Raw genomic sequence first — 56,751 nt, forward strand, 5'->3', positions numbered from 1 at the left:
GACGTGCATCTGGTGTGCGAGGTCATCTCGCCCAGCAACGCGGCGACCGACAAGGTGCTCAAGATGCACTACTACGCCGCCGCCGGCATCGAGTGGTATCTGCTGGTCGACCAGGAGACCCTGACCATGCACCTCTACCAGCGGCAGGGTGGGCACTACGTCGAACGCTCGGTGACCAGGGCCGGTGAGGCGCTGGAGCTGACCGAACCGGTCAAGGTCACCATCCGTCCTGAGGAACTGCTCGGCTGACGAACGTCGGCCGGCTCGCCTAGGGTCGGGCGCATGACCGAGTTCGACGCGGCCTCCGCCGCCGTCCAGGCCGCCCTCGACGCGGGCGCCCGGTACGCGGACGCCCGGGTGATGCACCGCCGGTACGAGTCGATGTCGGCCCGCAACGGCGCCATCGAGGAGCTGGCCCAGGACGAGAGCATCGGCCTGGGGGTGCGGGCGCTGGTCGGGTCGAGCTGGGGCTTCCACGCCGTACCCGAGCTGTCCGACGCCGCGGCCCGCGACGCCGGCCGGCGCGCCGCGGCGATCGCCGCCGCGAGCGCGCGGGTGCCCGGCCCGCCGATCGACCTGGTGCCGACCGGAGCGGCCGTGGCGAGCTGGGCCTCGTCGTGCCGGGTCGACCCGCTCGGGGTCGCCCTCTCCGACAAGGGCGATCTGCTGGTCGGGGCCACCGCGACGATGCGGGAGCACGGCGCGGACGTGGCCGAGGGGCTCTACCAGATCTGGGACACCGCCAAGTGGTTCGTCTCCAGCGAGGGGCACCGGATCGACCAGCGCATCCGCGAGTGCGGCGGCGGCATCTCGGCCACCTCGATCGGTGACGGCGAGACCCAGCGCCGCTCCTACCCCAGCTACCGGGGCCAGTACGGCACCACCGGCTGGGAGCTGGTCGAGTCGCTGGACCTCACCGCGCACGCCGCGCGCATCGCCGAGGAGTCCCGGGCGCTGCTCACCGCGCGGGAGTGCCCGGCCGGCGAGACCGACCTCATCCTCGGCGGCGAACAGCTCGCCCTGCAGATCCACGAGTCGGTCGGCCACGCCATCGAGCTGGACCGCATCCTCGGCTGGGAGGCCGCCTTCGCCGGCACGTCCTGGTTGGACCTGGCCCAGCTCGGCTCGCTGCGCTACGGCTCCGAGCTGATGAACGTCACCATCGACCCGACCATCCCGGGCGCGCTGGGCAGCTTCGGCTTCGACGACGAGGGCTCCCCGGCGGTCCGCCGGGACGCGGTCCGCGAGGGGCGGTGGGTGGGCGTGCTCGCCGGTCGGGACTCGGCCGCCGTCGCCGGTCTCGACTACGGCGGCAGCGTTCGGGCCGACGGCTGGGCCCGGCTGCCGATGGTGCGGATGACCAACGTGGGCCTGGAGCCCGGCCCGCACACGCTCGACGAGATCATCGCCGCCACCGACGACGGGGTGCTGATGAATGTCAACCGCTCCTGGTCGATCGACGACAAGCGGCTCAACTTCCAGTTCGGCTGCGAGATCGGCTGGGAGGTGAAGAACGGCCGGCGCGGGCGGATGCTGCGCAACCCCACCTACACCGGCATCGGCCCGCTCTTCTGGCGCTCGATGGACATGCTCTCCTCCGAGACCGTCGCCTGGGGCACACCCAACTGCGGGAAGGGCCAGCCCGGCCAGGTCGGCCACACCGGCCACCCGGCCGCGCCGGCCCGCTTCCGTTCCGTCCGAGTGGGGGTGCGCGCATGACCGAGCTGGACGTCGCCGGTCAGGTGGTGGAGCTAATCCGCCGGCTGGCCGGCCCCGACGCGCAGGCCGAGGTGGCGGTGACCCGGCACGACCTGGCGCTGACCCGGTTCGCCAACTCCTTCATCCACCAGAACGTGGCCGAGTCCGGTGTCTCGGTGCGGCTGCGGCTGCACGTCGACGGCCGGACCGCCGCCGGCGGTGGCAGCCTGGTCGACGCCGACGGCCTGCACGCGCTGGTCGAGCGGACGGTGGCGGCGGCGCGGCTCTGCCCGCCGGACCCGGCCTGGCCGGGGTTGACCCCGCCCACGGCGGTGCGCTCCAGCGGCCTGCTCGACGAGGAAACCGCCTACGCCGAGCCGGACGCGCGGGCGGACCGGGTCCGCGCCTTCGTCGAGGCGGTGGGCGGGCTGGAGGCGGCCGGCTACTGCCGGACGTCGTACCGGTCCGGGGCGTTCGCCAACTCCGCCGGCCACACCGCGCAGGGCCGCACCACCGAGGCGGCGATGGACGGCATCGCCCGGGCCGGCGGCGCGGACGGGATGGCCCGGCTCTGCGCCGACCGCCTGGCCGACCTCGACGGGGCGGCGCTGGGAGCCCGGGCCGCCGGCAAGGCGCGCGCCGCCGCCGACCCGGTGGAGCTGCCCCCGGGCCGGTACGAGGTGGTGCTGGAGCCCGCCGCGGTGGGCGACCTGCTGCAGAACTTCTCCTGGTACGGCTTCAACGGCAAGCGATACGCCGAGCGGCAGTCCTTCGCCGAGCCGGGCAGCGCCCAGTTCGACCCGTCGGTGATCCTGGTCGACGACCCGCTGCACGCCTCCGCCCTCCCATACGACCTGGAGGGCACCGCCCGGCGGGCGCTGACGCTGGTCGAGGCCGGGGTGACCCGCGCGGTGGCGCACGACCGGCGCAGCGGCGCCGAGGTGGGCACCGGGTCCACCGGCCACGGCATGGTCGGCGCGTCCACCTTCGGCCCGATCCCCCGCAACCTCCGCCTGCTCGCCGCGGCCGGCCCGGGCGGGCGGCCCGACGGCGGCGCCGAGGTCACGCCCGGGGCGGTGGCGGACGGGGACACGGCCGCGCTGGTCGCCGGGATGGAGCGCGGGCTGCTGGTCAGCGACTTCTGGTACACCCGGGTGCTCGATCCGAAGAGCCTGGTGATCACGGGGCTGACCCGCAACGGCGTGTGGCTGGTCGAGGACGGCGTGCCGACCCGGGCGGTCCGCGACTTCCGGTTCACCGAGTCGTACCCGCGGGCGCTGGCGCCGGGCGCGGTGCTCGGCCTCGGCCGACGGCCGGTCCGCCAGCCGGACCGGCTGGACGGGGTCTGGTGGGAGGCGCCGGCGCTGCGCCTGGCGGCGTGGAACTTCACCGGCGGCGCCTCCGGCTGACCTCGGGTACCGTGGTGTCCGGCACGCTCGCGTGCCGGACCTCCTGACCTGGCGCCCACGCCGCCTGGCCGAGCGGGGGCGAAGGTGGCCCGTTGCCATCGCGAGTGACGCGTGTCGTTCGGGCCGATCCGCCGGATGGACGCGACGCTGGCGTGGGGTACGGCGGTCGCGCTGTCCAGAGGGCGTAGATCATGACCGAACAGAAGAAGCTCAAGCAGCGGGTACGGGCCCGCATGGCGGCCACCGGCGAGAGCTGGACCACCGCCCGCCGTCAGGTGCTGGCCCACGCCGAGCCGTCGGCGGACCGGGTGCTCCCGCCGGGCCTCGTGCCCGGCTACCGCACCTTCGGTCCCCGCCAGCACCGCGAGTCGGGTCTGCTCGCCCACGTGCTGGCGGCACAGGGGGTGCGCGCGCCGCACACCGACGCCCCGTACACGGAGGCCATGCTCGCCGGGCTCGGCGGCGGTGTGGGATTCATGTACGCGGTGTTCGAGTACCGCGACCTGCCCTCGTTGCTGACCATCGTGGCCCAGCACCATCCACAGCCCTGGGTACCGGCCGCGCTGGACCGGCTGGGCCTGCCGTACGTCGAGGAACACAGCTCGAAGGCGGGACCGGCGATCGACCGGCTCCGGACGGCGCTGGGCGGAGGCCGGCCGGTCTTCGCCACCGTGGACCGGAGTCGACTCCCGTGGCACGGACTGGAACCGGGGCCCGGCAACGACCCCTATCCGGTGGTGGTCGCCGGCGTCGACGGGGATGTCCTCCACCTGGACGACGAGGGGCCGCACCCCCGCCAGCTCCCGGTGCAGACGTTCGCCGCCGCCTGGTCGGCCCACCGCAAGGGGCGCCACCAGGCCGTCACGGTCACCGCCACCCGCGAGCGGACCGACCTGCCGACCGCGATCCGCGACGCCGTCGCCACCACCGTGGCGCACCTGACCGGTCCGGTCCTCCACAACAGCTTCGACACCAACTTCGGCTTCAGCGGCATGGCGAAGCTCGCCCACCAGTTGCGCGACACCCGCACCAGAACCGGTTGGACCCGGCGCTTCGGGGCCCCGGTGCCCTTCTTCCACGGGGTGCGCCGGTTGTACGAGTGCCTGGAGGTGGAGTACACCGCGCCCGGCGCCACACGGCCGGTCTACGCCGACTTCCTCGACGAGGCCGCACCCCTGGTCGGCGACCGGCTCACCGAGGCCGCGGCGCTGTTTCGCCTCTCCGGTGAACAGTGGTCGCGCCTCGCGGCACTCGCCCTGGACACGGTGCAGGGACTCGGCGCGTACACCGAGGTGGCCGAGCAGCGCATGGCGCTGGTCTTCAGCCGGGGGCGCGACGCCGAAGCCGAGATCCGGGAGCTGACCCGGCGCCTGGCCGAACTCACCGAGGAGTTCACCGCCGAGGACCAGCTCGGGGCGGTCGGCCGGCAGGAGCTCTTCGCCGCCATGGCGGATCTGGTGGAATCCTGCCTGGAGTCGGAGCGGCACGCGGTGACCGCGCTGGCCGGCAGGACCATCGGCGACGCCTCCGGCTGACCGTCCGGCGTCGACCGGAGACGATCTTTTCCGTCCTCCGCACATTGATCATGCTCCGGGTCTTTCCAACCTGCGGGACACACGGGACACTGCGTTGCGCGGCCGGGCCGTGGAGATCGGCGTAACGTGTGTCACTTAGCTGCGCCGTCATGCCGGTGCGGTCGTTGGTGTGCGCAAAGACGTGGCAGTGGACCCCAGTCCCACCGGTCCGCTGACCGAACGGAACGTGATCCGCCGCCCGCGAGGGCCCCGTCAGGGAGACGACTCGAATGACATCAACGGCAACGAGGCCGCGGGGGGTGCGGGCGCGCGCCGCCATCGCGGCGAAGACGTTGCGGACCGACCGCTGGTGGCTCGCCCCACTGCTCACCTTCGCCGGGCTCACCGCCTGGGTCGCGTACGCGACGGTCCGGGTCTTCATGCACAAGTGGTACTGGGTCGACGCGTACCACTACCTGACCCCGTTCTACTCCCCCTGCGTCACCGAGCGGTGCACCGAGGGCTCCTCGCACTTCGGCAGCTTCCTGCCCGGCTGGTGGATCATCCCGGACGCCGCGCTGACCCTGCCGTTCCTGCTGTTGTTCCGGTTGACCTGCTACTACTACCGCAAGGCGTACTACCGCTCGTTCTGGCTGTCGCCGCCGGCGTGCGCGGTGCCGGACGGGCACAAGGCGTACGGCGGCGAGACGCGGTTCCCGCTGCTCGGGCAGAACCTGCACCGCTACTTCTTCTACGCCGCCGCGATCATCTCGCTGATCAACACCTGGGACGCCATCCTGGCCTTCCACTCGCCGAAGGGCTTCGGCTTCGGGCTGGGCAACATCGTCCTGCTCGTGAACGTGGTGATGCTGTGGGCGTACACCATCTCCTGCCACTCGTGCCGGCACATCATCGGCGGGCGGCTCAAGCACTTCTCGAAGGCTCCGATGCGGTACAAGGCCTGGACCTTCGTCTCCGCCCTGAACGTCCGGCACATGCAGCTCGCCTGGATCACCCTCGGCACCCTCGCCCTGACGGACTTCTACGTCATGGCGGTCGCGGCCGGCTGGTTCAACGATCTGCGGTTCATCAACTAGAGGGCGCCTGGACATGACGACTACCACTCGCATCGAACGACACCACTACGACGTCGTCGTGATCGGGGCCGGCGGCGCCGGCCTGCGCGCGGCGATCGAGGCCCGGTTGGCGGGCAAGAAGACGGCGATCATCTCCAAGTCGCTCTTCGGCAAGGCGCACACCGTGATGGCCGAGGGCGGCGCGGCGGCCGCCATGGGGAACGTGAACAACCGGGACAACTGGCAGGTCCACTTCCGCGACACCATGCGCGGCGGCAAGTTCCTCAACAACTTCCGGATGGCCGAGCTGCACGCGAAGGAGTCGCCGCAGCGGATCTGGGAGCTGGAGACGTACGGGGCGCTCTTCGACCGCACCAAGGACGGGAAGATCTCCCAGCGCAACTTCGGCGGCCACGAGTACCCGCGGCTGGCGCACGTCGGCGACCGCACCGGCCTGGAGCTGATCCGCACCCTCCAGCAGAAGATCGTCTCCCTCCAGCAGGAGGACAAGCGCGACCACGGCGACTACGAGGCCCGGATCAAGGTCTTCTCCGAGACCACGATCACCGAGCTGCTGCTCGACGGTGACCGGATCGCCGGCGCGTTCGGCTACTACCGGGAGTCCGGCGAGTTCGTCCTCTTCGAGGCGCCGGCGGTGGTGCTGGCCACCGGCGGCGTCGGCCGGTCCTACAAGGTCACCTCGAACTCCTGGGAGTACACCGGGGACGGTCACGCGCTGGCGCTGCGCGCCGGGGCGACGCTGATCAACATGGAGTTCCTCCAGTTCCACCCCACCGGCATGGTCTGGCCGCCCTCGGTGAAGGGCATCCTGGTCACCGAGTCGGTGCGCGGCGACGGCGGCGTGTTGAAGAACTCCGAGGGCAAGCGGTTCATGTTCGACTACGTCCCCGACGTCTTCCGCAAGCAGTACGCGGAGACCGAGGAGGAGGCGGACCGCTGGTACACCGATCCGGACAACAACCGGCGCCCGCCGGAGCTGCTCCCCCGCGACGAGGTCGCCCGCGCGATCAACAGCGAGGTCAAGGCCGGTCGGGGTACGCCCGCGGGCGGCGTCTACCTCGACATCGCCTCCCGCCGCTCGGCCGAGGAGATCCGTCGCCGGCTGCCGTCGATGTACCACCAGTTCAAGGAGCTGGCCGACGTCGACATCACCGCCGAGCCGATGGAGGTCGGCCCGACCTGCCACTACGTGATGGGTGGCGTGGAGGTGGACCCGGACTCGGGCGCCGCGTACGGCATCGTGCGCGGGCTCTTCGCCGCGGGTGAGGTCTCCGGCGGCATGCACGGCTCCAACCGGCTCGGCGGGAACTCCCTGTCCGACCTGCTGGTCTTCGGCAAGCGGGCCGGCGGGCACGCGGCGTCGTACGCCGACCAGCTCGGCGCGCGGCCGAAGGTGTCGATCGGCGCCGTGGAGGCGGCGGTGGAGACGGCGCTGGCGCCCCTGCAGCGGGACACCGGCGAGAGCCCGTACACCCTCCAGCAGGACCTGCAGGCGGTCATGGGGGATCTGGTCGGGATCATCCGGCGCGAGGGTGAGCTGGTCGACGCGCTGCGCCGGCTGGCGGAGCTGCGCGAGCGGGTGGCCAAGGTCAGCGCCAGCGGCGGCCGGCGCTACAACCCGGGCTGGCACCTGGCCCTGGACCTGCGCAACATGCTGGTGGTGTCGGAGTGCACCGCGAAGGCGGCGCTGGAGCGGCAGGAGTCCCGCGGCGGGCACACCCGGGAGGACTTCCCGGCGATGGAGCCGAAGTGGCGGCGGGTCAACCTGGTCTGCTCCCTGGACGGCGACACCGTACGCCTGGACCACAAGCCGCTGCCGACGATGCGGCCGGAGCTGATCGGCCTCTTCGACCGTGCCGAGCTGGCCAAGTACCTGACCGACGAGGAGCTCGCGGAGTTCGACGCCCTCGCTGAGGAGGCGGGCAAGTAATGGGCAACAAGCGACAGTTCCGGATCTGGCGGGGCGACGAGACCGGCGGCGACCTGCAGGACTACACGGTCGAGGTGAACGAGGGCGAGGTGGTCCTCGACGTCATCCACCGGCTCCAGGCCACCGACGCGCCCGACCTCGCCTGCCGGTGGAACTGCAAGGCGGGCAAGTGCGGCTCCTGCTCGATGGAGATCAACGGCAAGCCGCGGCTGAGCTGCATGACCCGGATGTCGACCTTCGACGAGGCCGAGACGGTCACGGTCACCCCGCTGCGCACCTTCCCGGTCATCCGGGACCTGGTCACCGACGTCTCGTTCAACTACGAGAAGGCCCGGGAGATGCCGGCCTTCGCGCCGCCGGCCGACGTGGCGCCCGGGGACTACCGGATGCAGCAGGTCGACGTGGAGCGCTCGCAGGAGTTCCGCAAGTGCATCGAGTGCTTCCTGTGCCAGACCGTCTGCCACGTGATCCGCGACCACGAGGAGAACAAGCAGGCCTTCGCCGGTCCCCGGTTCTTCATCCGGGCGGCGGAGCTGGACATGCACCCGCTGGACGCGAAGACGGACCGCAAGGATTACGCGCAGGCCGAGCAGGGGCTCGGGTTCTGCAACATCACCAAGTGCTGCACCGAGGTCTGCCCCGAGCACATCAAGATCACCGACAACGGGATCATCCCCATGAAAGAGCGGGTCGTCGACCGCAGGTACGATCCCCTTGTGTGGCTTGGTAGCAAGATCTTCCGTCGGGGTGACACGCCCCAGAGCACCGCGGGCAGCGCGGGGAAGGAGTCCGTGGTGCACAGCGGCGCTCGTCAGAGTGGGGTCCACTCGCACGCGGGGGGTTCGCACGATCCGCTCGCCGAGGTGCAGGCCCAGCAGGGTGTCAACTGGCACCGCGAGGTCCCGCACCCGACCGCCCCGGCGGTCGACGCCACCGGCCGGCTGCCGCTGACGGAGCTGACCTTCGACCGGGCGGCGGCCCCGTCCCCGTTCGGCGACGACGTCACCTTCCCGCTGCCGCCGGAGCACCTCAACTTCGCTCACCCGAGCCAGGACGAGAAGCACTGATCAGGGCAAGCATCGACGGGGGCCGCGGCGACAGCCGCCGGCCCCCGTCCCCTTTTAACCCCCCTGTCGCTTTCCCCCGGGTCGTCCCGCTCGTCGATCATGAAGCTGTTGTCCGCCGGGCCGGCGTGTCGGGGCGACAACTTCATGATCGCCGGGCGGACCCCGCGGGTCAGGGGGCGGTCAGCAGGAGGGGGCGGAGGGCGGCCACGATGGGGGCGTCGGCGGGGAGCCAGGTGACGGTGTCCAGCTCGGTGGCGGAGAGCCAGCGCATGGCCTGGTGCTCCAGCGCCTTGGGCTGGTCGTCGTGCAGGAGCCGGGCCGCGTACACCTTGAGCACCGAGCGGCCGTGGGCCATCCGGACGTCGCGACCCACGCGGTCGCCGATCTCGACGCGTACGGCCAGTTCCTCGACGCACTCACGGGCCAGCGCGGCGGTCTCGCTCTCGCCCGGCTCGACCTTGCCGCCGGGGAACTCGTACATCCCGGCCACCTCCGGCGGCGCGGACCGCGCGCAGGCGAGCACCCGCCCGTCGCGGATGATCGCCGCCCCGACGATCACCTTCGGCTCGCGCCGCTCGTCCTGTCCGCTTCCGCCTACCCGTTCGGTCCGCACGGGCGTCCAGCGTGCCAGATCAATCGTCGGTTTGGGTACCGTCCCCGACCGGTAGGTCAGCAGAACACGGAAGTGTGGGCGTGGACACACCGTCCCGCTGGCGACAGACTAGGGAACATCGCGAGGGACACGGGACGGCGACGATTTGGCCACAAGCCGGCAACGACGCCTGGGAGGTGCGGTGATGCGCGGGCTGTTCAACAGCCGGGCGAAGCACGACTACCTCAGCGACGCGCTGACGCTCCTCACCGGGTGGACCCGGGAGGGTGAGCAGATCCGGCGGACCCTCGTGATGGACGACACCCAGCACGCGGCGCTGACCGAACGGGTCAAGGTGGTCGCGGATGCCCTCCGGCTCCGTCCCGAGATCAGTCGCCGGGACGAGGAGACCCAGATCCGGGTCGGGCACGGCGACGGTGACCCGCTGACCGAGGGCGAGGTCCTGCTGGCGGCCCGCATCGAGGACGCGTACCGGGCGGTCACCGCTTCCTGAGCGGCACCCGGCGCAGCCTGGTGGCACGTGTCCATCGTCGGCCCCCGTCCCCCACCGCCGGGGTGATCGGCGGCGTCGCTCCCAGCCTAGGGCTCGCAGGTGCCGCCCGGCCTCGCCGGAACGTGCGGGACCGGGCCGGCCGAGTGGCCGGCCGGCGACGCTCCGTCGCCCTCTCCTGAGGCTTTCCTGAAAACCCGTCGTTTCGGTGAAGTCGCCCAGGGTACAAGCTTCGGCACGGGCAGGCTGAAAAAGCCCGTAGAGGACTAACCACACGAAGTTATCCCCTTTGGAGCTGACATGACCACGCCCACCGGCACCAACGTCACCACCCACGGCGTTGACCACCACGACGACCATCTCGGCCACCACGACGTGCGGGTCGCCCGTCGGCACGGCGACGAGACCAAGCCCTCGTGGAAGACCACCGAGCTCGCCGTCTACCTGCTCTCCGTGATCGGTGTGCTGATCGCCTCGAACGCCGTCGGCGACGGCGCCGCCAACAACGGCGGGAACTACTTCGCCGCCGACAAGGCCTGGTGGTACATCACCCTGCTGACCATCGGGTACCTGGTCAGCCGGGGCCTGGCGAAGGCGGGCAGCCGCAGCCGCGACGACGACCCGCGCACCAACCACTGACGACCGCACCTCCGCAGCCCCGCCGCGCCGCGTCCCCCGACGCGACCGGCGGGGCTGGCGCGTGTCAGCGCGCCGGTTCGCCCTGCACGGTGGACAGACCGAGCGCCCGGCGTACGGCCAGCTCGGTCTGCGGCTCGCGACGCTGCTCGGCCTGCGCCACCAGCCGGAGCGTCTGGTCACGGTCGGCGGCCTTCTCGGCGTCCCGCCAGTACGCCGCGGCCTCCTGCGCCTCGGCGATCAGCTTCTCCATCGGCTCCTTGACCTGCGCCGGCCACGCCGGGGCGCTGAGTGCGAGCCAGAACCGGCCGTTGGCCGTCGCCGTCCGGGCCACCATGGCGCGCAGGTCGGCCGGCGCGGCGGTCGGGCCCTGGGCGGCGAGGACGGCCCGGGCCTCGTCGAGCTCGCGGGTCGCCATCAGGTAGGCCAACTGCTCGGGGCGGACCACCGTGGCGTCCTGGCGCAGCTGCCGGGTCAACGGCGCCGAACCGGCGGCCAGATAGCAGGTGATCTGCGGATAGGTCGGCCACTCGACCCGCGACGGGACGTACCAGCGCAGCCGCACGTCCGGCGGGAGCGAGAGCGGGTCGAGGACGTAGCTGCGCTGCTGCTGCCGGCAGGCCGTCTCGGCCCGCGCCGACAGGGCGGCCGTGCCCGGGTACGCCTCGCCGGCGTGCCGGACGTAGGCGGGCAGGCGGTCGACCAGCTCCGCGTCGTGCGGCGCGGTGCAGGGCACCGTGGTGACCTCCTCCGGCGCGGTGCGCGTACCCGTGGGGGTGTCGTCGACGCGGAAGCAGTCACCCGCCCGCAGCCCTCGGACGCCGACCGCCGGGTCGGGCCGGGACACCACCCCGGTGAGGACCAGCACCAGCGCCAGCGCCCAGGCGCCGCAGAGCACCAGGCCGGCGACCGCCAGGCCCCGGCCCCGCTCCCCGGTCCGCCTGATCCGGCGCAGCGCGACCACCGCGACCACCGCTCCCAGCACGCCGCCGAGCAGGCCGAGGACGAAGGCGGCGATCGCCAGGCGGTTCATCCGCCCGTGCGACGGTCGGGGCGCCGCCCACGGCTCCCACTCGCCCGCGGCCGCCTCGGCGAGGCCGGGCGGTGCCGGTTGCCTCGACCTGGTGTCGTCCGTGGTCATGTCGCGTTCCTTCCCCCGTGTCCCCCATGCGGCGTGCAGACTAGTCGACCGGGCCGGCTGGCGTCCGCTTCCTACCGTGGGATCCATGGCCAATGCGACGTACGACCGCAAGGAGCAGTTCCAGCAGATCCAGAGTGGACTGCTCGACGGAGAGCAGATCATCGCCGTCTACGACGCCGTCGGCACCGGCACCGGGTTCATCGGGCTCACCGACCGGCGCGTGATCATTCAGGACCGGTCGTTCATCGGCAAGCGGTACGCCATCACCAGCATCCCGTACTCGAAGATCACCAGCGTGAGCGTGGTGAGCAACAAGTCGTGGGGCGGCTCGTTCTTCTCCACCGGAGCGATCGCCGTCCACGTCGGCACGCACACCTACGAGGTGGAGTTCCGGGGCGCGCAGAAGAGCCACCACGTGCACAACGTGATCCTGCACTACATCAGCTGATCCGGAAATTCGTGCTGACATTTGCAATCGAAGATATCGACCAGTCCAACATTGCTGTGGACCTTCTCACAGGCGCATCGACATACGTCGCAATCCATATTGGACTAGTCTCCTACGAGATCGGAACTGAAGATCACGGGGAGGCACGTTGCGTAGGAAAAAAGAGAAGAAGCGGTTGTCCACGGTGCGGGTAGTCGTGGCGGCGGCCATCATCGTCGGCGTCCTGACAACCGGCGGGACCGCCGTCCACGCGGCGCCGGAAGGCACCGACCAGCTGGCCACAGCGACCGTCACCTTCCTCTCACCCGAGCAGTACGAGCAGCAGTGGGGGGTGCCCTCCACGGTTCCGCCGAAGGTGTCCGAGCTGGCGGACGAAGCCAGGGTCACGTTCACCACGAGCGACAGACAGGCGTCCGGCACCGTCCCTGCGATCGGGATGGATCCGGGCGGCGGCAAGCCGGCCGAGTGGTGGATAATCTTGAAGGAGTACCGGGACCGGTCCAAGCGGACGGTGCCGGTCAGGCTGGGCAACGGTGCCCTTGGATACAATCACTACGCCGTTCAGCACAATCTCCGGAGTTTCGCTCCCCTGGAAGCCGCCTTCAAGACGACCAAGCCGGACAAGATAAACGGCAACCGGATCGAGTACATCGCCTACGTGGTGAACACGGGCAGCGGCGCGATCCACAAGATCGTCCGCGTCATCACCCAGAACGCCACCCACAGCAGCGATTACGCCTACGTGACCCCCGATGGCAAACCGATCGGCGTGATCACCGCCTACTGCCAGGGCGACAACAAGTGCCCGGACTGGGTCAACAAGGTTCCGTCGTAGCTCGGAACTGAAGCGAGGAGTTGCCGGAAAATGGCGATCAGCCTGAGGGACGCCGTCCACCAGTTCATGCTGCGGAGCACGCTACCGCTTCTGGTGACGGCGTCCCCAGGTCGTCCCACGGTCAGGGGCATCGCCCGCGCGGACGACGGGCACACGAGAATCGCGCTGTGGGCCGGCGACGCCGAGCCCGGGGTCGCCGGCGAGTTCGCGCTGGAGAGTTTGGCCGACAGCGGCGAGGTGCTGCGCGCGGAGGCGGCAGTCCACCATGTCCGCGATGTCCTCGCAGCCGACTTTGAGCGGCACCGCAGCAACCCGTCGCTCACCCGGGACAGTCACCAGAACGCGATCGTGCCGGTACCGTCGGCGGAGATCGGCGCGCTGGCCGAGCGGGTCGGTCCCGAGCACGGCCTTGCACGGCTGTTCGCCATGCTCACCTACGGCGGTGATCCGCCGTGGTTCGCCGAGGTCTTCACTTTCACCGGTTTCATGCTCCAGGCCGGCCAGCGGTGCCGGGCGTACGTCATGGCCGCCGAAAGCGGCGCGACCTACGGCATCGACTTTCCACTCACGCACGCCAACGGCCACGCCATCCGGGGGACCGCCGCGAGCCTGCCTCAGGAACTCGAATCCCTCATCCGGGTCGGTGACCTGACGATTCAGCCGCGGATCGACGTACCCGACGACTACTGCGACGTGCTCGTCGACATGACCCGGTGGGTCGACCCGCCGTCGTCCGCCGGCTGAACCCGCCTCGTCCCACCTCAGCTCGCGAGTCGGGCGGCCCGGTCCAGCAGGGCTCGGCGTACAGGGCGGCCGGAAGGTCGAGGTCGCCGACCGATGAGCGGGGCACCGCCACCGGCCCGCCCCTGGCAGGCTGGCCTCATGACCCGCGCCGCAGACCACGACCGGGTACGGCGCAGCTACGACACGGTGGCCGAGACGTACCGGGAACGCATCGGCGACGAACTGGCCGGCAAGCCCCTCGACCGGGCGCTGCTCGCGGCCCTCGTCGAGCGGGTCGGCGAGGCTCCCATGGCCGACCTGGGGTGCGGGCCCGGGCACGTGGCGGCCTGGCTCGCGGAGCGCGGCGTCACCGCCGTCGGCGTCGACTTCTCCCCCGCGATGGTCGCCGCCGGCCGGCGCAGGTACCCGGAGGTGGAGTTCCGCCAGGGCGACCTGCTGAGCCTGCCGGCGGCGGACGGCGAGTTCGGCGGGGCGGTGGCGCTCTACTCGGTCATCCACCTACGGCCGGCGGAGCTGCGGCCGGCGTTCGCCGAGATGCGGCGGGTGCTGCGGCCCGGCGGCTTCCTGCTGGTGGCGTTCCACGTCGGCGCCGAGGTGCAGCGGCTGACCGACTGGTGGGGCCATGAGGTCGATGTGGACTTCCACTACCACGAGGTGGAAACCGTCGCCGGAGCACTGCGCGGGGCCGGCTTCACCGAGGAGGCTCGGCTGGAACGGGCGCACCACCCGCAGGAGGGCGAGACGCAGCGCTGCTACCTGCTGGTCCGGCGCCCGGCGGAGGAACCGGGGCAGGAGATCGAGCCGCGGACGTCGAGCTGAGCGGACGTTTCGGGGCCGAGCCCGGGTCGTCAGCACTGGTCGAGGCGGCGGAACTCGTCGACGGAGACGAACTCCCCCGCGCGCCAGGTCCGCACCATCCCCGAGCGGAGCTGCGGGTCGGCCAGCATCTGCTCGGGTACGAAGCTGACGCCGTCCATTCTCCCGTCCCCGGAGCCCGTGCCGATCAGCACGCCGTCGAGGACGTACTCGTGGTCGGCGGTCAACGCCCGCGGGTCCTGCCCCTGCCGGGGCTGCTGCGGCCAGTCGTCCGTCCACCCGTCCCCCGGGTCGCTCAGCACGACGCTGTCGGGGCGGTCGTCGCCCGCCGGCCGGAGCGTCACCCGCGCCCCGCCCTGCGAGACGTCGGTCAGGGTCAGGTGGTCCAGCCTCTGGTCGGGACAGACCGCGATCAGGCCGACGACGCGTCCCTGCGGGTCGACGGTCACGCCCAGCTCGCCACGCAGTCGCGGGGTGCAGCCCGCGAGGCCCCACACGACCAGGATCAGGGCCGTCGCGACGGCCACCGGGCGCATGCGCATCTCGTCCCCCCGGGGGTGCGGCTCTCCTCAGCCTAGGGACGCCCGGACACGGGCGGGTCACAGTGGAGCCCTCGGCGCGTGGATCACGGGCCGGCCGACCCGGCGGACGGGCAGCGACCCTCCACGGTCCTGTCCGACCGCCCCAGTACGGTCGGGTCGGTCTGCGGGAGATCGCGAGTCCGGGTAACGGTCGAGAGGAGAAGACGTGCGTGCTTCGGGATGGTCGTACAGCGTCGCCTACCAGCCGGACGTCGCCACCGCGCTCCGGCAGTTACCTCAGGACGTTTACGACCGGGGCGCGTACCACCGCGAGGAGCCGGACCCGACGTACGCCCTGACCGAGAACGAGTTCCGCGCGACGCTTGATCCCGCGCACGACGACAGCGGGATCAACGAGTTCCTGCTGGACGATTGGCGAGCCGCGCAGCGGCGACCCCGGCCGGTCGACCCGGACTCGCTGTTCGCCGCGCAACCGCACTCGGGTACGCACTCCGTCATCGACATGGTCAACGGCGTCTCGGACCGGCCGGCGTCGTGCACCGTGTCCCCGCTGACCGGCGAACAGTTGCTCGCCTTCTTCGGCACCGTCCACCCCGCGCCGGACCAGGTCCTGGCGTGGATAAAGAGCTTCGATCCCTACCCGATTCGGGAACGCTGGGAGGCCGTCTACGTCGTCAGCTACGTCGACGGCAGCCCGGACCAGATCCACTTCACCGGGTTCTCCGGCGACTGACCCCATCGACTCACTGCGGCATCCGGGGAATTCAGCCGTCAGCCAGCCCGAGGGCAGCCGTCCCTCGCCACCGGCCGGGCGGCCATTCAGCCCCCGGCCGGTCGCGCTCTCACTGGAAACGCCTGCCGGGCCTTCTGGCGCCGGTCGGCTTGTTGATCACGGAGTCCTTGGCTCGGCGGCGTACCACGATCGCGTTTGCCTTCCTCCGCAACCCTTTCAGGATCCTGTCCTTCATCGCCGGCATCCCCTCTCGCGTACGTCAGATCAGTCGTGCGCGTTTCCGCACCGGACAAGTGATCCTTCGCGTACCGCAGTCCGCGTACCCGATGGGACAGCAGACATTCATCAGCGTCGGGCCACGCTGCCTGGCCGACGCCGGCTGGCAGACCGACCATCCCGCCTGACCAGGGAGAGACCGGCCGAAATCAGACGTTGAAGCGGAACTGGAACCCGCATTCGGTCCAGCGGGAACGGCCCTCGACACCTGCTTAGACCGCATCCCGGGTTGCCATGGCTGCTCGCCAGTTGACGCCGTTTCACGGCGTCTTGTGCCCCCCTGTGCGCCCCCTAGGAACAAGCGAGCACCTAGCTGACACGAGCAGACAAACTCGGTCACGAGGCCCACCGAACGGGGCGGCGGATGACCGACGACCTGACTAAGGTGCCTCCAATGCGCATTCCACCCTTGCCCAAGGCATCGCTCGACCTCACGGGAGACAAGGCTGCGAAGCGAGTAGTCGGCAACCGTCCGGCGAACGTGACCTCACCCATCGCCATCGACGCCTACAACCCCGAGTGGCCCGCAATGTTCGCGAAAGAAGAGGCGGCAATCCGTGCTGCGCTAGGCTCCCAGGCTCTTGCGGTCGAACACGTTGGGTCGACCGCCGTCCCCGGTCTGGCGGCCAAGAACCGACTCGACATCGACCTCATCGTCGCGGACCCGGCCAACGAGGATGCATACGTGCCTCCGCTGGAAGCAGCCGGCTACTTCCTACGCACCCGCGACCCTGACTGGTACCAGCACCGATGCCTCTGGACCCACGACCACGGGGTTAACCTGCATGTCTTCGGCCCTGACTGCGACGAGCACCTCCGACACCTGATCCTCAGGGACTGGCTTCGCACGCATCCTGAGGACCGCGACCGCTACGCAGCCGAAAAGCATCGAATCGCCCAGAAGCACCCCATGGACATGACGCTCTACGTCCAGGGAAAGACAGCAATCATCATCGACAACCTCAAGCGCTGCGGGCTGCGCTGAAGAGCAGCGGAATACTGCCAGGCGGGGCGGCCGGAGATGGCTGGCCCATCCGACTCTGCCGACGAGCGATCGTCGTTGCTACGGAGCTGCCCAGGGGACGGTTGGATCGCGCGGAAAGACCGGGCATTGACGGCGCAGATCGTGTCAGGATGCTCGGCATGTCTCGTCGCGCACTGAGCTTCGGAGTGGTGGCGGAAGCATACGAACGGTTCCGGCTGGGGTATCCCGTGGAGCTCTTCGACCTGGTGATGACGTACGCGGATCAGCCGGTTCGGACTGCCCTGGAGATTGGCGCCGGGACCGGCAAAGCAACCCGTCTGTTCGCTCAACGAGGGGTCACGGTCACCGCGACCGAGCCTGACGGGGCGATGCTGGCCGAGCTACGTAAGCACGTGGCAGCAAACGTCAAGACCGTGCAAGCCGCCTTCGAGGACGTGCGACCGGGCGAGCGCTACGGGCTGGTGTACGCGGCAGCGGCGCTGCATTGGACGAACCCGGAGGGCCGGTGGTCGCGGATGGCCGCGCTGCTGGAGCCGGGCGGCGTGTTCGCCTCGTTCGGTGGACCACTCCAGTTGGCCGACCCGGCTGTGGAGGAAGCTGTTCGCGCGGCCCGGGCACCGTTCCTAGAGAGCGACGATGTTCCGTCTCCAGATGGGACGCCTCCTGGACATGACATGCAGTGGCCGGGCACGGAGCTCCAACGGTCTGAGTGGTTCGCCGATGTTCGGCAGTCCGTGATCGTGCGGCGGTCGACGATGAGTGCTCGCGACTACGTCGGCCATCTCTCGACCATCTCGGCTTATCTCGAATTGCCGACCCCGGAGCGGGAGCAGGTATTCAGCCGGATCATGCAGGTCCTGCCCGAGACGGTCGAGATTGCCGCCGACCTCACCGTCCATCTCGCGCGTCGGCGCTGCGCGCAGTAGTGCTTCCACAATCAGATGCAAGGAGTTAGCAGCCCGGTGAGCTTCTACATGCACCTGCGGGCCACGGGCCTCCAACGCCACCCACCAGGCGCTTGACATGATCGGCCCATTTGGGTTTCCAGGCAGACCCGTATCACGCGTTTCCGCAGCTCAACAGGGGTGCGTGTGACGGCGCGCGCAGCGGGAAGGTCGGTCGGATGACTGACCCCGGGGAGCTGGCTCGAGACGCGCTCCAGCGAATCCACTGGGCTGCCGTGCGACATCGGGACCTTGAGCTGCACCACGCGACCGACGAGATCGTCCGAGCGGCCCAGGCGAGGGGCCTCGACCCTGGGGCCGTCGAGTCGTACCGCCCCTTCCCGGTGTGCGGTGCCGAGCCGGGACAGTTGTGCATCAACGTCCCTGGCCGCCCGGTGACGCCGGGCGACATGCACCCGGAGCGTCCGAAATAGGGCCGCTTTCCGTTCCCGTCAGCTCTCGAAGCGGACGTAGCCAAGCCGGAATCAGACGTTGAAGCGGAACATAGACTGCCTCTCCCGTGACCTGCGGCTACCTGATCGGCGCGCTGGTCACGCTTGCTCCTGGGCTCACGTCGTTGATGGCTGGTTGCCGACGTTTCACAGTGTCTTGTGCCCCATGTGTGCCCTGGCAGACTCCTTGACCCCCAGGCACCCAACACGGCTCGCTGACCGGGGGCGGCACGGGCCTCTAGCAACCCGGACTGCCTTGCAGCACTTGAGGCTTCGGCCTCGGCCGCAGCCGGATACGCTGCCCCGCATGACCCGGATGCACGTCCCGCTCGCCGTCTTGCTTCTGGCCCTAGCCGGCTGTTCCAGTGGCGGCGTGCCGGCTGCGGCATCCGCAAGCCCAACGTCGACCGGCACCGACAATGGCCTATTGCCCAGCGCACCACCCGGCGTGGATGAATACGCCCAGAGGGCCTGCCAGAAGCTCGTTGAAGCCCAGAACGACAGCTCCATCTATCTCCAGCCCTTGCGCGATGTCGCAGACTTAGCGAAGTTGTCGGCTGTGGACGAGATCGCCCGGACTGGTGCCGTACTTGACGAGCGAGTCAAGCTCGCCGAGGCCGCCAGGGCCAAGTCTATGAAGGAACGCGACAACCCAGTCCAACAAGCGGAGGTCGAGCTTGAAGCGAAGGCCGAGGCGGAGGATGCCTCATTCGAGCTGACTGCCGCCTGTGTCAATGCTGGCCTCATAAGCTTGTCTGAATTCCCAGCAGACTGACCAAGCTCAGCCCTGCTGCTGCCATCCTCACTGTCTGCCGTCGACCCGCCCTACTGGGAGCGGGCCGCCGCCCGGCCCGCCATATCAAGCGGACCTTGACGCAGGTTCGGACGCTGCCGGAACAGATTGAGTCGGCTCTCGTGTCACGGACCGCGGCCCCGGCGGACACCGCCACAGTGGCGCAGTTGACCCAACCTCGCCCGGCACGGACCCGGCTCCCAGGGTCGAAGCTGGCCACCGGCGGCCACCCCTCCCCCTCCCAGGTGAGCGGTTGAACTGACCTTGAGCGGCTGTGGAGCCGGCTCCTGGACGACCGGCATGCCCTCGGCGGCCACCGCCCCCATGCTTGGGGCTTGCCGCGCGGACCCGACGCGCCCCTCCCTGCGCCGCGCTGCTTAGGCGCGGCGCGGCTGGCTGCCGGCGACGAACCTCACCACTCTCCCGCCATCCCGTCTGCGGCGGCCCCGGGCTCCCCGCTCTCCGCGCCAGCCGCCGGGCGTCAGGCGTGGCGGCCGCAGAGCGACAGCGGCAGCGGCCGGCACGCGCCCAGGCGGCGGCGCGTGCGGCCCGTTACGGGCCGCCTTGAAGACGTACAGAAACTTTGAACAACTTCGCCGGCAGCCGGGTGTCGGGTATCGGGACCTGCGTGACACATCGGTATCAGGACCTGAGTGACACTCCGCCACCGTGGCACTGGCCGGACGCCTGGCCGAGGTCGATGAGCTGATCAGAACCGGCAGCGACGGCTGGAAGGACCTGATCCCCCGCTACCGTCGCCCGCCCCGGGCGAGGCCGTTCCACCTCAGGCCGCAGCAGCACATCCAACATCCATCAGCGCTGCGGGGTGGTACGAATGTTTCAGAGGCTGACAGAAGTGGCGGAAACGGGGCGAAATATATGACGGGTGGCGCCGCCCGGCTGGTGCGGGGACCGGAGGGGCACCGGGCGACGTTCTTGGACCTGTTCCTCGACCTGGTGTTCGTCTTCGCGCTCTTCCGGCTCTCGCAAGGGCTGCTGGAGCATCTGAACTGGAGCGGCGCCTTCCAGACGCTGCTGCTGCTCGCCGTGTGGCGGGTCTGGACCGCGACGGCGGTGATAAGCGACAGGTTCGACTCGCGGCGGCCAGCGATACAGGTGCTGGTCATCGGGTGCATGTTCGGCAGCATGGTGCTGGCGGCCGCGACGCCCAAGGCGTTCGGCGAACATGGCCTGCTCTTCGCCGGCGCGTACGTCGCCGTCCAGATCGGTCGCAGCCTCTTCCTCGTGATCGTGACGCGGGGCGACAAGCGGCAACGTCTCGAGATGCGGGAGCTGTTCTGGTACGGCGTGTCGGCGGTGCCGTGGCTCGCGGGCGGCGTCGTGCAGGGTTGGCCGCGTGGGGTGCTATGGGCACTCGCCGTGGCTGTGGACTATGCGGCGATCAGATTCCGCTGGCCCACGCCGAGGCTGGGCCGCGCCAGTGCGGCCGACTTGTCGGTCTCTGGCGAGTACCTGGCCGAGCGGTATCGGCAGTTCTTCATCATCGCGCTCGGCGAGCTGATCCTGACGACGGGGCTGGCGTTCACCAGCGACGGCTTCGAGGCGGACCGCAGCGCGGCGGCCGCGGTGGCGTTCACGACCACGGTGCTGCTGTGGCGGATCTACATCCACCGTGCCGGAGAGGTGCTGGACGAGGCCGTCGCCGCAGCCCCTGATCCGTCCCGCGTTGCCGTGTCAGCGTTCTACGCCCACCCGGTCATGATCGCCGGCATCGTCGCGATCTCCGTCGGCGACGAGCTCATCATCGACCACCCGCTCGAACACACACCACCGGCATGGGCCGCCGTCATCCTCGGCGGACCCGCACTGTTCCTCGCCGGACGCGCCATCCTCGAGTACGAGGTGTTCGGCCGAGTGTCCCGAAACCGCGTGGCCGGGATCCTCGTACTCGCCGCCATCTCCCCGGCAACGATCCTCCTGCCGCTCGTGCTGGTCGCCGCCGCCGCTGCCCTCGTCCTAGCCGCAGTCGCCGTATCCGACGCAGCCCGTGCCAGAGGACGCCCACCCGAGCCTCCCTCACCACCTGGTTAGCCGGAAGTGTCACCCACGTCCCGAGACTGTTCTGTCACGGATGTCCTGAGACTCGACATCGCCGGCAGCCGGGCGGTTCGTACGTACGTTCGACTAGGCTGCGGCTGGTGGAGGGACGGTCGCTGGTGGAACGGGTCGTGGGGCCGCATGGCCCGGCGCGACATCTGGTTGCTGACGGACGGCCGACTCTGGCGCGTCCGTGGCCGCCTCGGTGGCGACGGAGGGCAGGAAGTGTCGCACGACTTCTCGGACGAAGCATCCGCCCGTTCGGTGGTCGACCGGATGATGAAGACCTCGGCCGGCACCTGGCGGGATCTCACGGAGGCGGTCCCGCAGGAGGCGAACCGCCGGCACACTCACTAATCGATGACCTTGGAGCTACTGCGCGGGCGGCTCGCCGTACCGCCTGATGTGTTCGGCCCACTCACGGGCGACCGCTTCTGCCTGGGCACGACGCATCGGTGCAGTGCGGTGCATTTGAATGTTGCCCTCGGGGTCGTCGGGCACATAGGCGATCACTGGCCACCTGTTCGTCACGGCCCGCCACGGCCACACCACCAGCGTCGCGAGCAGCGCGCCCACCATGTTCAGGAAGTCGAAACCCTCATGCCAATAGACGGGTTTGAACGGGTTTAACCGATCGGGGTCGTACACGGTGGCCCGCCACGGCGCGCGCGGGACTGGCCGCCATGCGAGGCGCTGCCGGCCTACCCGCCACGGGATCCATTCGCCCGTCGGTGACCGCGTGAACACCAACACGCGGTCATGGTGACACCGACGCACAACCTCGTGAAGCTGATGGCGACCGATGTATCGGTGATGGAAGCCCGCCGAGTGGACGGGACTATCGCCCCGACTACCAGGCATAGCAGATCATCAACCCGCACATGAGCGGCAGAACCCCGAGCGAGGCCGATAGCGGTCAACGGCACGCGTCCGGCCGGACGTGCACACCGCACCACGGCGGCAGGTCGACTGCCCACACCCGCCAGCCGCCGGCGTCTTGCCGTCAGCCCATCGAGAGCGGATCGTGCCGCTCACCGTCAACCAGGTCCGCGCCCTGGCCGACGCGATGCCCGCCCGCAACCGCGCCATGGTGATCGTGCAAGCCGGCCTCGGGCTGCGCCTCGGCGAGCTGCTCGCGCTGCGCGTCCAGGACGTCGACTACGCCACTCGGACGGTTCGGATCGAATGGCAGTTCGCGCCGCAATCCAAGGTTCGCACCGAACCGAAGACCCGCCGGTCCCGCCCGACCGTCCCGCTTCCCCAGGTGGTGGCGACCGCCATCCGTGAGCATTCGGCACAGTTTCCGCCGGCGACTGACGGCACCATCTTCACCACCCGCTTCGCCGGCCCGTACCGACACGACTACTACGGCTCGCTGATCTTTTCAGCAGCGGTCGAGCGGGCCGGACTGCCGAAGAGCACCACGAGTCACGATCTGCGGCATCACTACGCCTCGGTCCTGCTGATGCAAGGCGAGTCGGTCATCGTGGTCGCCGAACGGCTGGGGCACGAGAACGCGACCCTGGTCCTGTCGACATACGGCCACCTGATGCCGGACTCGGAGGAACGCACCCGCCGCGCCGTCGATGACGCATGGGGCTGTGCCCCCGGTGTGCCCCAAAGCGACGGCCCAACCGGCTGACCTGGGGGAACAGGTCAGATTCACACGTTGAAGCGGAACTCCACCACGTCGCCGTCCTGCATGACGTACTCCTTGCCCTCGATCCGGACCTTGCCGGCGGCCTTGGCCGCCGCCATCGATCCGGCCTCGACCAGGTCGGCGTAGGAGACGACCTCGGCCTTGATGAAGCCGCGCTGGAAGTCGCTGTGGATGACGCCCGCGGCCTCCGGGGCGGTCGCGCCGACCGGGACGGTCCAGGCGCGCGCCTCCTTGGGGCCCGCCGTCAGGTACGTCTGGAGCCCGAGCGTGCGGAAGCCGACCCGGACGAGCTGGTTGAGGCCGGGCTCGTTCTGCCCGATCGACTCCAGCAGCTCGCGGGCCTCCTCCTCGGGCAGGTCCACCAGCTCGGACTCGATCTTCGCGTCCATGAAGACCGCCTCGGCGGGCGCGACCAGCGCGCGCAGCTCGTCGAGGAACTCGGCGTTGGCCAGCTCGGCCTCGTCGACGTTGAAGACGTACAGGAAGGGCTTGGTGGTCAGCAGGTGCAGCTCGCGCAGGTGCTCCAGCTCGATCTTCGCGGCGGCGGCGCCGGCGTAGAGCGTGGTACCGCCGTCGAGCACGTCGACGGCGGCCTTGGCGGCGGCGACCGCGGCGGCCCGGTCCTTGCGGAGCTTGGCCTCCTTCTCCAGCCGCGGCAGCGCCTTCTCCAAGGTCTGGAGGTCGGCGAGGATCAGCTCGGTGTTGATCGTCTCGATGTCGTCGGCCGGGGAGATCTTGCCGTCGACGTGCACCACGTTCGGGTCGGAGAACGCGCGTACCACCTGGCAGATCGCCGAGGCGTCGCGGATGTTGGCCAGGAAGGCGTTGCCCCGGCCCTGCCCCTTGGAGGCGCCCCGCACCAGGCCGGCGATGTCGACGAACGACACCGGCGCCGGCAGCACCTTCTGCGAGGAGAAGATCTCGGCGAGCGTGGCCAGCCGCTCGTCCGGCAGCCCGACGACGCCGACGTTGGGCTCGATCGTGGCGAACGGGTAGTTCGCGGCGAGCACGTCGTTCTTGGTGAGCGCGTTGAACAGGGTGCTCTTGCCGACGTTGGGCAGGCCGACGATGCCGATGGAGAGACTCACGACGGGCCAGCTTACGCCGGTGTCCGCCGACACCCGGCAGGTAGGCCCACCAGCGGTGGGAAAAGAGGACCCGGGTACGCCCGAAGCGTTGCTAGCCTCCCCGGATGACGAGCGGGGCGGGCGAGCGGCTGCCGGAGCTGTACGTGGCGGTGGACGTCGAGGCGGACGGCCCGATCCCCGGCCCGTACAGCATGATCTCGCTGGGCATGGCGGTGGCCGGGCGGCCCGACCTCACCTTCTACACCGAGCTGAAGCCGATCTCCGAGGAGTTCGTGCCGGCCGCCCTCGCGGTCTCCGGGCTCGATCGGGACCGGCTGCTGCGCGAGGCGCCCACCGCCGAGGAGGCGATGGGCGCCGCCGCGAGCTGGGTCAACGGGCTGCGCCGGATCGGCCGGCCGGTCTTCCTGGCCGCGCCCGCCGTCTGGGACGGCATGTTCGTGCACTGGTACTTCGTCCGGTTCACCGGCCGCAGCCCGTTCGGCGCGACCGGCTCGGGCGTGGACCTGCGCAGCTGGTGGATGGGGCGGACCGGCTGCGAGTGGGTGCGGACCCGCAAGGGGATCATCAAGCACGAGCTGGGCCTGACCGACGTGCCGCACACCCACCACGCCGGGGAGGACGCGGCCGAGCTGGCCCAGGTCTTCGACGCCGCGCTCCGGCACCGCCCCGGGCGGGCCGAGGCCGGCTGAACGGGGCTCGCCCTCCGCGTACCCGACGGGGCCGGCGACCGGCGCTCAGGCGGTGAGCAGCCGGGGTTCGATCCGGGTCTCCCGGGCGCCGCCCGCGCCGTCCGGGGTCAGCTCGTACGCGGCGACGCCCTCGCGGTCGGCGACCGCCTCGGCCAGCCGGGTACCCCGGTAGACCAGCCCCACCCCGTCGTCGGTGCAGTGGCTGACCGGCAGGGTGCCGTCGCCGACCAGCCGGTGCATCAGCGGGCGGCGCTGCTCCTCGCTGTCGTAGTGCACCCCGTTGCCGTACGGCAGCCACCCGAGGCCGTCGGTGAAGGCGCGCAGCGCGCGGCCGAAGCTGTCGGTGGCGCCGCCGACGTGCCAGCAGATCGAGCCGGCGGAGACCCCTCCGAGCACCACGCCGGCCTCCCAGCACTCACGCAGGATCTCCGGCAGGCCGTGCACCCGCCAGACGGCGCAGAGGTTGGCGACGCTGCCGCCGCCGACCCAGATGATGTCCTGGGCGAGCAGGTGGGCGCGGATGTCGTCGACGGTCGGCATCGGGAACAGCGCCAGGTGGGAGGGGCGGAACCGGGTGCCGGCGAAGGCGCCGTAGAAGACGGTGAACGCGGTGGGCTGGTCGCCGACCGCCTGGTTGAGGTAGCAGATCTTCGGCTCGTCGGCCCCGGCCAGCTCGGCCATCAGGTCGAAGACCGGCCCGGGCTTCGCGTCCCAGGGGCCACGGTCCCGGCTGCTGAAGCCCATGCTGGTCGCGACGATGGTGGGTTCGCTGGCGGGCACGGATGATCCTTCCGTCGGGTGGGTTACGCCCTCATCCTGCGTCATCGCCGGCCCGGCCGTCGGCCCGGTCAGCCCGCTTCGGCGGCGGCGAGCAGCACGCGCAGCAGGTCACCCAGGCGGGCCTGGTCTGCCGGGGGCAGCGCGTCGAGGATCCGTCGCTGCACCGCGAGGCCCGCCTCGGCGGCCTCCTCGACCGCGCGGCGGCCGGTGTCGGTCAGGGTCACCCGCAGGCCCCGCCGGTCGGCGGGGTCGGGCGCGCGGCGCAGCAGCCCGGCCCGTTCCAGCCGGTCGAGCCGGCCGGTCATCCCGCCGGAGGTGAGCATCAGCGCGGCGGTCAGTTCCTTCGGCGCCAGCGTGTACGGCTCGCCGCTGCGGCGCAGCGCGGCCAGCACGTCGAACTCGCCACGGCCGATGCCCCAGTCGGCGTAGACCCGCTCCTGCGCGTCGCCGACGATCCGGGCCAGCCGGTAGATCCGGCCGAAGACCGCCATCGGCTCGGGCCGCATCCCGGCGCGCTCGCGGCGCCACTGCTCGACGATGAGGTCGACGTCGTCCCGGTCGGTCACCCCCGGATTGTGCCCCACGTCGCCCTTCCACTCTTCGCTCACGGGTGATTAGCTTAGCGCTAAGCTACTTACTGCAAAGAGAATCGAGTGCCCGATGAGCCGTCGCCGCACCGACATCGCGTTGACCGCCCTCGCGCCCGCCGTCTGGGGCACCACCTACCTGGTCACCTCCGAGCTGCTGCCGCCGGACCGGCCGCTCTGGTCCGGCGCGCTGCGCGCGCTGCCCGCCGGGCTGCTGCTGCTCGCGCTGACCCGCCGTCGGCCGCACGGCTCCTGGTGGTGGCGGGCCGCCCTGCTCGGCGCGCTGAACATCGGCGCGTTCTTCCCGCTGCTCTTCCTCGCGGCGTACCGGCTGCCGGGCGGCACCGCCGCCGTGCTCGGCGCCGCCCAGCCGCTGCTCGTCGCCGGCCTCACCGTGCTGGTGCTGCGGGACCGGCCGCACCGGCTCGCCCTGCTGGCCGCCGTGGCCGCCCCGCTGGGCGTCGCGCTGGTCGTGCTCCGGCCGGACGCCGGCACCGACCCGCTCGGGGTGGCCGCCGGCCTGGCCGGCACCGCCGCGATGGCCACCGGGCTGGTGCTCACCCGCCGCTGGGGCCGGCCGGCCGGGATCAGCACCCTCGCCGCGACGAGCTGGCAGCTCACCGCCGGCGGCCTGCTGGTCACGCCGGTCGCCGTCGCGGTCGAGGGCGCGCCGCCGGCCCCGGACGGCCCGGCCCTGCTCGGGTACGCCTGGCTCGGGCTGGTCGGCACGGCGCTGGCGTACGTGCTGTGGTTCCGGGGCGCGGCGCGGCTGCCGTTGACGCAGGTCTCGGTGCTCGGCGCGCTGAGCCCGCTGACCGCCGCCGGGCTGGGCTGGCTCGTGCTGGACCAGGCGCTGAGCCCGACCCAGCTCACCGGATTCGCGCTGGCGGTGGCGGCGATGGTGGTGGCGCAACTGCCCGCCGGCGGGGCGGGTCAGCCGGCCAGGCGCCAGTCCGCCCCGGGGGTCTCGGCCTCCGGTAGCGCCCCGGCGGGCAGCTCGGCGGCCGCGGCCAGCGGCAGGGTGAACCGGTGCGCGGCGGACGGGCCGGCCGCGTACGACTCGCCGAGCATCCAGCGCACCTCGTCGGCCGTCCAGCCCAGCCCGCGCCGGCCGGCGATCTCGCGGACCAGCCGCAGCCCCGGCCGGGTGTCGTCGTCGTAGAAGCGCATGCACCAGTGGTGCGCCCACATGCCCAACGCCCGCACGCCGGCCGGATCCAGCGACGCGGCGAGCCGGCCGCACGCCGTCTCCCCGAAGAGGCGCCCCGGCTCACCGACCCGGTCCCGCTCGATCGCCCCGTACGCCGCCGGCGCCACCGCCCGCATCCGGTCGTAGAAGCCCTGCACCACCGCGCGGTCGAGCCGTGCCCGCCCCGACCGCATCAGCGGGCACCCCGCCCGGCCACGCTCGCCATCGCCCCCGCACCCTTCTTGAGTTGGTGGCGGGACCGTACCGACCACTACCGACAATTTCTCGCGTCCGATTCCTTGCCACGCAACGGATAGCTGGCCCGAGCTGCGGCGTCTGTATCGGTAGGAGCGGACCGGGGAGGATGCGTGGACGAGGACGAACGGGCCCGGCTGGCCGAGTTCGTGGCGAGCCGTACGCCGGCGCTGATGCGGGTCGCGTACCTGCTCACCGGCGACCGGCACGCGGCGGAGGACCTGGTCCAGTCGGCGCTGGCGCGGACGATCCCGCGCTGGCGGACGCTGCGCAACGCCGACCCCGAGGGCTACCTGCGCACGGTCATGTACCGGGAGCAGGTGAGCTGGTGGCGGCGGCTGCGCCGGTACCGGGAGTCGCTGCTCACCGGCGCGCACGAGGTGCCCGCCGCCGATCCCAGCGGCGGCACCGACCTGCGGCTGGCCATGCGGGCGGCGCTGCGGCACCTGCCGCCGGCCCAGCGGACCGTGGTGGTCCTGCGTTACTACGAGGACCTCACCGAGACCCAGGTGGCCCAGGTGCTGGGCTGCTCGGTCGGCACCGTCCGCAGCCGTACCCATCGCGCGGTCTCCCGGCTGCGCGAGCTCCTGCCGGATGTCGAACTCCTGGAGGTGCGGCGATGACGTCCCCCCTCGAAGACCTGATCCGCGACACCCTTACCGACCTTGCCGAGGAGGCCCCGACAGTGCAGGACCAGTTGCCGCCGGCGGAACGACGAGCCCGGACCCGACGCCGCGCCACGGTGACAATGGGCGCGGTGGGCACGCTCGCCGCCGTCCTGATCGCCGCCCCGCTCGCCATCGCCCAGACCGGCCCGGACTCGCCCCGGCCGGCCGCTCCCACCGCTCCGCCGACGCCCTCGCCGCGCCCGGCCGAGCCGACCCCCTCCCCCCGCTCCACGGAGACACCCGCACCACGGCCACCGCTGCCCGGTCCGTCCACCCCGCCCGTGCCCCTGCCGACGGCCACGCCCAGCCCTGTCGCACCCGTGCCGGCCACGCCGCCGGCCCCGGGACGTCCCGTCCCGGCCCACCCGACGGCGACGCCGAGCCCGATGGGCACCGAGCTGCCGCCGCCGGGCAGGCCGTCGCCGCGCTGATTCCCGGCCCGACGCCCCGGGACGCGCCGCGCCCGGGGCGTCGGGCGTCACCACGCTCACGTCCGATTCCCGCGAGCCATCGGCCTGACCAGCGGGCATCATCGGTGGCGTGGAGTTGGACTTCGAACGGTGCTATCGGGCCGTGGACAGCCGTGACCAGCGCTTCGACGGCTGGTTCTACACCGGCGTGACGTCGACCGGGATCTACTGCCGGCCGTCCTGCCCGGCGATGACGCCGAAGCGACAGAACGTCCGGTTCTTCCCGTCGGCCGCCGCCGCGCAGGGCGCCGGGCTGCGCGCCTGCCGCCGCTGCCGCCCGGACGCGGCGCCCGGCTCGCCGCAGTGGGACGTCCGGGCCGACGTGGTGGGCCGGGCCGTCCGGCTGATCGCCGACGGGGTGGTCGACCGGGACGGCGTACCGGGGCTGGCCACCCGGCTCGGCTACACCGAGCGGCACCTGCACCGGATGCTCCGCGCCGAGTTGGGCGCCGGCCCGCTGGCGCTGGCCCGGGCCCAGCGGGCGCAGACCGCCCGCACCCTGATCGAGACGACCGGGCTGGGCATGGCGGAGATCGCCTTCGCGGCCGGGTTCGGCAGCGTCCGGCAGTTCAACGACACGGTCCGCGAGGTCTTCGGCACCGCCCCGTCGGAGCTGCGGGTGGCGCGGGGCGGCCGGCCGGTGGCGGGCGGCGCGGGGACGATCACCCTGCGGCTGGCGTACCGGCCACCGCTGCACGCCGCCGCGCTGCTGGATTTCCTCGCGGTCCGCGCGCTGCCGGGCGTGGAGGAGGTACGCGACGGGACGTACCGCCGGGGGTTGCGACTGCCGCACGGCGCCGCGGAGGTGGCGTTGACCCCGGCGGCCGGCCACGTCTCGGCGACCCTGCGCCTGGCCGACATGCGCGACCTGGCCCCCGCGGTGGCCCGCTGCCGCCGGCTGCTCGACCTCGACGCGGACCCGCAGGCCATCGACGAGACCCTGGCCGCGGACCCGGCTCTGGCGGCTGCGGTGGCGGCCGAGCCCGGCATCCGCCTGCCCCGCGCGGTGGACGGCTTCGAGGCGGCCCTGCGCGCCGTGGTCGGCCAGCAGGTCTCCGTCCGCTCCGCCCGCACCACTCTCACCCGCCTCCTCACCGCCGCCCCCATCCCGCAGCCCCCCGTCGATCACGAGGTCGACGGCGATGTGGACCTCCATAACCCCGGTCACCCTCATGAGCGGCCGGGGCTGCGGGGGTTCCTCCGGGCGGAGGAGGTGGCGGGGTTGCCGGACTCGGCGTTCGGGATGCCGGCGGGGCGGCGGGAGACGGTGCGCGCGCTGGCCCGGGCCGTCGCCTCCGGCGAGATCGACCTCGACCCGGGCGGGGACCGGGAGGACGTGGTCCGGCGACTGACCGCCGTACCCGGGATCGGACCGTGGACCGCCGGCTACGTGGCCATGCGCGCCCTCGGCGACCCGGACGTCCTGCTCCCCACCGACCTGGCGGTACGCCGGGGCGCCGCCGCCCTCGGCCTGCCCACCGACCCGAAGACCCTCGACACCCACGCCGAACGCTGGCGCCCCTGGCGCTCGTACGCGGTGATCCGACTCTGGAGAGCAGCATGAGCATCGACAGCACCGTCATCGACACCCCCGCCGGCCCGCTGAGCATCCTGGCCGGCCCGGACGGGGCCGTCCGGGCGGCCGGCTTCACCCCGGCACCGGAGAACCTGCTCCCGCTGGTGCACCCGAGCCTGCGCGGGGCGCTGCGGCACCGCACCGACCTCGGCCCCGTCACCGTCGCCGTCCGGTCCTATCTGGACGGCGACCTGACCGCCATCGACGGGGTGCCGGTGCGGCAGCACAGCGGCGGGGCTTTCATGACCCACGCCTGGGAGGTGCTGCGCGAGGTGAAGCCGGGCGAACCGGTGACGTACACCGGGTTCGCCGGGCTGGCCGGCCGACCGGCCGCCGTACGGGCGGCGGCCGCCGCCTGCGCCCGCAACGCCGCCGCCCTCTTCGTCCCCTGCCACCGGGTGCTGCGCACCGACGGCACCCTCGGCGGCTACCGCTGGGGGCTGGACGTGAAGACCTGGCTCCTGAACCACGAGCGCCGGGAGCAAGGAGTGACGGAAAGATGACACAAGCGTGATTCACATTTGACGCTAACGTCGGGTAGTGCCTGCGGAGAGCGACGGCAACCCGGCGACCCCGGTTGACGCCGGACCCCGTCCGCTGCACAACCTCTGGCGACTACGGCGCTACCTGCGCCCGTACGCGGGCGAGTACTGCTGGCTGCTGCTCGCGGCGCTGGCCGCCACCGCGGCCAGCCTGGCGGTGCCGCTGGTGGTGCAGCGGGTGGTGGACGGCCCGATCGCCCGGCACGACGCCGACGGACTGCTCCGCCTCGGCGGCCTGGCCCTGCTGCTCGGGCTCGCCGAGGCGGTGCTGATCTTCATCCGGCGGTGGACCCAGTCCTCCTCCTCGGTGGGCATGGAGTCGGCGATCCGCGCCGACATCTACGCCCACCTGCAACGACTCCCGGCCGGCTTCCACGACCGGTGGCAGTCCGGCCAGCTGCTCTCCCGGATCACCAGCGACCTGTCGGTGATCCGCCGGTTCCTCTCCTTCGGCCTGCTCTTCCTGGTGCTCAACCTGGTCACCTACCTCGCGGTGGTGGCCCTGCTGATCCGGCTGCACGGCCCGCTGGGCCTGCTGGTGGCGGCCAGCGCGGTGCCGCTGTTCCTGATCAGTCGCCGGTTCGCCCGGCACTACCACGCCGCGTCCCGCCGGATGCAGGACCAGCAGGGCGACGTGGCCACCCTGGTCGAGGAGACCGCGCAGGGCCTGCGCACCATGAAGGCGTACGGGCGGGGGCCGGAACTGGCCGCCCGGTTCGGCGCGCGGGCCCGGGCGCTGCACGACACCGGCGTCGACAAGGCCCGGCTGCTGGCCCGTACCTCCGCGCTGTTCGACCTGGTGCCCAACCTGACCCTCGGCGTGGTGCTGGTCTGCGGTGCGGCGCTCGCCGCCCGGGGCACCCTCACCATCGGCGAGCTGGTCGCCTTCGTCAGCCTGCAACTGATGCTGATCTGGCCGGTGCAGTCGCTGGGCTGGATCATCGCCAACGCGCAGGAGGCGGCGACCGCGGCCGACCGGATCCAGGAGGTGCTGGACACCCCGCCGTCCATCGTGGACGCGCCGCACGCGGTCACGCTCGCCCCGGCGTCGGTGCGGGGCCGGCTGCGCTTCGAGGGCGTCTCGTTCCGCTATCCGGGCGCTCCCGAGCCGGTGCTGCGGGAGATCGAGCTGACCGTGGAGCCGGGCGAGACGCTGGCGCTGGTGGGCGCGACCGGCAGCGGCAAGAGCACCCTGCTCTCCCTGGTGCCCCGGCTGCACGAGGTGACCGGCGGGCGGATCACCCTGGACGGGCACGACCTGCGCGACCTGCGGCTGGCCTCGCTGCGCCGGCTAGTCGGGGTGGCCTTCGAGGAACCGACGCTGTTCTCCATGTCGGTCTGGGAGAACCTCACCCTGGGCCGCCCGGACGCCGACGAGGAGGAGGTCCGGGCCGCGCTGGCGCTGGCCCAGGCCGACTTCGCGTACGACCTGCCGTGGGGGCTGGCGACCCGGGTCGGCGAGCAGGGACTGTCGCTCTCCGGCGGGCAGCGGCAACGGCTCGCGCTGGCCCGGGCGGTGCTCGGCCGGCCCGCGCTGCTCGTGCTGGACGACCCGCTCTCCGCCTTGGACGTGCACACCGAGGCGCTGGTCGAGGCGGCGCTGAGACGGGTGCTGCGGGACACCACCGCGCTGCTGGTGGTGCACCGCCCGTCGACCGTCGCGCTGGCCGACCGCGTGGCGCTGCTCGACGGGGGCCGGATCGCCGCGGTGGGGCGGCACTCCGAGCTGCTCGCCACCGTGCCGGCGTACCGGGCGGTGCTCTCCGCCGAGCCGAACTCCGCGCACGGCCTGGTGCGCTCGTGACACCTCGGCTGCCCCGGCAGCGGGCCGAGCCACCGGAGGAGTCCCGCTGGCGGGGGCTGGCCACCGACCCGGACGCCGACCGCAGCCGCGCCGAGGACACCGCACCCGAGGCGGTGGCCCGGCTGCGCGCCCGCAGCCGGGTGCTGTTGGGTGAGCTGCTGCGCCCGCATCGGGGCCGGTTGGGCCTGGCGGTGGGCCTGCTGCTGGCGCAGAACGCGGCCGCCATGTCCGGGCCGTACCTGGTCATGCTCGGCATCGACCGGGCCATCGCGCCGCTGCGGGCCGGCGACGCGCGCCCACTGGCCGCCGTCGCCGGCGCCTTCGTGGTCGCGGCCGTGACCGAGTACGCGGCCCGGCGCGGCTTCCTCACCCTCTCCGCGCGGATCGGCCAGGCCGTCCTGCTGGAGCTGCGCCGGCGGGTGTACGGGCACTTCCTGCGCCTCTCCGTCGGCTTCCACGAGCGCTACACCTCCGGCCGGATGGTGTCCCGGCTGACCAGCGACCTGGAATCCATCGCCGAGTTGGTCGACGGCGGCATCGACAGCCTGGTGACCGCCGCGCTGTCGGTGCTCTCCGTGGCCGCCATCCTGCTCTGGCTGGACCTGCCGCTGGCCGCGGTCACCCTGCTCGCCTTCCCGTTCCTCTACCTGCTGTCCCGCTGGTTCGCCCGCGCGTCGGCCGACGCGTACCGCCGCAGCCGGGAGGCGGTGGCGCTGGTCATCGTGCACTTCGTGGAGTCGCTGCGGGGCATCCGCGCCGTGCAGGCGTACCGCCGGGAACCGCGCAACCAGCAGATCTTCGGGGCGGTCAACGACGGATACCGGCGGGCCAACCTGCGGGCGTTCCGGCTGATCGCCACGTACTCACCGGGGATCAAGGTGATCGGCAACGTCACCGTGGCGGTGGTGCTCGGGTACGGCGGCTGGCGGGTGCTCGGCGGCGCGACGGAGGTGGGGGTGCTCGCCGCCTTCCTGCTCTACCTGCGCCGCTTCTTCGAGCCGATGCAGGAGCTGAGCCAGTTCTACAACTCGTTGCAGTCGGCGACGGCGGCGCTGGAGAAGCTGGCCGGGGTGCTCGACGAGCGGCCCGGCGTACCCGAACCGGCGCAGCCGGTGCCGCTGCCCACCGGGCCGGGGCGCGGGGCGGTGGCGTTCCGGTCGGTCTCCTTCGGCTACCGGCCGGGCACGCCGATCCTGGTCGGGCTGGACCTGCGGGTGCCGGCCGGGCAGACGGTCGCGCTGATCGGGCCGACCGGGGCGGGCAAGTCCACCGTCGCCAAGCTGCTGGCCCGCTTCCACGACCCGGACAGCGGCAGCGTCGAGCTGGACGGGATCGACCTGCGCGACCTGGCCGACCCGGAGCTGCGCCGCGCGGTGGTGCTGGTGACCCAGGAGAACCACCTGTTCAGCGGCACGGTGGCGGAGAACATCCGGTTCGGCCGCCCCGGCGCCGACGACGCGGCGGTGCAGGCCGCCGCGCGGGCGATCGGCGCGCACGACTTCATCGCCGCGCTCCCCGACGGGTACGCCACCGAGGTGCACCGACGCGGCGGCCGGCTCTCCGCCGGGCAGCGGCAGCTCGTCGCGTTCGCCCGGGCGTTCCTGGCCGACCCGCGGGTGCTGATCCTCGACGAGGCGACCTCGTCGCTGGACGTGCCCACCGAGCGGCTGGTGCAGCGGGCGCTCGCCACCGTGCTGCGCGACCGCACCGCGCTGGTGATCGCGCACCGGCTCTCCACCGTCGAGACCGCCGACCGGGTGCTGGTCCTCGACGGCGGCCGGGTGGTGGAGGACGGACCGCCCGCGCGACTCGCCGCCGCCGGCGGCCGGTACGCCGCCCTGCACCGGCAGTGGCGCGACTCGCTGGTCTGACCGGGTCGGGCCCGACCCGGCGCCGCCAGGATCTCAGTCCAGCCGCTGGCCGGTGCTGGTATCGACCGGCGGTTCGCCCGCCGCCGTCGGCGCCGAAGCGGCCAGCGCCAGCCGGCGGGACAGCATGGTCAGCACCGCCACCAGCACGCCGAACGCCCCGACCAGCACGAACGTGGTCGGCACCGGCACACCGGGGTCGGCGGTCACCAACGCCAGGCCGGCGAAGGGCAGCAGCGTGGCGGCGCCGGTCAGCAGGGCGGCGACCCAGACGGCCAGCAGCCCGAGCGGTGATTCCCCCGAGGGCTCCGGCCGCAGCCCCGCCCGGGCCAGGCCGTACCCGAGGGCGAGGCCGGCGCCGACGGCCGCGACCGCGACGTGGGCCGGCAGGCCCACCGGGGCGCCCCAGCGGGCACCGTTCACCGTGTCGGCCACCACCCCGGCGGCGGCGACCAGCACGAGGCCGACGGCGTCCCCGCCCACCGCGCCGCCCCGCCGGGCCCACCGGGTACCCACCAGGATCGCCGGAGCGCTGCACAGCAGGATCGGCACGATGTTGAGCCCGGGGGGGTAGGGCAAGGCCAGCAGGGTCGCCGGGCCGAGCCCCAGCCCCACCGCCACCTGACGGACGCCGTCGACGCCCCAGGTGCGTGCCGCGTAGCCGAGCAGCAGCAGGGCGGTCAGCAGCCCGACGGCCAGCAGTGGCAGCGTGCTCGGCGACTCGGGCAGGGGTCGGCGCAGATTGCGGGCCAGGTCCGCCGTCACGTCGTCGACCAGGGCTCGGCCCAGGGCACCGGCGAGCACGGTGGACCCGGCGGTGAGCCCGATCGCCAGCACCGCGCCGGTCCGGGGACGCCGACCCGGCGATTCGGCGAGGAAGCTGCCGCCGGCCAGGGCGGCGGTGCCGCCGAGGGCCGACAGGACGGCGAGCCAGAGCCACCAGTCGAGGACCGGGGCGTACGGGTCAGGCCCCCGCCCGACGGGCATCCCGGCCAGCGGCGCCAGGGCCACCCCCACCGCGAGCGCGGCGATACCGACGTGCCGCAGCGGACGGGCGAGCTGGACGAGGCCCAGCAGCGCGCCGCCGACCGCCAGTCCGACCCCGGCGGCCCCCGCCAGCACGGCGAGGCCGTCGGAGAGAGTCGTGGCGGGAAGTCCGGTGACCGCGTCCTGGCCGCCTCCGGTGGCCAGGTCGGCCGCCCCGACCACGAGCAGCCCGGCCACCGCCAGCCACCAGCCGGCCACCCGGATCGCGAGGACGGTCAGCCCCAGTGCGAGCAGCAGGACGGCCGGTGCGAACGCCGCCAGGGCCGCCGGGAGACCCGCGCCGCCCGGGGCGGACAGCAGGGAGAGCCCCTGGGTGCCCAGCACGTACCCCACCGGCAGCGCCGCGGCGACCGCGGCCAGCCGGCTCCGCCGCGACCTGGGTCGTGGGTCTGCCACGACGTCCATGCTGGCCTCCTTCGACGGGTGGTGGCTGATGCTGACACGCCGGTCGCCCCGGGCGCTGCCCCGAGACGGGCAAACCCGGAACCGATCACCCCGCTAGACTGCCGGTCGTCGATCGGCCCGGCGCTCGCGTCAGAGGGCGAAGTCCGGTGGGACCGGTCGAGCACCGCCGAACACACGGGGAGGTTGCGGCGTGCGGATTCGACGACGAGTGGTTGTCGCGGCAGCGTTGGTGATCAGCACGGTGGGCGCGGGGACTGTCGCGCTGACCAGGGAGGGCGACGCCGGTGCCACACCGACCGCCGTCTCGGCGGCCGGCGAACTGTCGGCGACGGCCGGTGCCGCCCCGGCGGACACGCCGCCCAGCGCGGACAGCGGCATCGGCAGCAGAGCCGGCGCGGGGCGCTCCACCGTGGACACCCGGCCGGTCACGGCCGTCGGGCGGCCCGCCGGGGAGGTGGCGAAGGACGCGCCCGCCTCGGTGGCCTACCTGAGCGACCGCTACCGGATCACCCAGGACGAGGCGGCCCGCCGGGTCGCTCTCCAGGAGCTTTCCGCGCCGCTCGCGGCCACACTCGCCACGAGGTACCCCACCGAGTACGCCGGCATGTGGCTGGACCAGGCCGGCGGCGGCGTACTGACCATCGCGGCCACCGACCCGGCCCCGGTCGCGAAGGCGGTCGCCGGGGTGCCGGACGCCACCCACGTCACGGTCGTCCCGGTGCGCCACTCGCTGCGCGAGCTCACCGAGGCGGCGGCCCGCGTGGCCGGCGCGCTGGGCGTGACCGCGGGCACCGACGTGGTGGTCGACGAGCAGGCCAACGAGGTCCTGGTCCTCACCGGCGGCGCGGTCGCGGCGGACGACGCCCGGCTGGCCGGCGCGATCGAGGCCGCCGGGGTGCCGGCCCGGACCCGGCAGCTACCGGCCGCGGTGGAGAAGTCGTGCGACCCGCGCTACTGCGCCGAGGCGCCGATGCGTGGCGGCATCCGGCTGGACGTGCCCCGGGACGACGGCACGGTCGGCGGCTGCACCAGCGCCTTCAACCTGCGGGCGCGATCCGGGCGGTACTACCTGCTGACCGCCGGGCACTGCGTGGTCGGCGGGCGACACCAGCTCGTGGACCGGACCTGGCACCAGTTCCTCGGACCGAAGGTGCCGGTCGGCGTGGAGTCGACCGCCCCGGTGCTGGCCGAGAACACCACCGCGTACGACTACGCGGTGATCCCGTACCAGGATGGCGCGATCGACCGGTGGGCGTACCCGCGGCGGAGCGGCGGCGACCAGGCCAGCCTGGTCAACTACTGGTGCGTGACGGACAACCCGGCCTGCGCCACCAAGGGCAGCCACGACGTGAAGATCACCGGGTACACCGCCTACAGCGCGGTGCAGATCGGTTGGGTCGTCTGCGCGACCGGCTCGGCGTACACGCCCAAGGCGGGCGAGGTGTACGTCGACTCGGGGGCGGGCGCCGGTTACGTCCCCGGCACCCGCTGCGGCACGGTCACCAACAAGACCAACGGCCGCATCGGTGTGCGGGTCTGCGCCCGCCCCGGCGACAGCGGCGGCCCGCTCTTCACCGAGTCCGACGGCCGGGCGCTCGGCATCCTGAACGACGGCGACCCGGGCAGCGGCGCCTGCACGAACCCGAACGAGCAGAACTTCTACATGCCGGTCTCCACCATCCTGGACCGGGTGAACGCCAACACCGGCCTCGGCATCCAGCTCGCCACCCGCGGCCCGCTGCTCAACCCGATCGGGTCCTCGAACCGTTAGGCGACACCCCGGATAAGCCGTGGGCAGGGCGACGCGGGCTGCCTACGATCGACGGATGACTGATACGGCGAGGACGGCCCGCGCCGGCGTCCCCGAGCGTCCGACCCTGGACGGGCTCGAGGAGACCTGGTCGCGCCACTGGCAGGAGGAGGGCACGTACGCGTTCGACCGCTCGAAGGCGACCGTCCGGGGGCGCAGCGCGGCGTCAGACGCGCCGAGCCCGGATGGTCGTAGGTCGGACGTGTACGCGATCGACACCCCGCCGCCGACCGTATCGGGCGAGCTGCACATGGGGCACGTCTTCTCGTACACGCACACCGACATGGTGGCCCGCTTCCAGCGGATGCGCGGCCGGACGGTCTTCTACCCGATGGGCTGGGACGACAACGGCCTGCCCACCGAACGGCGGGTGCAGAACGTCTACGGGGTGCGCTGCGACCCGTCGCTGCCGTACGACCCGCACTGGCAACCGCCGGCGACGCCGGTGAGCGAGGAGCGGCGGAAGGACCCGACGCCGATCGACCGGCGCAACTTCGTGGCGCTGTGCGAGCGGCTGACCGCCGCCGACGAGCAGGTCTTCGAGGCGCTGTGGCGGCGGCTCGGGCTGTCGGTGGACTGGTCGCTGACGTACACGACGATCGGGCGGGTGGCGCGGGCGACGAGCCAGCGGGCGTTCCTGCGGAACCTGGCCCGGGGCGAGGCGTACCAGGCGGAGGCGCCGACGCTCTGGGACGTCGGCTTCGCCACCGCGGTGGCCCAGGCGGAGCTGGAGGACCGGGAGCGGCCCGGGGCGTACCACCGGCTGCGGTTCACCGGGCCGGGCGGGCGCGAGGTGCTGATCGACACCACCCGTCCGGAGCTGCTGCCGGCCTGCGTGGCGCTGGTCTGCCACCCCGACGACGAGCGGTACGCGGACCTGGTGGACCGCTCGGTACGTAGCCCGGTCTTCGCCGTCGAGGTGCCGGTGCGCGCGCACCCGGTGGCGGACCCGGCCAAGGGCACCGGCATCGCGATGGTCTGCACCTTCGGCGACCTGACGGACGTGACCTGGTGGCGGGAGCTCCAGCTGGACACCCGGGTGGTGATCGGCCGGGACGGCCGGCTGCTGCCGGAGCCGCCGCACGGGGTGCCGGCCGAGCCGTACGCCGCCCTGGCCGGGCAGACCGTCAACGGGGCCCGGCGGACCATGGTGCAGCTGCTGGCCGACGCCGGTGACCTGGTCGGCGAGCCGCGCGCGATCACCCACCCGGTGAAGTTCTACGAGCGCGGCGACCGGCCACTGGAGATCGTCTCGACCCGCCAGTGGTACCTGCGCAACGGCGGGCGGGACGCCGGCCTGCGCGAGCAGCTGCTGGCCCGGGGCGGGGAGCTGCGCTGGGTGCCGGAGCACATGAAGCACCGGTACGACCACTGGGTGGGCGGGCTGACCGGTGACTGGCTGGTCAGTCGGCAGCGCTTCTTCGGGGTGCCGGTGCCGGTGTGGTACCGGCTCGACGACGTTGGCGAGCCGGACTTGTCCCACCCTCTCACACCGGACGAGGCGATGCTGCCGGTCGATCCGTCCAGCGATCCGGCGCCCGGTTTCGAGGAGTCGCAGCGCGGGCTGCCGGGTGGCTTCGTCGGCGACCCGGACGTGCTGGACACCTGGGCGACCTCCTCGCTGACCCCGCAGATCGTCGGCGGGTGGGAGACCGACCCGGACCTGTTCAGCCGGGTCTTCCCGATGGACCTGCGCCCGCAGGGGCAGGAGATCATCCGGACCTGGCTCTTCTCCACCGTGGTCCGTGCCCACCTGGAGCACGGCGTGCTGCCCTGGCGGGACGCGGTGCTCTCCGGCTGGATCCTCGACCCGGACCGGAAGAAGATGTCCAAGTCCAAGGGGAACGTGGTCACCCCGATGGCGCTGCTGGAGCAGCACGGCTCCGACGCGGTGCGATACTGGGCGGCCAACGGCAAGCCCGGCATGGACCTGGCCTTCGACCCGGCGCAGATCAAGGTGGGCCGGCGGCTCGCCACCAAGCTGCTCAACGCCTCCCGGTTCGCCCTGGGGCTGGGCGCCGCGGACGCGTTGCGCGCCCCGGCGACCGCGCCGCTGGACACCGCCATGCTCGCCGAACTCTCCGGCGTGGTCGCCGCCGCGACGTCCGCCTTCGACGCGTACGACCACACGGCGGCGCTGCAGGTCACCGAGGCGTTCTTCTGGCGGTTCTGCGACGACTACATCGAGCTGGTGAAGGAGCGCGCCTACGGCTCCGGGCCGGGTGCCGAGTCGGCACGGGCGGCGCTGGCCACCGCGCTGTCGGTGCAGTTGCGGCTCTTCGCCCCGGTCCTGCCGTACGTGGCCGAGGAGGTCTGGTCCTGGTGGCGGTACGGCTCGGTGCACCGGGCCACCTGGCCGACCACGTACGAGGTGGGGCGGGCGGTCGAGGGCCCTGCCGACCCGCAGCTGCTCCGGCTGGCCGGGGACGCGCTCGGCCAGGTGCGCCGGGCCAAGTCGGAACGGAAGCTGTCCATGAAGGCGGAGGTGCCGCTGGCCGAGGCGCTCGGCCCCGCCGCCCTGCTGGAGCAGCTCACCCTGATCGCCGACGACCTCCGCGCCGCCGGCCGCATCGCCAAACTCGACCTGCTCCCCGACCGCACCCCCGAGCTGGTCATCGCCTCCGCCTTCTAACCCCCACCCCCACCCGCGAGATGCGCGCACTTTCAGAGAAAGAGTGGCCATTCAGCGCGCTGAGGCCACTCTTTCTCGGAAAGTGCATCCCGGGGTCAGCTGGTTTCGCCGGCCATGGAGAAGGAGCGGAGGCGGTCGATCGCCAGGACGGTGAAGCCGACCGCGACGACGCCGGTCAGCACCGCCGCGACCGGGACGGAGACGGTGGTCGACAGGAGGTCGGTGGGGGCCATCCGGTCGGCCATGGCGATCACCCACTGCTGGATCGAGAGCACCTTCGTGCCGCGGACGAAGTTGCCCAGCAGCCCCTCCCAGATCAGCACGTAGACCAGGCCGAGCAGGACCGGCCGCCGGGTGAGCAGGCTCAACGCCAGGAACAGCGCCGAGTACGCCAGCGCGCCGAGCGCCGACGCGGCGGCGAGGGCCAGCCCGAGGCGTACCGAATCGGCGAGCACGCCCGCGACGAAGAGCGGCACGGCGACGGTGGTCGCGCTGACCACGGTGGCCACCGCGAGCTTCGGCAGCACGATCTGCCAGCGCGGCAGCGGCTTGGTGAGGATGTGCACGACGGTGCCGTCGTCGATCTCGGCCCCGAGCACGCCGGTGCCCACGATCAGGGCGACCACCGGCAGCACCACGGCCAGGCCGAGGCCGACCAGCACCGGCGGCCCCCAGTCAGCCGGCTGGACCCCGAGCGACCGGCAGAGCATCGCCAGCCCGAGCAGCAGGAGCGGCAACGGCAGCAGGATCAGGAAGCGACGCCGGCCGAACAGCCCGCGCGCGGTGATCCAGGAAACGGTCGACATCAGGCCTCCACCAGGTAGGAGAAGACGCTCTCCAGGGACTCGTCCTCGGGCAGCAGCTGCCGGACCCGGACGCCGTGGGCCAGCGCGATCTTCGGCAGCGCCCGGGTGAAGGCGCCGTAGTCGCCGGCCTTGACGGTCAGGCCGGTGCGGTCCAGCTCGACGCCGGTGACCGAGGGCTCGGCCATCAGCGCGACCGCCAACGCCCGGTCGTCGGTGGAGCGGACGGTGAACACGTGCGGCCGGTTGGTCATCAGCCGGCGGATGGTCCGGAAGTCCCCGGAGGCGGCGAGCCGGCCGGCCACCATCACCTGCACGGTGCCGGAGACCTGCTCGACCTCCTCCAGGATGTGCGAGCTGAACAGGATCGTCCGGCCGGCGTCGCCGAGGGAGTGCAGCAGCCCCATCATGTGCAGTCGCTGGCGCGGGTCCATCCCGTTGAACGGCTCGTCGAGCAGCAGCACCTGCGGGTCGTGCACCAGCGACGCGGCGACCCGGGCGCGCTGTCGCATGCCCTTGGAGTACGTCCCGATCCGCCGGTCCTGGGCTCCCTCCAGCTCGACCAGGGCGATCGCCCGTCGGGCTGCCGCCGCCGGATCGGGTAGCCGGTGCAGCTTCGCGCTGGCCAGCACGAACTCGTACGCGGTGAGGAAGGTGTGCACCGCCTCCCGCTCGCTGACCAGCCCGAGCCGGCGGTAGACCTCCGGGTGGCGCCAGGTCGGCTCGCCGTCCAGGGTCACCGCGCCCCGGGACGGGGCGAGGAAGCCGGCCATCATGTGCAGCAGGGTCGTCTTGCCGGCGCCGTTCGGCCCGAGCAGGCCGGTGACCCCGGGGCCCAGCCGCATGGTGATGTCGTTGACCGCCACCACGTTGCCGTACCAGCGGGACACCCCGGCCAGGTCGAGGGTGCTGGTGGCGGTGGTCGGGACGCTCGCCGTGGGATCGGCGCTGATCGTGGTCATTGGGCGGCCACCTTCCGGTATCGCAGCAGCAGCAGGGCGACGCAGCCGGCGACCAGCAGCACGGCGGCGAGGGCGTAGACCGGGCCGAAGCCGCCGATGTCCGGTCCACCCTGGTCCTCGGAGACCAGCAGGTCGCCCAGCGACCAGATGCCGACCCCCTGCACGATCGTCGACGGCGAGCCGAGTCCGGCCAGTTCGTTGACGGTGCGGGAGGGCAGGATGGACAGGGTGCCGACGATCGGGGTGGTCATCAGGAAGACCGCCACGATCCCGCCGGCCGCGAATGCCCGCTTGCCGGTGAGCGAGGCGACCAGCAGGCCGACCGAGGCGAAGACGACCGCCCAGAGGCCGGCGTAGAGCAGCCCCGGCAGCAGGTCGAGCAGCTCGTTCCAGACGCCGCGCATCCCGTCGCCGGTGGTGAACGCCGCGCCGAGGAACATCACCAGCTGCGGCGCGCCGAGCAGCAGCCAGAGCGCGCTGACCAGGGCCAGCAGCTTGGCCAGGGCGTAGTCGCCGCGCGGCAGCGGTCGGGAGAAGTACAGCGGCAGCACGCCGCTGCGCAGGTCGCGGGAGACCAGTTCCGGCGCGGCCACCGCGGCGAAGAAGATGACCAGCCAGCTCATCGAGTCGGCGAACTGGGCGTACGTCATCACCACCTCGCCGATCTGGCTGCGGACCGCGGTGGCGCCGGCGGCCACCAGGGTGACGATGCCGACCACCAGCCAGGGGAAGATCTTGGCCTTGGCGCTGCGGCCCAGCCCGAAGGCGGTCCGCAGGCCGTGCAGGTAGAGCGCGCCGAAGACGTGCCGGCGGCCGAGGCGGGGGCCGGTGTAGCGCTGGTAGCCGATGTCGTGGATGACGCCGGTCGGCTCAGACATGGCTGGGCTCCCTCGTGGCGAAGAGTTCGGCCACCCGGTGCCGCCGCTGGTCGAGCCGGTGCAGCGGCAGGTCCAGCTCGGCGACCGCGCCGAGGATCAGGTCGTAGGTGGCCTCGTCGGCGAGCGGGACGAGCAGCATCCGCCCGTCCCGGCTGACCGGCAGGTCGAGCGCGGCGAGCCGGGTGGCCAGTTCGTCCGTCCCCTCGCTGACCTCGACGGCGAGCACGTCGGTGGCGGAGGTCATGGCGGCGATCGGGCCGGCCCGCAGCAGCCGCCCGCCGTCGATGGCGACCAGCGTGTCGCAGATCCGCTCCACCTCGCCGAGCAGGTGCGAGCAGACCAGCACGGAGATGCCGAACTCGGTGCCGATCCGGTGCACCAGCGCGAGCATGTCGTCCCGGCCGGCCGGGTCGAGGCCGTTGGTCGGCTCGTCGAGCAGCAGCAGGTCCGGGTCGTGCACCAGGGCCTGGGCCAGCTTGACCCGCTGCTTCATGCCGGTCGAGTAGCCGCCGACCGGCCGGTAGCGCTCCTCGTAGAGGCCGACGTGCCGCAGCGCCTCGGACGCCCGCTCGCGGGCTGTCGTCCGGGGCAGTCCGCTGATCCGGCCGAGGTGGGTGACCAGCTCGGCGGCGGTGAGATCGGGCGGCAGCGCGTCGTGCTCGGGCATGTAACCCACCCGGGCCCGTACGGCCGCCGGGTCGGTGGTCGGGTCGAGGCCGAGGACGGAGACCCGGCCGCTGGTCGGGGCGAGCAGGCCCAGCAGGATCTTGATCAGGGTCGACTTGCCGGCGCCGTTCGCGCCCACCAGGCCGATGATCCCGGGCTCCACCGCGACGGTCAGGTCGGCCAACGCGGTGACCCGACCCCCGTACGTCTTGGTCAGCGACTCGGTCGCTATGAGTGTCACGCCCGTCAGCGTAGGAAGCCGACGCCCGTGGGGGTATCAGGAATCGCCCGGGGTCGCCCCTGAGAACCCGTCCGGGGGACACCGGTCGGATTCCGCGCCCCGGCCCGTGCCCTCGGTAAGGGTTTCGTAACCCGGCGGCGCGATGACCGGGGCGGCCGGGCCCGGCAGACTGGACGACGTGGTCACCCGCCTGCTGCGTACCCCGCTGACCTGGGCCGTCGTCGTCGTACTCGCCGCCGGGGCGGCCGCCGGGCTCTGGTGGTTCCAGCCCTGGAAGGCGGTCACCGACACCCGGGTCGCCGAGCGGCTGTCCGACGTGGACGTGGCCCCCACGCCGTCGGTCGGTCCCGCGCCCACGGGGGGCACGGGACCGGCCGGGCCGACGCTGCTCAGCCGGGGAGAGTTCGTCACCCACGAGCACGACACCTCGGGCACCGCCCGGGTCGTCCGCGCCGGCGACGGGCGGCATCGGCTGGAACTGGTGGGCCTGGCCACCTCGAACGGCCCCGACCTGCGGGTCTGGCTGACCGATCAGCCGGTACGCGCCGGCCGCGCCGGCTGGGACGTCTTCGACGACGGCCGATGGGTCGAGCTGGGCCGGCTCAAGGGCAACCGTGGCGACCAGGCGTACGACATCCCGCCGGGCACCGACCTGGCCGGGCTGACCAGCGTGTCCATCTGGTGCAAGCGGTTCGCGGTCTCGTTCGGGGCCGCCCCGCTCACCCCGACCGGTTGAGCCGTTCCCAACCGCCCGGGCCGCAGTGGAGTGGCGCTCTCGACCGATCGCCGGTCGGCTGCGAAACTGTGTGCCGGTCGGCGAGTGAGGGGTACGGATGAGCAACGGGTGGGTGCTGCCCGACGAGGTGCTTCGGGACGCGCCGGCGTACACGCCGCGCCCGGGTGAGCTGGCCGATCTGGAGCTGTTGCTGACCGGGGCGTACGCGCCGCTGGCCGGCTTCATGACCCGCGCCGACCTGGCCTCGCTGCAGCGTCGCGGCCGACTCGCCGACGGCACGCCGTGGCCGGTTCCGGTGACCCTCCAGGTGCCGGCGACGCTGGCCGCCGGGCTGGACCCGGCCGACCCGGGACGCCGCACGCTGGTGCTCAGCGACGGCGAGGGCGCACCGGTGGCCGCGCTGGAGGTCGCCGATGTCTGGGCGGCCCGTGAGGGCGTGGCCGGGGTGGGCGGCCCGGTCCGCCGGCTCGGCGACGGCGGGCACGGCCCGTTCCAGCGGCTGCGCCGCAACCCGGAGGAGGTCCGGGCGCTGCTGCCCCCGGGCCGGGTGCTCGGCGTGATCGCCGACCGGCCCCTGCACCGGCCGCAGCTGGCGCAGATCGCCCACGCCGCCCGTACCCTGGGCGCCCATCTGCTGGTGATGATCCCGGTGGGTGAGGGGGCGGCCTCCGGCGGCGTGCCGCCGGAGGCCCTGGTGCGCAGCGTCTTCGCCGCCCGCGACCGGATGCCCCCGGCGACCCTGGTCGCGGTGCCGATGCCGCGCGGCCGCGACGAGATCGGCGACGCCCTGCTGCGGGCCCGGATCTCCGCCGCGTACGGGGTGACCCACCTGCTCTCCACCGGCGAGATGCTCTCCGGCGCCGGCTTGCGGGTGCTGGTCCCCCGCGAGCTGGCCTACGACAACCGGGACGGGCAGTGGCGCTGGCGGGAGGACATCCCGCCGCGCAACCGGCGGCTGGCGCTGCGCCAGGAGGAGATCGACGACCTGCTGGACCGGGGCTTCCCGCTGCCCGAGTGGCACACCCCGCCGGCGGTGGCCAAGGAGCTGAGCCGGGCCCGCCCGCCGCGGCGGCACCGGGGCCTGGTGGTCTTCCTGACCGGCCTGTCCGGCTCCGGCAAGTCGACCATCGCCCGCGGGCTGGCGGACGTGCTGCGGGAGCAGGGCGACCGCACGGTGACGCTGCTCGACGGCGACGTGGTGCGCCGGGAGCTGTCGGCGGGGCTGGGCTTCAGCCGGGCGGACCGGGACGCCAACGTCCGCCGGATCGGCTGGGTGGCCGCCGAGGTCGCCCGGCACCGGGGGGTGGGCATCTGCTGCCCGATCGCCCCGTACGCCCAGGCGCGGGCGACCGCCCGGGAGATGGCGCTGGCGGCGGGGGCCGGTTTCGTGCTGGTCCACGTGGCCACCCCGCTGGAGGTCTGCGAGCGGCGGGACCGCAAGGGCCTGTACGCCCGGGCCCGGGCCGGCCTGCTCACCGGGATGACCGGCGTCGACGACCCGTACGAGGAGCCGACCGACGCCGAGATCGTGGTCGACACCACCGACCTGACCGTCGACGAGGCGGTGCTGTCGGTGATGAACCACCTCACCGAGACCGGCTGGGTGGAGCCCCGCCTCCAGTCCGCCTGATTCCCGCCAGGGTCACCTTCCGTCGCTGCCCCCTGCGCGCTAGTGTTCATCTTTGTTGGAACACGTTTGAGCGCGTGTGAGAGTGCGCGGGAGCCGGAGGTACGGACGGATGCTGGCGCGGCAGCGGCAGGCGGCCATCCTCGACCGGGTCCGCACCACCGGTGGCGTCCGCGTCACCGAGCTGGCGGCCGAGTTCGGCGTCTCCGACATGACCATCCGGCGTGACCTGGAGACGCTGCACGAGCAGGGCCTGCTGGCCAAGGTGCACGGCGGCGCCACCGTCCCCGGCCCCAGCTCCACCGACGAGCCGGGTTTCCACGCCAAGTCAATTCGGCAGCTCGCGGAGAAGGCCGCCATCGCCGGCCGGGCCGCCGAGCTGGTCCGCCCCGGCGCGGCGGTCGCGCTCTCGGCCGGCACCACCACCGCCGAGCTGGCCCGCCGCCTGGTCGACGTGCCCGGGCTGACCGTGGTGACCAACTCGCTGCCGGTTGCCGAGATCCTGCACGCGCAGGGCCGCACCGACCAGACCGTGGTGCTCACCGGTGGGGTCCGCACCCCGTCCGACGCGCTGGTCGGCCCGCTGGCCGTGGAGGCGATCCGCTCGCTCCACCTGGACCTGCTCTTCCTCGGCGTACACGGGATCACCGAGCGGGCCGGCTTCACCACGCCGAACCTGATGGAGGCGGAGACCGACCGGGCCCTGGTGGCCGCCGCCGACCGGTTGGTGGTGCTGGCCGACCACACCAAGTGGGGCACCGTGGGCATCTCCTCGATCGTCGGCCTCGACGCCGCCGACGTGCTGGTCACCGACGACCGGATGGCTCCCGAGGCGCGCCGGGTACTGGACGAGAAGGTGGGAGAGCTGGTGGTCGTGGCGAGCACGGGCCGGGCGACGACGGAGGGGACGGCGCGGTGAAGCGTACGGCGATCGATCTGGCGGACGGCCGCGAGCTGATCTACTTCGACGAACGGGACGACGCGGTCCGCGACCAGCTGGACCGGCGCGAGCTGCCTCCTCCCCCGCCCGCCTCCCAGCTGCGCTACGACCCGTTGACCGACGAGTGGGTGGCGGTGGCGGTGCACCGGCAGACCCGCACCTTCCTCCCCCCGGCCGACCAGTGCCCGCTCTGCCCCACCCGGGGCGACCGGCTCAGCGAGATCCCGGCCCCCGACTACGACGTGGCCGTGTTCGAGAACCGGTTCCCCTCGCTGAGCCAGCGGGTGGTCGACGAGCCGGCCGAGATCACCCCGTTCACCCCGGTACGCCCGGGCCGGGGCCGCTGCGAGGTGGTCTGCTTCACCGACGACCACAACGCCTCGTTCGCCAGCCTGCCGCCGCGCCGGGTGCGCACCGTGCTGGACGCGCTCGCCGACCGGACCGTGGCGCTCGCCGAGCTGCCCGGCGTCGAGCAGGTGTTCTGCTTCGAGAACCGGGGCGTGGAGATCGGGGTGACCCTGCACCACCCGCACGGGCAGATCTACGCGTACCCGTTCGTGACGCCGCGGACCCGGTCGCTGCTGGCCGCCGCCCGCCGGCACGCCGAGCGCACCGGCGGCGGCAACCTCTACGCCGACGTGCTCGCCGCCGAGCGGGCCGCCGGCGACCGGGTGGTCACCAGCAACGAGCACTGGACGGCGTACGTCCCGGCAGCCGCCCGCTGGCCGTTCGAGGTGCACGTGGCGCCGCACCGGCCGGTTCCTGACATCCCGGCGTTGACCGACGCCGAACGGGACGCGTTCGGCCCGCTCTACCTGGACGTGCTGCGCCGCTTCGACGGGCTCTTCGACCTGCCGATGCCGTACATCGCGGCCTGGCACCAGGCGCCGGTGCGGATCGACCGGGAGCTGGGTCACCTGCACCTTCAGCTGTTCAGCATCCGGCGGGCCACGGACAAGCTGAAGTACCTGGCCGGCTCGGAGTCCGGCATGGGCGTCTTCATCAACGACATCGCGCCCGAGCGGGCCGCGGAGCTGCTCCGCGCCGCCTGACCCCGGCACACTTCCGGGCGGCGGAGTGCAGCGTGCCGAGGAACAGGGCGCGGGGGGCCCGGGACAGGGCCCCCCGCAGGGAAGGGACGGCTGGCTGTGCGCGACAGCCGGGAAGGTTGGCTGATCGGCACTCGTGCCGCGAGGCGACCGCGGTCAACCTTCCTGGACGAGACTGGCATCACGTCCACCCACTTCAACGACCCACGCCCATCCCGGTGACGCCGGGGGCCACGGCCACGGATTGATCCGCACCGTTTGCGGCGGGTCGCGCGATCCGCTCGCCCGCTCCAACACCGCGACCCCCCGCAAACCGCGCGAGGGCCGGGCCCCGGGTACGACGGAGCCCGCCGGCGGGTGCCGGCGGGCTCGGTCGGTGACGCGGTACGAGGATCAGGCGAGCTTGCGCGCCAGGTTCTCGTCGAGGGCGTTCATGAACTCGTCGGTGGTCAGCCACGGGGCGTCCCGCGAGATGAGCAGCGCGAGGTCCTTGGTCATCTGGCCGCCCTCGACGGTGTCCACGATGACCTGCTCCAGGGTGTTGGCGAACTCGGTGACCGCCGGGGTGCCGTCCAGCTTGCCCCGGTGGGCCAGGCCCCGGGTCCAGGCGTAGATCGACGCGATCGGGTTGGTCGAGGTCTTCTCGCCCTTCTGCCACTGCCGGTAGTGCCGGGTGACCGTGCCGTGCGCGGCCTCGGCCTCGACGGTGCGGCCGTCCGGGGAGAGCAGGACCGAGGTCATCAGGCCGAGCGAGCCGAAGCCCTGCGCGACGGTGTCGGACTGCACGTCACCGTCGTAGTTCTTGCAGGCCCAGACGTAGCCGCCCTCCCACTTGAGCGCGGCGGCGACCATGTCGTCGATCAGCCGGTGCTCGTAGGTGATGCCGGCGGCGTCGAACTCGGCCTTGAACTCGTTCTCGAACACCTCGGCGAAGATGTCCTTGAACCGGCCGTCGTACGCCTTGAGGATGGTGTTCTTGGTGGACAGGTAGACCGGGTAGTTGCGGTCCAGGCCGTACCGGAACGAGGCCCGGGCGAAGTCCCGGATCGACTCGTCGAAGTTGTACATGCCCATGGCGATGCCGCCGCCGGGGAAGTTGGCGACCTCCATCTCCATCGGGGCGCCGCCGTCGGCCGGGGTGTAGGTGATGGTCACCGTGCCCGGGCCGGGGACGACGAAGTCGGTGGCCTTGTACTGGTCACCGTGGGCGTGCCGGCCGATGATGATCGGCTTGGTCCAGCCGGGGACGAGCCGCGGCACGTTGGACATGATGATCGGCTCGCGGAAGACGACGCCGCCGAGGATGTTGCGGATGGTGCCGTTCGGCGACCGCCACATCTTCTTCAGGCCGAACTCCTCGACCCGGGCCTCGTCCGGGGTGATGGTCGCGCACTTGACGCCGACGCCGTGCTCCTTGATGGCGTTGGCGGCGTCGACGGTGACCTGGTCGTTCGTCTCGTCGCGGTGCTGGATCGAGAGGTCGTAGTAGTGCAGGTCGACGTCGAGGTAGGGCAGGATCAGCTGCTCACGGATCTGCTTCCAGATGATCCGGGTCATCTCGTCGCCGTCGATCTCCACGACCGGGTTGTTTACCTTGATCTTCGCCATCGACCGGCGCTCCTCTCGGGGGACACGTGCTCAAGCAGTACGAGCGTACTGGAAACGGGCCGGCACCCCCCAGCCGGCCTCGGTCGGCCGGATAACCGGCTGCCCGGCACGGGAGATCACTGGCATCATCGCCCGATGCCACTGAGCCGCACCCTCGGGTCTATCACGGTCACCGCGCTCACCGACGGCGAGGGGCCGTTCTTCCAGCCCCGCACCGAGGCGTTCCCCGACGCCACCGCGGCGCACTGGCGCGAGGCGGACCGGCGCGACCCCGCCTCGGTCACCGCGGACGGCCGCTGGTGGCTGCCGTTCCGCAGCTTCGCGTTCCGCGCCGGCGACCGGCCGGTCACGCTGGTCGACGCCGGCATCGGACCGGCCGGCTCGCCCGCCGCGAGCTGGGCCCCGGTGCCGGGGCGGCTCCCCGCCGAGCTGGCCGCCGCCGACATCGACCCCGCCGACGTGCGCACCGTCGTCCTCACCCACCTGCACAGCGACCACATCGGCTGGGCGGTCACCGGCACGCCCGGCCGCCCGTACTTCCCGCACGCCGACTACCTGGTGCAGCGGGCCGAACTGGACGCGATGGAGACGATCAACCCCGGGCTGCCGGCCGGCCTGGTCGCGCCGTTGCGCGCCGCCGGCCAGCTCCGGGTGGTCGACGGCGACACCGCGCTCACCCCGGGGGTACGCCTGCTGAGCACGCCCGGGCACACCCCCGGCCACCAGTCGGTGCTCATCGACTCCGGCGACGAGCGGCTGCTGCTCACCGGCGACCTGCTGGTGCACGCCGTGCAACTGGTCGACCCCGACCTGGCGTACGCCCACGAGGAGGACCCGGCGACCGCCCGCACCTCCCGCACCACCCTCCTGCGCACCCTCGCCACCACCCCCGTCCCCACCCACCTGGCCACCCCCCACCTGGGCACCCCCTTCACCCCCCTCTAACCCCTCTCCCCCGCGCTCCCCCCTCCCGCCCTTCCCCGCGTTGATCAAGAGGTTTGCGTCATCCCAAGGAGCGTTTCTGACGCAAACTCCTTGATCAACGCGGTGGGGGTGGCCGGTCGGCGGGGGTGGGTGGGGATGGCGAAGGGGGCACGCCGGTGGTGCTGGCGTGCCCCCTTCGGGTGGTGCTGGTGGATCACATGCTGGCGATGTCGCCCTGCTTGGCGCGGACGGCCTCGGCGGCCTCCTTCAGGCTGGCCAGCTCGTCGGCGTCCAGGTCGGTCTCGACGACCCGCTTGACGCCCTCGGCGCCGATCTCGGCCTCGACGCCCAGGTAGACGCCGGAGATGCCGTACTCGCCGTCGACCCAGGCGCAGACCGGCATGACCTCGCCGGAGTCCTCCGCGACGGCCTTGGCCATCCGGGCGGCGGCGGCCGACGGGGCGTAGTACGCCGAGCCGGTCTTCAGCAGCGCCACGACCTCGGCGCCACCATTGCGGGTCTTGACGACCAACTCCTCGATCTGCTCGGCCGGCATCGCGTCGCGCAGCGGCTTGCCGTTCACCGTGCTCTTCGACGGCACCGGGACCATGGTGTCGCCGTGCGAGCCGAGGGTCAGGGTCTTGACCGACTTCACCGGCACCTGGAGGGCCTCGGCGACGAAGTTGGTGAACCGGGCGGTGTCGAGCATGCCGGCCTGGCCGAGCACCCGGTTCTTCGGGAACTGGGTGGCGAGCTGGGCCAGCGCGGTCATCTCGTCCAGCGGGTTGGAGACCACGATGACGACCGCGTTCGGGGCGTACTTGGCGACGTTCTCGGATACCTGGCGGACGATCTTGGCGTTCGTCTCCAGCAGGTCCATCCGGCTCATGCCCGGCTTGCGCGGGAGGCCGGCGGTGATGACGACGACGTCCGAGCCCTCGATGGCCTCGTAGCCCTCGCCGTTCGGGCCGGTGGTGACGCCGACGACCTTGGTCTCGAAGCCCTCGACCGCGCGGGACTGGTTGAGGTCCAGCGCGAGACCCGCCGGCTTGCCCTCCACGATGTCGGTGATCACGACGGTGTCGAAGACGTCGTACTCGGCCAGGCGCTGTGCGGTGGTAGAGCCGTAGAAGCCGGCCCCGACGACAGTGACCTTCTTACCCATGGTCGTCCCACTCCCTGATACCAGTCGGTTTTCCGGACCGTATCAGCCATCCTGGCACCGATCAGGGCAGGGGCGGACGGTTATGACACCGATGGGCGTCCTCAGCCCCGCTCGGCCCGTTCCACCACGTTGGTGAGCAGCATGGCGCGGGTCATCGGCCCGACACCGCCGGGCATCGGGACCACCTTGCGGGCCGCCTCGGCCACCCCCGGGTCCACGTCGCCGGTGTACCGGCCCTTGCCGTCCGCGCCGATCACCCGGGTGATGCCGACGTCCACCACGGTCGCGCCCGGGGTGATCATGTCGGCGGTGAGCAGCCCGGGTACGCCCGCGGCGACGATCACGATGTCGGCGGCGCGGGTGTGCGAGGCGAGGTCGAGGGTGCCGGTGTGGCACAGCGTCACGGTGGCGTTCTCGCTGCGCCGGGTGAGCAGCAGGCCCAGCGGGCGGCCGACGGTGTTGCCCCGGCCGACCACGGCGACCGTCGCGCCGCGCAGCGGCACGTCGTGCCGGCGGAGCAGCTCGACGATCCCGCGCGGGGTGCAGGGCAGCGGGGCGTCGTAGCCGAGCACCAGCCGGCCGAGGTTGACCGGGTGCAGGCCGTCGGCGTCCTTGTCCGGGTCGATCATCTCCAGCACGCGCTGGGTGTCCAGGTGGGCCGGGAGCGGCAGCTGGACGATGTAGCCGTGACAGGCCGGGTCGGCGTTCAGCTCGGCGAGGACCGCGTCGACCTGCTGCTGGGTGGCGTCGGCGGGCAGCTCGCGGCGGATGGAGGCGATCCCGACCTCGGCGCAGTCCCGGTGCTTGCCGTTGACGTACGCCTGGGAGCCCGGGTCGGCCCCGACCAGGACGGTGCCGAGGCCCGGGGTGATGCCGCGCTCCGCGAGCGCCTTGACCCGCGTCCGCAGCTCGTCCTTGATCTCCGCCGCGGTCGCCTTGCCGTCCAGGATCGTCGCCGTCACGTCCAGATCGTCTCACGGCGACAGCCGCAGGTTGGGACGACGACCAACCGTGACTTTCCGTGAGGTGGGTTTCATCACCCAGAGTCACCATGTGTGGAGTCGACCACAGTCCGGGACGGACAGCGGATCATGAATCGACATGGAGCGGACAGTGGGCCGGCAACCACGCAGGGCGATCCGGAGCGCAACACGGGCCCGGAACGTCAGCCTCGAAACCGACATTGAGCAGCGGATTCAGCGTGCCGCCTATAGCAGAGGGGCGGCGCGGCGGCAAGACCGGGGTGGTCCTTCCGTTACTCGTTCGCAACGCTCTCGTTGCCGAACAGCCTGCCGCGACCTACCGTTGCCCAACGTTGCGCAGCGTTACCCAGCGCCGGGCCAGACTGCGCAGCGTGAGGAGATGAGGAGACTCAATGCGAGTTCGTAGGCTTGCCGCCTGGACCGCTCTCCCGCTCGCGGTGACGCTTGGCCTGGTGGCCTGCGGCTCGGGCGGCGACGGCGGATCAGGGCAGAGCGACCCCAACGCGGCCGTGCGGATCGAGATCGCCGAGCCGCAGCACCTGGTGCCCACCAACACCAACGAGACCAGTGGTTCGCAGGTGCTCGCCGCCCTGTTCAGCCCGCTGGTCGACTATGACGAGGCCAACAAGCCGTACGAGGTGGCGGCCGAGTCGGTGACGTCGTCGGACAACAAGGTCTGGACGATCAAGCTGAAGGACGGCTACACCTTCCACAACGGCGAGAAGGTCACGGCCGAGAACTACATCGACGCCTGGAACTACGGCGCGTACGCCCCCAACGGCCAGAACTCGAGCTACTTCTTCGAGAAGGTCGCCGGCTACGAGGACCTGCAGGGCGAGAAGCCGGCCGCGAAGACGCTGTCCGGGCTGAAGAAGGTCGACGACCTCACCTTCACCGTGACGCTGACCGAGCCGTACAGCGAGTTCAAGACGATGCTCGGCTACACGGCCTTCTACCCGCTGCCGAAGGCGGCCTTCTCCGCCCCGGGCGTGCTGGCCGAGGGCTACGAGCAGGCGCCGATCGGTCAGGGCCCGTTCAAGATCAAGGGCACCTGGCAGCACGACGCCAAGGTCGAGGTCGAGAAGTACGACGCCTTCCCCGGCCAGAAGCCGAAGGTGGCCGGCGTCGAGTTCCGGATCTACCAGCAGCCGACCGCGGCCTACGCGGACGTGCTGTCGGACAACCTGGACGTGATCAAGACCATCCCGACCGAGAGCCTGTCGACGGCCGCCACCGACCTCGGTGACCGGTTCGAGCAGAGCCCGGCCTCGTCGCTGCAGGTGCTGGCGTTCCCGACGTTCCAGAAGGAATTCAGCAAGCCCGAGGTCCGCAAGGCGATCTCCATGGCGATCGACCGGGACGAGATCACCAAGTCGATCTTCAAGGACTCGCAGCAGCCGGCCCGTTCCTTCGTCTCGCCGGTCGTGGCCGGCTACCGGGAGAACACCATCGGCGCGGCGGGCGAGTTCGACCCGGCCAAGGCCAAGGCGATGTACCAGGCCGCGGGTGGCCCGTCCAAGATCGAGCTGTCGTACAACGGCGACGGCGGCCACAAGGACTGGATCGACGCGACCTGCAACCAGCTGAAGGCCAACCTGGGCGTGGAGTGCGTCGGCACCGCCGAGCCGAAGTTCGCGGACCTGCTGACCAAGCTCAAGGCGAAGCAGCCGGTCGGCCTGTTCCGGATGGGCTGGGTCATGGACTACCCGTCCATGGAGAACTACCTGGGCCCGCTGTACAGCACCAACGGTTCCTCGAACTACTACGGCTACAGCAACCCCGAGTTCGACAAGCTGCTGGCCGAGGGCGCCAAGGCGCCGAACGAGGAAGAGGCGATCAAGAAGTACCAGGCGGCGGAGGACCTCCTGGCCGAAGACCTGCCGGTGATCCCGCTGCGGTACGGCCAGAACAACTTCGGGCACTCGACCAAGGTCAAGAACGTGGAGATGGATCTCTTCGACCGGGTCGACCTGCTGAAGATCGAGGCCGTCAAGTAACAGCGCTGGTCGGGTCGGGTCACCGCGAGGTGGCCCGACCCGCCACGCCCTTCGCCCCTTTTCAGAGAGACTTCCAGTATGTTCCGCTTCATTCTGCGGCGACTGCTCCAGATGGTCCTCGCCTTCTTCGGGACCACGCTGATCGTCTACGCACTGATGTTCGCCGGTCAGGGCGACCCGATCCAGGCGCTCGCCGGCGAGCGCCCGGTCACCGCGGCCCAGCGGGCATACCTGACGCAGAAGTTCCACCTCGACCAGACCGGGGTGGGTGGCTTCTTCTACCGCTACTTCGACTACATCAAGAACCTGCTCCAGGGTGACCTCGGGCAGTCGCTGACCGGCCGCCAGATCAGTGACATCCTCGCCGCCGCCTGGCCGGTGACCGTCAAGCTGGCGCTCATCGCGATGGCCGTGACGATCCTGTTCGGCGTCACCGCGGGCGTGCTCGCCGGCATCCGCCGGGCCAGCATCTTCGACAACTCGACGCTGGTGCTGACCCTGCTGGTGCTCGGCATCCCGACCATCGTGCTGGCCCCGCTGGCGCAGTACCTCCTCGGCGTCAAGTGGCAGCTCTTCCCGCCCACCGCCGGCGCCGAGCCCGACCTGTACGCGCTGCTGCTCCCCGGCATCGTGCTCGGCTCGCTCTCGCTGGCCACCGCGCTGCGGCTGACCCGGACCTCGGTGGCGGAGAACCTGCGCGCCGACTACGTCCGGACGGCCCGCTCGAAGGGCCTGGTCAAGCGGCGGATCGTCAGCGTGCACGTGCTGCGCAACTCGCTCATCCCGGTGGTCACCTTCCTCGGCGTCGAGCTGGGCAACCTGATGAGCGGCGCGATCATCACCGAGGGCGTGTTCAACATCCCCGGCGTCGGCTTCAACCTCTTCCGGGGCATCCGCACCGAGGACGGGCCGCTGGTGGTGGGCATCGTCAGCGTGCTCGTCGTGGTCTACCTCCTGTCCAACCTGGTGGTGGACGTCCTGTACGCCGTACTCGACCCGAGGATTCGCTATGAGTGACTTCGAGACCGTGGCGGCCACGGAGAACCAGGCCGCGCGGCGGGGCGTGTCCGGCGAGCCCGGGGCGCCCAACCAGATCGGCGCGCCGCAGAAGGCCCGCAGCCTGGCCGGTGACGCCTGGCGCGACCTGCGCCGCAATCCGATCTTCTGGATCAGCCTCACCCTGGTCGTGGTGGTCGCCGCGATGGCCGCCGTACCCTCGCTCTTCACCGCCAACGACCCGCGCGACTGCCTGCTCTCCCGGCAGCACGACGGGGCGTCCGGCGGGGCCATCTTCGGGTACGACTTCCAGGGCTGCGACACGTACGCCCGGGCGGTCTACGGCGCCCGCGCCTCGCTTCTGGTCGGCGCGCTCTCCGCGCTGCTCACCGGCATCATCGCGCTGGTGGTCGGCATGGTGGCCGGCTACTTCGGCCGCTGGGTCGACGCGGTGCTCTCCCGCGTGATCGACATCGTGCTCGGCATCCCGCTGCTGCTCGCGGCGATCGTGCTGCTCAAGCGGGTGAGCACCAGCAGCGACAACGTCCGGCTGTTCGCGGTGATCTTCGTGCTGGCGGTGCTCGGCTGGACCACCGCCGCCCGGGTGGTGCGCTCCTCGGTGATCACCGCCAAGGAGCAGGACTACGTGGCGGCGGCCCGGATGCTCGGCGCCGGCAACGGCCGGATCATGTGGCGGCACATCCTGCCGAACGCGCTCGCCCCGGCGATCGTGGTGCTCACCATCGCGCTCGGCTCGTTCATCGCCGCCGAGGCGACGCTGAGCTTCCTCGGCATCGGTCTCAAGGCCCCGACCATCTCCTGGGGCATCGACATCGACGCCGGCCGGGTGCACATGCGCGAGTCGGCGACGCCGCTGGTCGTCCC

The 56,751-nt window shown here is 72.0% G+C and carries 51 protein-coding genes and 3 pseudogenes (2 of these 54 cut by a window edge); 38 read left to right on the plus strand and 16 right to left on the minus strand.

What is annotated here, in order from left to right; translation table 11 throughout:
• The 7 genes from ACTWM8_RS26150 to ACTWM8_RS26180 all read left to right on the plus strand — a co-directional run.
• Positions 1-249 carry the final stretch of a Uma2 family endonuclease gene (locus tag ACTWM8_RS26150; RefSeq protein ID WP_446211298.1) on the plus strand. 300 nt of this gene lie to the left of the window's left edge, so the window shows 249 of its 549 coding nt (coding positions 301-549); its start codon lies beyond the left edge, outside the window; the stop codon is at positions 247-249.
• A gap of 33 nt (positions 250-282) precedes the next feature.
• Positions 283-1,719, plus strand: a complete 1,437-nt coding sequence (locus ACTWM8_RS26155) for a TldD/PmbA family protein (protein ID WP_446211299.1) — start codon at positions 283-285, stop codon at positions 1,717-1,719.
• Positions 1,716-3,107: a TldD/PmbA family protein gene (locus ACTWM8_RS26160; RefSeq protein WP_446211300.1), complete on the plus strand. Its 1,392-nt coding sequence runs from the start codon at positions 1,716-1,718 to the stop codon at positions 3,105-3,107. Before ACTWM8_RS26155 ends, ACTWM8_RS26160 begins: the two co-directional genes overlap by 4 nt.
• A gap of 191 nt (positions 3,108-3,298) precedes the next feature.
• A complete protein-coding gene (locus tag ACTWM8_RS26165; protein ID WP_446211301.1) occupies positions 3,299-4,642 on the plus strand; it encodes a DUF4872 domain-containing protein in 1,344 nt (447 codons plus the stop codon).
• Positions 4,643-4,911: 269 nt separating this feature from the next.
• Complete coding sequence (locus tag ACTWM8_RS26170; protein WP_446211302.1) at positions 4,912-5,718, plus strand: hypothetical protein; 807 nt, start codon at positions 4,912-4,914, stop codon at positions 5,716-5,718.
• A gap of 13 nt (positions 5,719-5,731) precedes the next feature.
• The gene (locus tag ACTWM8_RS26175; RefSeq protein WP_377611899.1) at positions 5,732-7,648 is read left to right on the plus strand and encodes a fumarate reductase/succinate dehydrogenase flavoprotein subunit; all 1,917 of its coding nucleotides are present in this window, start codon (positions 5,732-5,734) and stop codon (positions 7,646-7,648) included.
• The gene (locus ACTWM8_RS26180) at positions 7,648-8,715 is read left to right on the plus strand and encodes a succinate dehydrogenase/fumarate reductase iron-sulfur subunit (RefSeq protein ID WP_446211303.1); all 1,068 of its coding nucleotides are present in this window, start codon (positions 7,648-7,650) and stop codon (positions 8,713-8,715) included. Before ACTWM8_RS26175 ends, ACTWM8_RS26180 begins: the two co-directional genes overlap by 1 nt.
• 169 nt (positions 8,716-8,884) lie before the next feature.
• Here ACTWM8_RS26180 and ACTWM8_RS26185 read toward each other — a convergent pair whose 3' ends face one another.
• A complete protein-coding gene (locus ACTWM8_RS26185; RefSeq protein ID WP_446214687.1) occupies positions 8,885-9,274 on the minus strand; it encodes a (deoxy)nucleoside triphosphate pyrophosphohydrolase in 390 nt (129 codons plus the stop codon).
• 238 nt (positions 9,275-9,512) lie between these two features.
• On the opposite strand from ACTWM8_RS26185, the gene ACTWM8_RS26190 reads away from it, so the two are divergent.
• Positions 9,513-9,821 (plus strand): 4a-hydroxytetrahydrobiopterin dehydratase, encoded by a 309-nt coding sequence (locus tag ACTWM8_RS26190; protein WP_446211304.1) that lies wholly within the window; start codon positions 9,513-9,515, stop codon positions 9,819-9,821.
• A 297-nt stretch (positions 9,822-10,118) separates the two neighbouring features.
• Positions 10,119-10,457 carry a hypothetical protein gene (locus tag ACTWM8_RS26195; RefSeq protein ID WP_446211305.1) on the plus strand — a complete coding sequence of 113 codons (339 nt, stop codon included), beginning with the start codon at positions 10,119-10,121 and terminating at the stop codon, positions 10,455-10,457.
• Positions 10,458-10,521: 64 nt separating this feature from the next.
• Here ACTWM8_RS26195 and ACTWM8_RS26200 read toward each other — a convergent pair whose 3' ends face one another.
• Positions 10,522-11,595 carry a DUF4190 domain-containing protein gene (locus ACTWM8_RS26200; protein WP_446211306.1) on the minus strand — a complete coding sequence of 358 codons (1,074 nt, stop codon included), beginning with the start codon at positions 11,593-11,595 and terminating at the stop codon, positions 10,522-10,524.
• Positions 11,596-11,680: 85 nt separating this feature from the next.
• On the opposite strand from ACTWM8_RS26200, the gene ACTWM8_RS26205 reads away from it, so the two are divergent.
• The 4 genes from ACTWM8_RS26205 (at position 11,681) to ACTWM8_RS26220 (ending at position 14,441) form a co-directional block, all read left to right on the plus strand.
• Positions 11,681-12,043: a PH domain-containing protein gene (locus ACTWM8_RS26205; protein ID WP_088960401.1), complete on the plus strand. Its 363-nt coding sequence runs from the start codon at positions 11,681-11,683 to the stop codon at positions 12,041-12,043.
• A 175-nt stretch (positions 12,044-12,218) separates the two neighbouring features.
• Positions 12,219-12,878 carry a hypothetical protein gene (locus tag ACTWM8_RS26210; protein WP_446211307.1) on the plus strand — a complete coding sequence of 220 codons (660 nt, stop codon included), beginning with the start codon at positions 12,219-12,221 and terminating at the stop codon, positions 12,876-12,878.
• Between the two features lie 30 nt (positions 12,879-12,908).
• On the plus strand, positions 12,909-13,622 hold the full coding sequence (locus ACTWM8_RS26215; protein WP_446211308.1) for a hypothetical protein: 714 nt from the start codon (positions 12,909-12,911) through the stop codon (positions 13,620-13,622).
• A gap of 138 nt (positions 13,623-13,760) precedes the next feature.
• The gene (locus ACTWM8_RS26220) at positions 13,761-14,441 is read left to right on the plus strand and encodes a class I SAM-dependent methyltransferase (RefSeq protein ID WP_446211309.1); all 681 of its coding nucleotides are present in this window, start codon (positions 13,761-13,763) and stop codon (positions 14,439-14,441) included.
• A 29-nt stretch (positions 14,442-14,470) separates the two neighbouring features.
• Here ACTWM8_RS26220 and ACTWM8_RS26225 read toward each other — a convergent pair whose 3' ends face one another.
• A complete protein-coding gene (locus tag ACTWM8_RS26225) occupies positions 14,471-14,980 on the minus strand; it encodes a hypothetical protein (protein WP_446211310.1) in 510 nt (169 codons plus the stop codon).
• Between the two features lie 205 nt (positions 14,981-15,185).
• Here ACTWM8_RS26225 and ACTWM8_RS26230 point away from each other — a divergent pair, with 205 nt between their 5' ends.
• From ACTWM8_RS26230 to ACTWM8_RS26250, 5 genes are all read left to right on the plus strand, one after another.
• Positions 15,186-15,713: a hypothetical protein gene (locus ACTWM8_RS26230; protein ID WP_446211311.1), complete on the plus strand. Its 528-nt coding sequence runs from the start codon at positions 15,186-15,188 to the stop codon at positions 15,711-15,713.
• 640 nt (positions 15,714-16,353) lie between these two features.
• On the plus strand, positions 16,354-16,974 hold the full coding sequence (locus ACTWM8_RS26235) for a GrpB family protein (protein ID WP_446211312.1): 621 nt from the start codon (positions 16,354-16,356) through the stop codon (positions 16,972-16,974).
• Between the two features lie 149 nt (positions 16,975-17,123).
• Positions 17,124-17,900: a class I SAM-dependent methyltransferase gene (locus ACTWM8_RS26240; RefSeq protein WP_446211313.1), complete on the plus strand. Its 777-nt coding sequence runs from the start codon at positions 17,124-17,126 to the stop codon at positions 17,898-17,900.
• Between the two features lie 777 nt (positions 17,901-18,677).
• Positions 18,678-19,145, plus strand: a complete 468-nt coding sequence (locus ACTWM8_RS26245) for a hypothetical protein (protein WP_446211314.1) — start codon at positions 18,678-18,680, stop codon at positions 19,143-19,145.
• Between the two features lie 687 nt (positions 19,146-19,832).
• Positions 19,833-21,215 (plus strand): low temperature requirement protein A, encoded by a 1,383-nt coding sequence (locus ACTWM8_RS26250; protein WP_446211315.1) that lies wholly within the window; start codon positions 19,833-19,835, stop codon positions 21,213-21,215.
• A 378-nt stretch (positions 21,216-21,593) separates the two neighbouring features.
• On the opposite strand, the gene ACTWM8_RS26255 is transcribed toward ACTWM8_RS26250, so the two are convergent.
• The gene (locus tag ACTWM8_RS26255; RefSeq protein WP_446211316.1) at positions 21,594-21,974 is read right to left on the minus strand and encodes a hypothetical protein; all 381 of its coding nucleotides are present in this window, start codon (positions 21,972-21,974) and stop codon (positions 21,594-21,596) included.
• A gap of 271 nt (positions 21,975-22,245) precedes the next feature.
• Between ACTWM8_RS26255 and ACTWM8_RS26260 the strand changes: the two genes are divergently transcribed.
• Entirely contained in the window at positions 22,246-22,863 is a 618-nt protein-coding gene (locus tag ACTWM8_RS26260; protein ID WP_446211317.1) for a tyrosine-type recombinase/integrase, read from the plus strand.
• Between the two features lie 20 nt (positions 22,864-22,883).
• Here ACTWM8_RS26260 and ychF read toward each other — a convergent pair whose 3' ends face one another.
• Positions 22,884-23,969, minus strand: a complete 1,086-nt coding sequence (gene ychF, locus ACTWM8_RS26265) for a redox-regulated ATPase YchF (RefSeq protein ID WP_280836849.1) — start codon at positions 23,967-23,969, stop codon at positions 22,884-22,886.
• Between the two features lie 104 nt (positions 23,970-24,073).
• Between ychF and ACTWM8_RS26270 the strand changes: the two genes are divergently transcribed.
• Complete coding sequence (locus tag ACTWM8_RS26270; protein WP_179801767.1) at positions 24,074-24,658, plus strand: exonuclease; 585 nt, start codon at positions 24,074-24,076, stop codon at positions 24,656-24,658.
• 45 nt (positions 24,659-24,703) lie between these two features.
• On the opposite strand, the gene ACTWM8_RS26275 is transcribed toward ACTWM8_RS26270, so the two are convergent.
• Entirely contained in the window at positions 24,704-25,438 is a 735-nt protein-coding gene (locus ACTWM8_RS26275; protein ID WP_446211318.1) for a Type 1 glutamine amidotransferase-like domain-containing protein, read from the minus strand.
• 68 nt (positions 25,439-25,506) lie between these two features.
• Positions 25,507-26,046, minus strand: coding sequence for a MarR family winged helix-turn-helix transcriptional regulator (locus ACTWM8_RS26280; protein ID WP_446211319.1), 540 nt, complete (start codon positions 26,044-26,046; stop codon positions 25,507-25,509).
• A 52-nt stretch (positions 26,047-26,098) separates the two neighbouring features.
• Between ACTWM8_RS26280 and ACTWM8_RS26285 the strand changes: the two are divergent.
• A pseudogene (locus ACTWM8_RS26285) lies at positions 26,099-26,872 on the plus strand (EamA family transporter); the annotation flags it as partial.
• 86 nt (positions 26,873-26,958) lie between these two features.
• On the opposite strand, the gene ACTWM8_RS26290 reads toward ACTWM8_RS26285, so the two are convergent.
• On the minus strand, positions 26,959-27,408 hold the full coding sequence (locus tag ACTWM8_RS26290; RefSeq protein ID WP_446211320.1) for a hypothetical protein: 450 nt from the start codon (positions 27,406-27,408) through the stop codon (positions 26,959-26,961).
• A gap of 174 nt (positions 27,409-27,582) precedes the next feature.
• On the opposite strand from ACTWM8_RS26290, the gene ACTWM8_RS26295 reads away from it, so the two are divergent.
• The 7 genes and pseudogenes from ACTWM8_RS26295 to ACTWM8_RS26325 all read left to right on the plus strand — a co-directional run bounded on the left by ACTWM8_RS26295 (position 27,583) and on the right by ACTWM8_RS26325 (position 34,400).
• Complete coding sequence (locus ACTWM8_RS26295) at positions 27,583-28,092, plus strand: SigE family RNA polymerase sigma factor (protein WP_179801770.1); 510 nt, start codon at positions 27,583-27,585, stop codon at positions 28,090-28,092.
• A complete protein-coding gene (locus ACTWM8_RS26300) occupies positions 28,089-28,568 on the plus strand; it encodes a hypothetical protein (RefSeq protein WP_446211321.1) in 480 nt (159 codons plus the stop codon). Before ACTWM8_RS26295 ends, ACTWM8_RS26300 begins: the two co-directional genes overlap by 4 nt.
• Before the next feature lie 109 nt (positions 28,569-28,677).
• Positions 28,678-29,704, plus strand: a pseudogene (locus tag ACTWM8_RS26305) (bifunctional transcriptional activator/DNA repair enzyme AdaA); the annotation flags it as partial.
• 86 nt (positions 29,705-29,790) lie between these two features.
• Positions 29,791-30,171 (plus strand): annotated as a pseudogene (locus ACTWM8_RS26310) (DNA-3-methyladenine glycosylase family protein); the annotation flags it as partial.
• Positions 30,168-30,686, plus strand: a complete 519-nt coding sequence (locus ACTWM8_RS26315; protein WP_446211322.1) for a methylated-DNA--[protein]-cysteine S-methyltransferase — start codon at positions 30,168-30,170, stop codon at positions 30,684-30,686. The pseudogene ACTWM8_RS26310 and the gene ACTWM8_RS26315, both read left to right, overlap by 4 nt.
• Before the next feature lie 37 nt (positions 30,687-30,723).
• A complete protein-coding gene (locus ACTWM8_RS26320) occupies positions 30,724-32,529 on the plus strand; it encodes an ABC transporter ATP-binding protein (RefSeq protein WP_446211323.1) in 1,806 nt (601 codons plus the stop codon).
• Positions 32,526-34,400 carry an ABC transporter ATP-binding protein gene (locus ACTWM8_RS26325; RefSeq protein ID WP_446211324.1) on the plus strand — a complete coding sequence of 625 codons (1,875 nt, stop codon included), beginning with the start codon at positions 32,526-32,528 and terminating at the stop codon, positions 34,398-34,400. Before ACTWM8_RS26320 ends, ACTWM8_RS26325 begins: the two co-directional genes overlap by 4 nt.
• Positions 34,401-34,433: 33 nt before the next feature.
• Here the strand turns inward: ACTWM8_RS26325 and ACTWM8_RS26330 are convergent, their stop codons facing one another.
• Positions 34,434-35,849, minus strand: a complete 1,416-nt coding sequence (locus ACTWM8_RS26330; protein WP_446211325.1) for a hypothetical protein — start codon at positions 35,847-35,849, stop codon at positions 34,434-34,436.
• A 229-nt stretch (positions 35,850-36,078) separates the two neighbouring features.
• Here ACTWM8_RS26330 and ACTWM8_RS26335 point away from each other — a divergent pair, with 229 nt between their 5' ends.
• Positions 36,079-37,620 (plus strand): trypsin-like serine protease, encoded by a 1,542-nt coding sequence (locus ACTWM8_RS26335; RefSeq protein WP_446211326.1) that lies wholly within the window; start codon positions 36,079-36,081, stop codon positions 37,618-37,620.
• Positions 37,621-37,675: 55 nt separating this feature from the next.
• On the plus strand, positions 37,676-40,291 hold the full coding sequence (valS, locus tag ACTWM8_RS26340) for a valine--tRNA ligase (protein WP_446211327.1): 2,616 nt from the start codon (positions 37,676-37,678) through the stop codon (positions 40,289-40,291).
• A gap of 95 nt (positions 40,292-40,386) precedes the next feature.
• Here valS and ACTWM8_RS26345 read toward each other — a convergent pair whose 3' ends face one another.
• From ACTWM8_RS26345 to ACTWM8_RS26360, 4 genes are read right to left on the minus strand one after another with little or no spacing between them, the layout of a single operon-like run.
• On the minus strand, positions 40,387-41,097 hold the full coding sequence (locus ACTWM8_RS26345) for an ABC transporter permease subunit (protein WP_446211328.1): 711 nt from the start codon (positions 41,095-41,097) through the stop codon (positions 40,387-40,389).
• The gene (locus ACTWM8_RS26350; RefSeq protein ID WP_446211329.1) at positions 41,097-42,056 is read right to left on the minus strand and encodes an ABC transporter ATP-binding protein; all 960 of its coding nucleotides are present in this window, start codon (positions 42,054-42,056) and stop codon (positions 41,097-41,099) included. Before ACTWM8_RS26350 ends, ACTWM8_RS26345 begins: the two co-directional genes overlap by 1 nt.
• Complete coding sequence (locus tag ACTWM8_RS26355) at positions 42,053-42,934, minus strand: ABC transporter permease (protein WP_446211330.1); 882 nt, start codon at positions 42,932-42,934, stop codon at positions 42,053-42,055. Before ACTWM8_RS26355 ends, ACTWM8_RS26350 begins: the two co-directional genes overlap by 4 nt.
• Positions 42,927-43,841: an ABC transporter ATP-binding protein gene (locus ACTWM8_RS26360; RefSeq protein ID WP_154942083.1), complete on the minus strand. Its 915-nt coding sequence runs from the start codon at positions 43,839-43,841 to the stop codon at positions 42,927-42,929. The genes ACTWM8_RS26355 and ACTWM8_RS26360 overlap by 8 nt, the downstream gene beginning before the upstream one ends.
• A 178-nt stretch (positions 43,842-44,019) precedes the next feature.
• Here ACTWM8_RS26360 and ACTWM8_RS26365 point away from each other — a divergent pair, with 178 nt between their 5' ends.
• The 4 genes from ACTWM8_RS26365 to galT all read left to right on the plus strand — a co-directional run bounded on the left by ACTWM8_RS26365 (position 44,020) and on the right by galT (position 48,196).
• Positions 44,020-44,577 carry a DM13 domain-containing protein gene (locus ACTWM8_RS26365; RefSeq protein ID WP_446211331.1) on the plus strand — a complete coding sequence of 186 codons (558 nt, stop codon included), beginning with the start codon at positions 44,020-44,022 and terminating at the stop codon, positions 44,575-44,577.
• Between the two features lie 97 nt (positions 44,578-44,674).
• On the plus strand, positions 44,675-46,207 hold the full coding sequence (cysC, locus tag ACTWM8_RS26370) for an adenylyl-sulfate kinase (RefSeq protein ID WP_446211332.1): 1,533 nt from the start codon (positions 44,675-44,677) through the stop codon (positions 46,205-46,207).
• Positions 46,208-46,316: 109 nt separating this feature from the next.
• Positions 46,317-47,123 (plus strand): DeoR/GlpR family DNA-binding transcription regulator, encoded by an 807-nt coding sequence (locus tag ACTWM8_RS26375; protein WP_446211333.1) that lies wholly within the window; start codon positions 46,317-46,319, stop codon positions 47,121-47,123.
• Positions 47,120-48,196: a galactose-1-phosphate uridylyltransferase gene (gene galT, locus ACTWM8_RS26380; protein ID WP_446211334.1), complete on the plus strand. Its 1,077-nt coding sequence runs from the start codon at positions 47,120-47,122 to the stop codon at positions 48,194-48,196. Before ACTWM8_RS26375 ends, galT begins: the two co-directional genes overlap by 4 nt.
• A 390-nt stretch (positions 48,197-48,586) precedes the next feature.
• Here the strand turns inward: galT and ACTWM8_RS26385 are convergent, their stop codons facing one another.
• On the minus strand, positions 48,587-49,801 hold the full coding sequence (locus tag ACTWM8_RS26385) for an NADP-dependent isocitrate dehydrogenase (protein ID WP_446211335.1): 1,215 nt from the start codon (positions 49,799-49,801) through the stop codon (positions 48,587-48,589).
• 135 nt (positions 49,802-49,936) lie between these two features.
• On the opposite strand from ACTWM8_RS26385, the gene ACTWM8_RS26390 reads away from it, so the two are divergent.
• Positions 49,937-50,746 carry an MBL fold metallo-hydrolase gene (locus ACTWM8_RS26390; RefSeq protein WP_446211336.1) on the plus strand — a complete coding sequence of 270 codons (810 nt, stop codon included), beginning with the start codon at positions 49,937-49,939 and terminating at the stop codon, positions 50,744-50,746.
• 193 nt (positions 50,747-50,939) lie between these two features.
• Here ACTWM8_RS26390 and mdh read toward each other — a convergent pair whose 3' ends face one another.
• Both mdh and ACTWM8_RS26400 read right to left on the minus strand, forming a co-directional pair.
• A complete protein-coding gene (mdh, locus tag ACTWM8_RS26395; RefSeq protein WP_446211337.1) occupies positions 50,940-51,890 on the minus strand; it encodes a malate dehydrogenase in 951 nt (316 codons plus the stop codon).
• A gap of 101 nt (positions 51,891-51,991) precedes the next feature.
• On the minus strand, positions 51,992-52,852 hold the full coding sequence (locus ACTWM8_RS26400; protein ID WP_446211338.1) for a bifunctional methylenetetrahydrofolate dehydrogenase/methenyltetrahydrofolate cyclohydrolase: 861 nt from the start codon (positions 52,850-52,852) through the stop codon (positions 51,992-51,994).
• 413 nt (positions 52,853-53,265) lie between these two features.
• Between ACTWM8_RS26400 and ACTWM8_RS26405 the strand changes: the two genes are divergently transcribed.
• The 3 genes from ACTWM8_RS26405 to ACTWM8_RS26415 all read left to right on the plus strand — a co-directional run.
• Positions 53,266-54,870 carry a peptide ABC transporter substrate-binding protein gene (locus ACTWM8_RS26405; RefSeq protein WP_446211339.1) on the plus strand — a complete coding sequence of 535 codons (1,605 nt, stop codon included), beginning with the start codon at positions 53,266-53,268 and terminating at the stop codon, positions 54,868-54,870.
• Positions 54,871-54,948: 78 nt separating this feature from the next.
• Positions 54,949-55,887 (plus strand): ABC transporter permease, encoded by a 939-nt coding sequence (locus ACTWM8_RS26410; RefSeq protein ID WP_446211340.1) that lies wholly within the window; start codon positions 54,949-54,951, stop codon positions 55,885-55,887.
• Positions 55,880-56,751 carry the 5' portion of an ABC transporter permease gene (locus tag ACTWM8_RS26415; RefSeq protein ID WP_446211341.1) on the plus strand. 85 nt of this gene lie beyond the right edge of the window, so only the first 872 of its 957 coding nucleotides appear in the window; it begins with the start codon at positions 55,880-55,882; its stop codon lies beyond the right edge, outside the window. The genes ACTWM8_RS26410 and ACTWM8_RS26415 overlap by 8 nt, the downstream gene beginning before the upstream one ends.

This window comes from Micromonospora sp. IBSANI012, assembly GCF_052814045.1.

Coding starts and splice junctions, on each gene's coding strand:
- ACTWM8_RS26155 (WP_446211299.1), top strand. CDS start 283: ATGACCGAGTTCGACGCGGCCTCCGCCGCCGTCCAGGCCGCCCTCGAC.
- ACTWM8_RS26160 (WP_446211300.1), top strand. CDS start 1,716: ATGACCGAGCTGGACGTCGCCGGTCAGGTGGTGGAGCTAATCCGCCGG.
- ACTWM8_RS26165 (WP_446211301.1), top strand. CDS start 3,299: ATGACCGAACAGAAGAAGCTCAAGCAGCGGGTACGGGCCCGCATGGCG.
- ACTWM8_RS26170 (WP_446211302.1), top strand. CDS start 4,912: ATGACATCAACGGCAACGAGGCCGCGGGGGGTGCGGGCGCGCGCCGCC.
- ACTWM8_RS26175 (WP_377611899.1), top strand. CDS start 5,732: ATGACGACTACCACTCGCATCGAACGACACCACTACGACGTCGTCGTG.
- ACTWM8_RS26180 (WP_446211303.1), top strand. CDS start 7,648: ATGGGCAACAAGCGACAGTTCCGGATCTGGCGGGGCGACGAGACCGGC.
- ACTWM8_RS26190 (WP_446211304.1), top strand. CDS start 9,513: ATGCGCGGGCTGTTCAACAGCCGGGCGAAGCACGACTACCTCAGCGAC.
- ACTWM8_RS26195 (WP_446211305.1), top strand. CDS start 10,119: ATGACCACGCCCACCGGCACCAACGTCACCACCCACGGCGTTGACCAC.
- ACTWM8_RS26200 (WP_446211306.1), bottom strand. CDS start 11,595: ATGACCACGGACGACACCAGGTCGAGGCAACCGGCACCGCCCGGCCTC.
- ACTWM8_RS26205 (WP_088960401.1), top strand. CDS start 11,681: ATGGCCAATGCGACGTACGACCGCAAGGAGCAGTTCCAGCAGATCCAG.
- ACTWM8_RS26215 (WP_446211308.1), top strand. CDS start 12,909: ATGGCGATCAGCCTGAGGGACGCCGTCCACCAGTTCATGCTGCGGAGC.
- ACTWM8_RS26220 (WP_446211309.1), top strand. CDS start 13,761: ATGACCCGCGCCGCAGACCACGACCGGGTACGGCGCAGCTACGACACG.
- ACTWM8_RS26225 (WP_446211310.1), bottom strand. CDS start 14,980: ATGCGCATGCGCCCGGTGGCCGTCGCGACGGCCCTGATCCTGGTCGTG.
- ACTWM8_RS26235 (WP_446211312.1), top strand. CDS start 16,354: ATGACCGACGACCTGACTAAGGTGCCTCCAATGCGCATTCCACCCTTG.
- ACTWM8_RS26240 (WP_446211313.1), top strand. CDS start 17,124: ATGCTCGGCATGTCTCGTCGCGCACTGAGCTTCGGAGTGGTGGCGGAA.
- ACTWM8_RS26245 (WP_446211314.1), top strand. CDS start 18,678: ATGACCCGGATGCACGTCCCGCTCGCCGTCTTGCTTCTGGCCCTAGCC.
- ACTWM8_RS26270 (WP_179801767.1), top strand. CDS start 24,074: ATGACGAGCGGGGCGGGCGAGCGGCTGCCGGAGCTGTACGTGGCGGTG.
- ACTWM8_RS26290 (WP_446211320.1), bottom strand. CDS start 27,408: ATGCGGTCGGGGCGGGCACGGCTCGACCGCGCGGTGGTGCAGGGCTTC.
- ACTWM8_RS26300 (WP_446211321.1), top strand. CDS start 28,089: ATGACGTCCCCCCTCGAAGACCTGATCCGCGACACCCTTACCGACCTT.
- ACTWM8_RS26315 (WP_446211322.1), top strand. CDS start 30,168: ATGAGCATCGACAGCACCGTCATCGACACCCCCGCCGGCCCGCTGAGC.
- ACTWM8_RS26330 (WP_446211325.1), bottom strand. CDS start 35,849: ATGGACGTCGTGGCAGACCCACGACCCAGGTCGCGGCGGAGCCGGCTG.
- valS (WP_446211327.1), top strand. CDS start 37,676: ATGACTGATACGGCGAGGACGGCCCGCGCCGGCGTCCCCGAGCGTCCG.
- ACTWM8_RS26345 (WP_446211328.1), bottom strand. CDS start 41,097: ATGTCGACCGTTTCCTGGATCACCGCGCGCGGGCTGTTCGGCCGGCGT.
- ACTWM8_RS26350 (WP_446211329.1), bottom strand. CDS start 42,056: ATGACCACGATCAGCGCCGATCCCACGGCGAGCGTCCCGACCACCGCC.
- ACTWM8_RS26355 (WP_446211330.1), bottom strand. CDS start 42,934: ATGTCTGAGCCGACCGGCGTCATCCACGACATCGGCTACCAGCGCTAC.
- cysC (WP_446211332.1), top strand. CDS start 44,675: ATGAGCAACGGGTGGGTGCTGCCCGACGAGGTGCTTCGGGACGCGCCG.
- ACTWM8_RS26375 (WP_446211333.1), top strand. CDS start 46,317: ATGCTGGCGCGGCAGCGGCAGGCGGCCATCCTCGACCGGGTCCGCACC.
- ACTWM8_RS26385 (WP_446211335.1), bottom strand. CDS start 49,801: ATGGCGAAGATCAAGGTAAACAACCCGGTCGTGGAGATCGACGGCGAC.
- ACTWM8_RS26390 (WP_446211336.1), top strand. CDS start 49,937: ATGCCACTGAGCCGCACCCTCGGGTCTATCACGGTCACCGCGCTCACC.
- mdh (WP_446211337.1), bottom strand. CDS start 51,890: ATGGGTAAGAAGGTCACTGTCGTCGGGGCCGGCTTCTACGGCTCTACC.
- ACTWM8_RS26405 (WP_446211339.1), top strand. CDS start 53,266: ATGCGAGTTCGTAGGCTTGCCGCCTGGACCGCTCTCCCGCTCGCGGTG.
- ACTWM8_RS26410 (WP_446211340.1), top strand. CDS start 54,949: ATGTTCCGCTTCATTCTGCGGCGACTGCTCCAGATGGTCCTCGCCTTC.